Annotated in this window: 55 protein-coding genes and 2 pseudogenes (1 of these 57 running past the window's edge); 25 read left to right on the forward strand and 32 right to left on the reverse strand. The window is 45.5% G+C overall.

Annotation, left to right across the window (positions count from 1 at the left end):
• Positions 1-135 precede the first annotated feature (135 nt).
• From DK187_RS18075 to xdhA, 12 genes are all read right to left on the reverse strand, one after another.
• A complete protein-coding gene (locus DK187_RS18075; protein ID WP_111608729.1) occupies positions 136-465 on the reverse strand; it encodes a hypothetical protein in 330 nt (109 codons plus the stop codon).
• Positions 466-547: 82 nt separating this feature from the next.
• A complete protein-coding gene (locus DK187_RS18080; protein WP_111608730.1) occupies positions 548-1,069 on the reverse strand; it encodes a hypothetical protein in 522 nt (173 codons plus the stop codon).
• Positions 1,070-1,162: 93 nt separating this feature from the next.
• Positions 1,163-1,657: a gamma-glutamylcyclotransferase gene (locus DK187_RS18085; protein ID WP_111608731.1), complete on the reverse strand. Its 495-nt coding sequence runs from the start codon at positions 1,655-1,657 to the stop codon at positions 1,163-1,165.
• Between the two features lie 79 nt (positions 1,658-1,736).
• A complete protein-coding gene (locus tag DK187_RS18090; protein WP_111608732.1) occupies positions 1,737-3,041 on the reverse strand; it encodes a hypothetical protein in 1,305 nt (434 codons plus the stop codon).
• 48 nt (positions 3,042-3,089) lie between these two features.
• Positions 3,090-4,361: a PIN-like domain-containing protein gene (locus DK187_RS18095; protein ID WP_111608733.1), complete on the reverse strand. Its 1,272-nt coding sequence runs from the start codon at positions 4,359-4,361 to the stop codon at positions 3,090-3,092.
• A 102-nt stretch (positions 4,362-4,463) separates the two neighbouring features.
• Positions 4,464-5,330 carry a hypothetical protein gene (locus DK187_RS18100; protein WP_111608734.1) on the reverse strand — a complete coding sequence of 289 codons (867 nt, stop codon included), beginning with the start codon at positions 5,328-5,330 and terminating at the stop codon, positions 4,464-4,466.
• 455 nt (positions 5,331-5,785) lie between these two features.
• Positions 5,786-6,058 (reverse strand): type II toxin-antitoxin system RelE/ParE family toxin, encoded by a 273-nt coding sequence (locus DK187_RS18105; protein ID WP_111608735.1) that lies wholly within the window; start codon positions 6,056-6,058, stop codon positions 5,786-5,788.
• Entirely contained in the window at positions 6,059-6,328 is a 270-nt protein-coding gene (locus tag DK187_RS18110; protein ID WP_111608736.1) for a type II toxin-antitoxin system Phd/YefM family antitoxin, read from the reverse strand.
• 183 nt (positions 6,329-6,511) lie between these two features.
• A complete protein-coding gene (locus DK187_RS18115) occupies positions 6,512-6,745 on the reverse strand; it encodes a ribbon-helix-helix domain-containing protein (RefSeq protein ID WP_100185614.1) in 234 nt (77 codons plus the stop codon).
• A 337-nt stretch (positions 6,746-7,082) separates the two neighbouring features.
• Complete coding sequence (gene xdhC, locus DK187_RS18120) at positions 7,083-7,955, reverse strand: xanthine dehydrogenase accessory protein XdhC (RefSeq protein WP_111608737.1); 873 nt, start codon at positions 7,953-7,955, stop codon at positions 7,083-7,085.
• On the reverse strand, positions 7,952-10,306 hold the full coding sequence (gene xdhB / locus DK187_RS18125; protein ID WP_111608738.1) for a xanthine dehydrogenase molybdopterin binding subunit: 2,355 nt from the start codon (positions 10,304-10,306) through the stop codon (positions 7,952-7,954). The genes xdhC and xdhB overlap by 4 nt, the downstream gene beginning before the upstream one ends.
• Positions 10,299-11,795 (reverse strand): xanthine dehydrogenase small subunit, encoded by a 1,497-nt coding sequence (gene xdhA / locus DK187_RS18130; protein WP_111608739.1) that lies wholly within the window; start codon positions 11,793-11,795, stop codon positions 10,299-10,301. Before xdhA ends, xdhB begins: the two co-directional genes overlap by 8 nt.
• 256 nt (positions 11,796-12,051) lie before the next feature.
• Here xdhA and DK187_RS18135 point away from each other — a divergent pair, with 256 nt between their 5' ends.
• The 8 genes from DK187_RS18135 (at position 12,052) to DK187_RS18170 (ending at position 17,357) form a co-directional block, all read left to right on the forward strand.
• Entirely contained in the window at positions 12,052-12,354 is a 303-nt protein-coding gene (locus tag DK187_RS18135; protein WP_111608740.1) for a cupin domain-containing protein, read from the forward strand.
• 111 nt (positions 12,355-12,465) lie between these two features.
• On the forward strand, positions 12,466-12,717 hold the full coding sequence (locus DK187_RS18140) for a type II toxin-antitoxin system Phd/YefM family antitoxin (protein WP_111608741.1): 252 nt from the start codon (positions 12,466-12,468) through the stop codon (positions 12,715-12,717).
• Positions 12,707-12,994 (forward strand): type II toxin-antitoxin system RelE family toxin, encoded by a 288-nt coding sequence (locus DK187_RS18145; protein ID WP_111608742.1) that lies wholly within the window; start codon positions 12,707-12,709, stop codon positions 12,992-12,994. The genes DK187_RS18140 and DK187_RS18145 overlap by 11 nt, the downstream gene beginning before the upstream one ends.
• Positions 12,995-13,198: 204 nt before the next feature.
• A complete protein-coding gene (locus tag DK187_RS18150) occupies positions 13,199-14,194 on the forward strand; it encodes an ABC transporter substrate-binding protein (RefSeq protein WP_111608743.1) in 996 nt (331 codons plus the stop codon).
• A 4-nt stretch (positions 14,195-14,198) separates the two neighbouring features.
• Positions 14,199-15,005 (forward strand): ABC transporter ATP-binding protein, encoded by an 807-nt coding sequence (locus DK187_RS18155; RefSeq protein ID WP_223232198.1) that lies wholly within the window; start codon positions 14,199-14,201, stop codon positions 15,003-15,005.
• Positions 14,983-15,774 (forward strand): ABC transporter permease, encoded by a 792-nt coding sequence (locus tag DK187_RS18160; protein ID WP_111608744.1) that lies wholly within the window; start codon positions 14,983-14,985, stop codon positions 15,772-15,774. The genes DK187_RS18155 and DK187_RS18160 overlap by 23 nt, the downstream gene beginning before the upstream one ends.
• 13 nt (positions 15,775-15,787) lie before the next feature.
• Entirely contained in the window at positions 15,788-16,264 is a 477-nt protein-coding gene (locus tag DK187_RS18165) for a nucleoside deaminase (RefSeq protein ID WP_111608745.1), read from the forward strand.
• 106 nt (positions 16,265-16,370) lie between these two features.
• A complete protein-coding gene (locus tag DK187_RS18170) occupies positions 16,371-17,357 on the forward strand; it encodes an isopenicillin N synthase family dioxygenase (protein WP_111608746.1) in 987 nt (328 codons plus the stop codon).
• An 83-nt stretch (positions 17,358-17,440) separates the two neighbouring features.
• Here the strand turns inward: DK187_RS18170 and uraD are convergent, their stop codons facing one another.
• The gene (gene uraD, locus DK187_RS18175) at positions 17,441-17,962 is read right to left on the reverse strand and encodes a 2-oxo-4-hydroxy-4-carboxy-5-ureidoimidazoline decarboxylase (RefSeq protein ID WP_111608747.1); all 522 of its coding nucleotides are present in this window, start codon (positions 17,960-17,962) and stop codon (positions 17,441-17,443) included.
• 194 nt (positions 17,963-18,156) lie between these two features.
• Between uraD and uraH the strand changes: the two genes are divergently transcribed.
• Both uraH and hpxO read left to right on the forward strand, forming a co-directional pair.
• Positions 18,157-18,525 (forward strand): hydroxyisourate hydrolase, encoded by a 369-nt coding sequence (uraH, locus tag DK187_RS18180; RefSeq protein WP_111608748.1) that lies wholly within the window; start codon positions 18,157-18,159, stop codon positions 18,523-18,525.
• Between the two features lie 291 nt (positions 18,526-18,816).
• A complete protein-coding gene (gene hpxO, locus DK187_RS18185; RefSeq protein WP_111608749.1) occupies positions 18,817-19,998 on the forward strand; it encodes an FAD-dependent urate hydroxylase HpxO in 1,182 nt (393 codons plus the stop codon).
• Positions 19,999-20,048: 50 nt separating this feature from the next.
• Here hpxO and DK187_RS18190 read toward each other — a convergent pair whose 3' ends face one another.
• Entirely contained in the window at positions 20,049-20,765 is a 717-nt protein-coding gene (locus DK187_RS18190; protein WP_111608750.1) for a FadR/GntR family transcriptional regulator, read from the reverse strand.
• A 250-nt stretch (positions 20,766-21,015) separates the two neighbouring features.
• Here DK187_RS18190 and DK187_RS18195 point away from each other — a divergent pair, with 250 nt between their 5' ends.
• The 11 genes from DK187_RS18195 (at position 21,016) to DK187_RS18245 (ending at position 33,217) form a co-directional block, all read left to right on the forward strand.
• Positions 21,016-22,149 carry a mandelate racemase/muconate lactonizing enzyme family protein gene (locus DK187_RS18195; protein WP_111608751.1) on the forward strand — a complete coding sequence of 378 codons (1,134 nt, stop codon included), beginning with the start codon at positions 21,016-21,018 and terminating at the stop codon, positions 22,147-22,149.
• 60 nt (positions 22,150-22,209) lie between these two features.
• Positions 22,210-23,205 (forward strand): TRAP transporter substrate-binding protein, encoded by a 996-nt coding sequence (locus tag DK187_RS18200; protein WP_111608752.1) that lies wholly within the window; start codon positions 22,210-22,212, stop codon positions 23,203-23,205.
• Between the two features lie 94 nt (positions 23,206-23,299).
• Entirely contained in the window at positions 23,300-23,818 is a 519-nt protein-coding gene (locus tag DK187_RS18205) for a TRAP transporter small permease (protein ID WP_111608753.1), read from the forward strand.
• On the forward strand, positions 23,818-25,098 hold the full coding sequence (locus tag DK187_RS18210) for a TRAP transporter large permease (protein WP_111608754.1): 1,281 nt from the start codon (positions 23,818-23,820) through the stop codon (positions 25,096-25,098). Before DK187_RS18205 ends, DK187_RS18210 begins: the two co-directional genes overlap by 1 nt.
• Before the next feature lie 118 nt (positions 25,099-25,216).
• Positions 25,217-26,137 carry an ArsR/SmtB family transcription factor gene (locus tag DK187_RS18215; RefSeq protein ID WP_111608755.1) on the forward strand — a complete coding sequence of 307 codons (921 nt, stop codon included), beginning with the start codon at positions 25,217-25,219 and terminating at the stop codon, positions 26,135-26,137.
• Between the two features lie 301 nt (positions 26,138-26,438).
• Complete coding sequence (gene arfA, locus DK187_RS18220; protein WP_111608756.1) at positions 26,439-27,947, forward strand: arabinosylfuranosidase ArfA; 1,509 nt, start codon at positions 26,439-26,441, stop codon at positions 27,945-27,947.
• A 43-nt stretch (positions 27,948-27,990) separates the two neighbouring features.
• Positions 27,991-29,091: an ABC transporter ATP-binding protein gene (locus DK187_RS18225; RefSeq protein WP_111608757.1), complete on the forward strand. Its 1,101-nt coding sequence runs from the start codon at positions 27,991-27,993 to the stop codon at positions 29,089-29,091.
• 1 nt (position 29,092) lies between these two features.
• Positions 29,093-29,974, forward strand: coding sequence for a carbohydrate ABC transporter permease (locus DK187_RS18230; RefSeq protein ID WP_111608758.1), 882 nt, complete (start codon positions 29,093-29,095; stop codon positions 29,972-29,974).
• Positions 29,971-30,816 (forward strand): carbohydrate ABC transporter permease, encoded by an 846-nt coding sequence (locus DK187_RS18235; protein WP_111608759.1) that lies wholly within the window; start codon positions 29,971-29,973, stop codon positions 30,814-30,816. The genes DK187_RS18230 and DK187_RS18235 overlap by 4 nt, the downstream gene beginning before the upstream one ends.
• Before the next feature lie 54 nt (positions 30,817-30,870).
• Positions 30,871-32,181 (forward strand): ABC transporter substrate-binding protein, encoded by a 1,311-nt coding sequence (locus DK187_RS18240; protein WP_111608760.1) that lies wholly within the window; start codon positions 30,871-30,873, stop codon positions 32,179-32,181.
• Between the two features lie 55 nt (positions 32,182-32,236).
• Positions 32,237-33,217, forward strand: coding sequence for an aldose epimerase family protein (locus tag DK187_RS18245; RefSeq protein ID WP_111608761.1), 981 nt, complete (start codon positions 32,237-32,239; stop codon positions 33,215-33,217).
• 82 nt (positions 33,218-33,299) lie between these two features.
• Here the strand turns inward: DK187_RS18245 and DK187_RS18250 are convergent, their stop codons facing one another.
• From DK187_RS18250 to DK187_RS18295, 10 genes are all read right to left on the reverse strand, one after another.
• A complete protein-coding gene (locus DK187_RS18250) occupies positions 33,300-34,388 on the reverse strand; it encodes an ABC transporter substrate-binding protein (RefSeq protein ID WP_111608762.1) in 1,089 nt (362 codons plus the stop codon).
• Between the two features lie 170 nt (positions 34,389-34,558).
• Entirely contained in the window at positions 34,559-36,526 is a 1,968-nt protein-coding gene (locus DK187_RS18255; RefSeq protein ID WP_111608763.1) for a methyl-accepting chemotaxis protein, read from the reverse strand.
• A 463-nt stretch (positions 36,527-36,989) separates the two neighbouring features.
• Positions 36,990-37,232 (reverse strand): hypothetical protein, encoded by a 243-nt coding sequence (locus DK187_RS18260; RefSeq protein ID WP_111608764.1) that lies wholly within the window; start codon positions 37,230-37,232, stop codon positions 36,990-36,992.
• Positions 37,233-37,311: 79 nt separating this feature from the next.
• Positions 37,312-38,088, reverse strand: coding sequence for an electron transfer flavoprotein subunit beta (gene etfB, locus DK187_RS18265; protein ID WP_111608765.1), 777 nt, complete (start codon positions 38,086-38,088; stop codon positions 37,312-37,314).
• A complete protein-coding gene (etfA, locus tag DK187_RS18270) occupies positions 38,078-39,355 on the reverse strand; it encodes an electron transfer flavoprotein subunit alpha (RefSeq protein ID WP_111608766.1) in 1,278 nt (425 codons plus the stop codon). The genes etfB and etfA overlap by 11 nt, the downstream gene beginning before the upstream one ends.
• Positions 39,355-41,280 carry a (Fe-S)-binding protein gene (locus DK187_RS18275; RefSeq protein ID WP_269808143.1) on the reverse strand — a complete coding sequence of 642 codons (1,926 nt, stop codon included), beginning with the start codon at positions 41,278-41,280 and terminating at the stop codon, positions 39,355-39,357. The genes etfA and DK187_RS18275 overlap by 1 nt, the downstream gene beginning before the upstream one ends.
• A gap of 18 nt (positions 41,281-41,298) precedes the next feature.
• The gene (gene dgcA / locus DK187_RS18280; protein WP_111608767.1) at positions 41,299-43,365 is read right to left on the reverse strand and encodes a dimethylglycine demethylation protein DgcA; all 2,067 of its coding nucleotides are present in this window, start codon (positions 43,363-43,365) and stop codon (positions 41,299-41,301) included.
• Between the two features lie 81 nt (positions 43,366-43,446).
• Positions 43,447-43,992 carry a DUF5943 domain-containing protein gene (locus tag DK187_RS18285; RefSeq protein WP_111608785.1) on the reverse strand — a complete coding sequence of 182 codons (546 nt, stop codon included), beginning with the start codon at positions 43,990-43,992 and terminating at the stop codon, positions 43,447-43,449.
• A gap of 2 nt (positions 43,993-43,994) precedes the next feature.
• Positions 43,995-44,972, reverse strand: a complete 978-nt coding sequence (locus tag DK187_RS18290; RefSeq protein ID WP_111608768.1) for a dipeptidase — start codon at positions 44,970-44,972, stop codon at positions 43,995-43,997.
• Positions 44,973-45,307: 335 nt separating this feature from the next.
• The gene (locus tag DK187_RS18295; protein WP_111608769.1) at positions 45,308-45,493 is read right to left on the reverse strand and encodes a ribbon-helix-helix domain-containing protein; all 186 of its coding nucleotides are present in this window, start codon (positions 45,491-45,493) and stop codon (positions 45,308-45,310) included.
• Between the two features lie 230 nt (positions 45,494-45,723).
• On the opposite strand from DK187_RS18295, the gene DK187_RS18300 reads away from it, so the two are divergent.
• Complete coding sequence (locus DK187_RS18300; protein ID WP_111608786.1) at positions 45,724-46,521, forward strand: M48 family metallopeptidase; 798 nt, start codon at positions 45,724-45,726, stop codon at positions 46,519-46,521.
• Between the two features lie 464 nt (positions 46,522-46,985).
• On the forward strand, positions 46,986-49,874 hold the full coding sequence (locus DK187_RS18305; RefSeq protein WP_111608770.1) for a ligand-binding sensor domain-containing diguanylate cyclase: 2,889 nt from the start codon (positions 46,986-46,988) through the stop codon (positions 49,872-49,874).
• An 84-nt stretch (positions 49,875-49,958) separates the two neighbouring features.
• Here DK187_RS18305 and DK187_RS18310 read toward each other — a convergent pair whose 3' ends face one another.
• The 6 genes from DK187_RS18310 to DK187_RS21420 all read right to left on the reverse strand — a co-directional run bounded on the left by DK187_RS18310 (position 49,959) and on the right by DK187_RS21420 (position 54,925).
• Positions 49,959-50,810, reverse strand: a complete 852-nt coding sequence (locus DK187_RS18310) for a mechanosensitive ion channel family protein (RefSeq protein WP_111608771.1) — start codon at positions 50,808-50,810, stop codon at positions 49,959-49,961.
• 45 nt (positions 50,811-50,855) lie between these two features.
• Positions 50,856-51,827, reverse strand: coding sequence for a calcium/sodium antiporter (locus tag DK187_RS18315; RefSeq protein ID WP_111608772.1), 972 nt, complete (start codon positions 51,825-51,827; stop codon positions 50,856-50,858).
• Positions 51,828-52,651: 824 nt separating this feature from the next.
• On the reverse strand, positions 52,652-53,515 hold the full coding sequence (locus tag DK187_RS18325; RefSeq protein ID WP_204355654.1) for an OmpA family protein: 864 nt from the start codon (positions 53,513-53,515) through the stop codon (positions 52,652-52,654).
• On the reverse strand, positions 53,512-53,928 hold the full coding sequence (locus DK187_RS18330; RefSeq protein ID WP_162623554.1) for a DUF4398 domain-containing protein: 417 nt from the start codon (positions 53,926-53,928) through the stop codon (positions 53,512-53,514). The genes DK187_RS18325 and DK187_RS18330 overlap by 4 nt, the downstream gene beginning before the upstream one ends.
• 377 nt (positions 53,929-54,305) lie before the next feature.
• On the reverse strand, positions 54,306-54,638 hold the full coding sequence (locus DK187_RS21415) for a Crp/Fnr family transcriptional regulator (protein WP_223232199.1): 333 nt from the start codon (positions 54,636-54,638) through the stop codon (positions 54,306-54,308).
• Complete coding sequence (locus tag DK187_RS21420) at positions 54,635-54,925, reverse strand: cyclic nucleotide-binding domain-containing protein (RefSeq protein ID WP_223232200.1); 291 nt, start codon at positions 54,923-54,925, stop codon at positions 54,635-54,637. The genes DK187_RS21415 and DK187_RS21420 overlap by 4 nt, the downstream gene beginning before the upstream one ends.
• A gap of 480 nt (positions 54,926-55,405) precedes the next feature.
• Between DK187_RS21420 and DK187_RS21600 the strand changes: the two are divergent.
• Both DK187_RS21600 and DK187_RS21605 read left to right on the forward strand, forming a co-directional pair.
• Positions 55,406-56,176 (forward strand): annotated as a pseudogene (locus tag DK187_RS21600) (PAS domain-containing protein); the annotation flags it as partial.
• A 105-nt stretch (positions 56,177-56,281) separates the two neighbouring features.
• Positions 56,282-56,719 (forward strand): annotated as a pseudogene (locus tag DK187_RS21605) (methyl-accepting chemotaxis protein); the annotation flags it as partial.
• 176 nt (positions 56,720-56,895) lie between these two features.
• Here the strand turns inward: DK187_RS21605 and DK187_RS18345 are convergent.
• Both DK187_RS18345 and DK187_RS18350 read right to left on the reverse strand, forming a co-directional pair.
• Positions 56,896-57,468 carry a GNAT family N-acetyltransferase gene (locus DK187_RS18345; protein ID WP_204355655.1) on the reverse strand — a complete coding sequence of 191 codons (573 nt, stop codon included), beginning with the start codon at positions 57,466-57,468 and terminating at the stop codon, positions 56,896-56,898.
• Between the two features lie 176 nt (positions 57,469-57,644).
• A protein-coding gene (locus DK187_RS18350) for a DUF6429 family protein (protein ID WP_111608777.1) crosses the window boundary here: on the reverse strand, positions 57,645-57,671 show its 3' end. 213 nt of this gene lie beyond the right edge of the window; 27 of the gene's 240 nt are visible here — the last part of the coding sequence; the start codon falls outside the window, past its right edge; it ends in the stop codon at positions 57,645-57,647.

Below are 57,671 nucleotides of genomic sequence, written 5' to 3' on the forward strand. Positions count from 1 at the left end.
TGTCTATTTTACAACACGAATCGAGCAATGGCGTGGGTTTAAGGTATTTTTCTACAGCCTGAACGCCTCAAACAGCGGCGCGCGTTAGCGCGTCCAGCCACGAAGTGGCGTTGCTGCTTTGACTCGTTAGGTGATTTAACCACACACCCAAGTGCCATCTGGGTTTTGTTTAGCGCCTGAATAAGCGCCACCACATACCCATGTGCCGTCAGGGTTTTGTTTGGCACCTGAGTAATTACCGCCGCAGACCCAAGTACCATTAGGGTTTTGTTTGGCGCCTGAATAACCGCCGCCGCAAACCCAAGTACCATTAAGGTTTTGTTTAGCACCTGAATATGCGCCACCACATACCCAAGTACCATCTGGATTTTGCTTGGCACCTGAATAAGCGCTTCCACAGACCCATGTACCATTAGGGTTTTGTTTGGCACCCGAATAACCATAATATTGTCTTTCGTCTGACATTTATTATCTCCTTGTATTCACCTAACGCCAAACTCAGCGGGCGATTTTTGCGCAGCAAAAATTGATCTGCTGCAGTTTATTATTAGCTTTGTAGTTCAGGCCAACCAGATCGTTCATCAAAACCGGTATTAGCCCTAAGCTTAAATATTAAGTTCTTTGCAATATCAAAATCTTGGGAGCTCTGATGCTGATGCCCTTGCGCGTCGGCATATTCACTCTCACTCAAAGGCGTACCATATTTTCCAGCCCAGACAGTATAAATGCTTAAGCGTTGTAACAATTCCTTTTCTGTCTCATTTGTTTCTAAACCAATTAATCTAGCAAGATCGGGCAACTTATGATTTTTGCATCCGGGGAACGATTTCCTAGTATCGATTCTTCCCTCAACGATAATAAGTTTTCCTTGCGACGCAACGACGCCTTTAAAAGCATTTTCAAGAGCAATGCCAAGCAGAAACATCGAACCTTTATGACACCCGACCGACGTCTCAACTTCAGAGTTCCTTAACGACATAGTACAAAATAATTCTTCGGCCGCAGCTAACATTTGCCTAGCCTGTGTAAACCAAAACTCAGCGTTTACGGTTTTAGTTTTAAAGTCCAAAGCCTAATCCTGCCAAGCTAACGCCCGCAGCACGCGTGGCTTTGTAGTGAAGGCGAAACCGCAACGTAAAAGCCGTCGCTGTGCCTGCGTTTGTTAACTGTATATTGCACGTTCGCTTACATCTCTTTCCTTATTGGGATCTTCTCGACTGTCTGTGGCTGACAGGGCATCTAGGTACGCAGATGGAACTCCCGTTTCTTTCGCACCATTTATGACGTGAAGTAAATACCAAGAATAAGGCAGCAAAGACGGATCTGTTTTCGTTGCATAGTAGGTAACAGCTTCATGGGTGTTCCCTTGGGAATCACTTACTGTAATCCTCTTATCCTCATAGCCGTAGCCCAGCCCCTCAGCTCTGTCTAGTATGCTTTTCTCGTCATTTGAGATTTCGAACAGTGCGCCAATTACGTAGTCATCAGGATTTCCGGTAAATAACGCATCGCATTTTCCAGAACCATCTTTCTTGCTCACCTTGTGAAAACGAAGAGCATGATCGACAAGAGTAAACACCCCTATTCGCTCAGCACTTGGAACCCTCGCCTTCAACCTTGGGAGCGACATATTTGATCCATAAGCAAAATACTTCACGCTGCCTCCATACAGTTAACGCCCGCATTTGCAGCTGGTTTGAAGCGCAGCGGAAAACCAGTCCGTCAACATGCGCTTGTTATGACTTCTTTCCATCTAAACTGTTTTCTGTTTGTTTTGGCATAAACATCCGTTTTGGTGTCTCCTCGAAAAACTTAATATTAAATGACGAATAACCTCCCGCAGGACGAATTCTAACCCAGGGGTCTTTCAGTTCATCCTCACTAAAAACGACTGGTATTTCTGGGTCGAACTCAGTTAGATCTATTTCTATATCACTGGGACAAAGCTCTTTAATCTTATAGCCGTTGGAATAGATGTGAATAGCCTTAATTTTTTCTGCTAAAGATTTATTGCAAAACGGTAATAGCATTGCCTCATCAATATCTCTAAGCGTAAGGCCGTCAGGATTTCTAATTAAGCTGTCCTTGCTATATTGAATAGGAATAAACTCTACATGATCCATTCCTATGCTAGAAGACGAACCCACTTTAGTATATTTCTCTTCTTCGAAGTCCTGATCTTCGTCTTCAATATCTATAATTTGCTCCCATTGCCCACCACCAACACCATATTTAATACCACTTTTTTGCTCAGTGAAATCCGCTGCAATATCTTCCCTCATTCGATTTGATCTATCTGTGCGGCCAAATAGTATTGAAAGGATCTTGTTTTTTGGTTCTTTTAAGTATAGGGAGCAAAAGAGTCTAAAATGCCCGATCTCTTCAGCAGTATACTCTTGGTTAAGCTCTATAGACAAAGTCAAATGAGATAAAGTACTTGAAGCTTCTTGGAAGAACAAAATTCGATTCAATGTATTTTCAACTCTTTGAAATCCAGTTGATATAACAGATTGAATATCATCGCCCCACTTGGCAAAAAAGCTTGACTGCTCTTCCTCGGACAAGGGAATATTTAAATGCTGAAACCTAATTGAAAACCCGTCTGGGGTATCAAGGGATATTCTTATTCTTTCCCTATCCATAATTTCACAATGAATCATTCCACGCGCCTTGGCTTTATCTATAAGCTGATTTTTTTCGCCTATTGTTAGATTTATGTTTGTAAAAAATACAAATGCCTCTGGCTTTTTATCAGCAGACAAAGCGCTGTTTAAGTCTTCCTTAAATTTTTCAGTAATGGTTTTCTTCTGCTCCGTAGAATCATTTGCTTGATTCACAAATCCCACAGCGCCAAATGCAATAAGATCGTTGCGATAGATAGCTTCTATATCACGACCATCGTCGCGTCCACCACGGGGATGTCTTGGGCGAACATCAGAAAATCTCTTATCTAATGCAAGAACTGAACGACACAATTGTTCTCGACTTAGCTGATTTGTATCTAAATAGCTCTTTATTCTTTGATCAGTCTCGTAGCTCAAAAGATATTCCTTGCCTTTTTAGTCATAACGCCAAAATCAGCAGCGAATTTACGAGTCTGCTGCATTTTCTTGTTCAATGTATTTCATGTGCCGAGCAAGCTCATGTTCAAGCTGCATCGTGTGTTGCTGCAATTCTTGATATCTTTGCTTTGATTCTTCAAGCCTGCTTCTTACTAAGTGGTAATTTTCAGATATGTCTGAATAGTGGCGCATGAAAGGCTCCATATCTACCTCATGGTCACCTTCTGGATAACTTTCCCTGTACTTTCTCATCTCCACTCTTTCGGCTTCGAGCATATGGCGCTTTTCCTGCAATGAAACCATCTCACTTTCATGCTTCATCATTTGACGACGAGTATGTTCGAGTTCTTGCATCATATGATTGATTTGTGATTTTTGCCGATTGAGCAACTCATATTCCTGCTTTTTCCGAAAGGCCATTTTATCTCGGCGTCTTACTTCTCTAATTTCTTCCAGAATTTCTGGGCTGACCTGTTCACCAAGATTTTCTCTTGCCAACTCAAGAAACCGATCAGCTTGGTACATATGAAATGTGTTATTGGCGTTATCTTTAAACTCCTTTACTAGCTCAGGGCGTGGCCCAACTGTTTTTCCTTTGAATTTTTCCCACCAATCTTCTTTCTTGTCATCTGTAACAAGAACTATACCTTTGTCCACTTCAATGGATCGCTCTAAAACCTGTTTCCAGACTATTAAATCCCCAAACTCTCGACACTTTTCCGCAAATATTTCCGTATCTTTCGATTTTGATCCATCCTTAAAACCTGGGGGAATTTTCTGCTTGTAGCGGTGTTCGCCTTCAATAATTAGTTGCTCTAATTTTTCTTTTTTGAAAGGTTGTCCGACTCTATTTTCGAATATTTTTGCAATTGAGTCTTTTATCTCATCATTCGATATTCGTCGAGTATGAACTTCTTTATTCTGCGACAGCTCCTCGCACAACATATTAAAAATCGCATCGACTTTAAGCATTGTTTTTTCGCTTACAAAGGGATGTTGCCTTGCATTATCTAAATCGCTTTTTAAGCTGCCAATTGATTTAATTGTTGAATCATATGACTGTTCTTGCTGTCCAATTACAGTTAGTCGGTTGTTTAAATACTCTTCCGCGGCTCTATGTGGCAACCACACCCTATCTTTTATTCTATCTAGCAAGCGTAAAAACTCATTTCGAGTAGTATCTGAATACCGGTATAAATTGAGCAATATGTTTGCATCAAACACGAAAATACATGAGTCCCATACATCCCTTAGATTTTCTTGAGATTCCTTAAAGTGTCCCGGAAATAATTCTTTCATCGATACTCCTACATTGAACGCCCGCAGCACGCGCGGCTTTGTAGTGAAGGCGCAGCCGAAGCGAAAAAGCTGTCGCAGTGACTGCGATTGTTATATTCGGTTCTAATCATTTGATGACTTTCCAGCGTAATGGTCACTGATTGCCTTATTTATTGTGCACTGATCTATTTGACGATCTTGAATAAATGAGTAACGAACGTGTATTCCGAGATTATGAAGAAATTTATAGGTTTGGTTTAAATCAACACCCCGTATTAGGTATTCATTAACAAGTGTTGACCCGACCATTTTTTGCACTATTCGTCCCGAAACTTTGAAGACCCCATCCTGCAGTGCACCGTATTGAATAACTCCACCAACCGTTTTAGCACTTTCATTAGCTATAACTTCTTCAATAAGCGAAATGTACTCATTGGAAGGCTTACCATTTATCTTATCTTCTACATACCTTCGACCATCGCCTAGAATTTCTATTTGGCCATCTTGATCAAGTACAGAGTTATAATTTACTTCTATACCATCTTCCCCTGAAGACAAAGAGAACTTTGCAGCCTTAATCAATTTCGAATCTGGGCATACACCTGTGAGCACAAACTCTACTATCCCCTTCTCAGCAGTTTGGAAACAAAGTTCTTTAGATATATGTGTAGAAAAATGCTCAATGGCTTGGCAAATTGTATCGAATGATACCGAATGCTCCCCAATAGGCTGAATATTTGACATAAAATCAGATACTAACTCTTTCGTTAGATATGCATTCAATGTGCTCCCCGCATAGATAAAACCATATGCTGATGAGAACATTAATTCACTATTGCCGGTATTCGTATCAGCTGCAGAAATAACGCTAATAGGTACCGTAACTATTTTTATCCCACGATCAAAACATTTAGTCTCGGAGAGAGTAATTCTGGAGTCAGAAAGGGCTTTGATTGTGCCATTTTCACGCCAAACGATGGCAAGGGTCATGTATAAATTCTCCGAAGAATATAACATTTTAATAGTGCGCATGCTCGTTTAGACAATTTCAAAACTGTCCAAAAAACCTTATAAACAATTGAATAATAAAAGTTTTATAAAGCTATTCACAATAGTGAAAACTGGAAAAACGAGCATGCGTGTTATTCTTTTCATCCACAGCGCGTTATTTCTGCTCTGCGGATTCTTATTCGTTGATACTAAAAGACTTTCTAACCATCCACCAGTAAAAACTCGCAATTTTTTGATTATTTTTCTGACAAAACGAGCGTAAAATCCGCATAATGAAAAATAAACTGTATATAATCAGCTGATTGTCGGCCTAAAGGCTCGACCTACACGTGAAAGCTTCGATTTCGCGGCACATTACGCTCCACTTATGATGCCCTACGGGTGGGTTGGGATGCGAAGTTGTTTGCTTATGTTTCATTTTCTGTCAATTCAAGCTATCGCTCACTTCGCCAGACGCGTATGAGCACAATCTCTTTAGCTTGTCTGAGGTAGACAACCCGAAATGACGCGTGTATCAGTTCGCGAATATGATCCATGTTGAATTCAGGAACAATTCGGCCCGCATCGGGGTGAGTTTGAAGCATGCCGCAATGCTTCAAGATAGCAGTTACGAAGTCCTCACCGATATGTGGCACACCCTCCTCTCTGTAATACACCTGAATAGCCTGTAAATCTTCAAGAGCAGACTGTGCAATGCGTATTTCCATTTACTTGATACCCAAGGTTTTCTTGGCGTCCTCCAAGGATACTGTGTTGCCTTCGCGAACATCCATAAGTCCTTTTGCTACCGCTTTTACAAACTGCAGTTCCTCTGCGGTTTTCTCATAATCTTCAAGCCCCTGAACAACCGCTACGCCACGGCCACGACTGGTAAGCAGAATTGGGCGATGCGTTTCCTGCGTTCGACCAACTATCTTTCCGGGATTGATTTTAAGGTCTGATAGAGGAATGACATCCTCGGAAAATTTAATCTGCATAGTGGCTACCTAGTGGGCAATTAAGTGCTATTAGTAGCACCCGTTAACAGGTGCGGTCAAGGAGCATAATGCTCGCGGAAGTCGGGTCAAAGCCCTTTTCCATAAAGGCTTGTTGTTTCTGATAGTACGTTGGAGGAAAAGGGGCTCGACACTTTGGGTTATTGAAGCATTTTGATACAGATTTTATATTTTGCCATCAATTTTTAATTCACTCAGAAAGTCTTCATAAGACATTTCTGGCTCATCTGAACGCTCTGATATGGCTATAAGGTCTTCTTGATCTTCTCTCATCAGCAAGCGTACCGCTTCATCAATTAGTTCTGAAATAGAAACATCGGATGATGCCGCTCGCATTTTTAGCGCTTTGAGGGTATCTGGTTCAAAATAAACGGTTGAACGCTTTGATAAATTACTCATGTTATGCCTCGACGATTCCTTTGTAGCCTTTACATTGTAGCGTTATAACGTAAAAGCACCAAAGTAATAACCCCTCCCTCGCCCTCCCCTTGGAAGACATAAGGGGAGGGAAAAATTACGTTGTCGGGCTAACGCCGCGACTTACAAAAAAGTTAAATCAACAACTTACAAGGTTGATGCGGAGCAAGGCCAACGCCAAGAACGAGGTCAAAAGACTTTAACCACCGCTAAACAAGCTAGAATTGAAAAATGACATTCCTACGAGGTAGGCGGTAGTTTCGAGGAAGGAATGTCATTTGTTTCAATTCACCCCCAAAAGCTCATTTTAATCTGCTAACTAAACCACTGAGCTTTCTTTCACGTCACTTAAAGCGTTGTTGATTTCTTTCCAAGTCAGTCCGCTGCGCTTTTTCGTTTCTGTTTTGGTTTGGGTGATTTGGATAATCTGCCCTGCGATGGAGATGGCGATTTCGAAGGGCTTTTTGCCTGTAATTTCGTTAAGTCCTACTGGGCAGTGTACCGAGTCGATTTCAGCTTGACTGAATGAGGCGCTGACGAGTCGTTTTTTGAAGCGTAGGGCTTTGGTTTTCGAGCCGATTAGGCCGATGAATCGGCAGTCTTTTCGATCCAATAACGCTTCCACTAGCTGATAGTCCAAGGCGTGGTCGTGGGTCATGACTAAGGCAATTTCGTTATGGCTCATGTGGTCGATGTGTTCCAACATGGATTCATACAAAAACGGTGTGACGTTGCTCGGTAAGCCTTTGATGTTGTGGTCTTGAGCTAGGTTCTCACGGCTGTCGACCCATGAAATTTTCGCCTGCATGTTGCCCAAGACATTGACCAAGGTGGTCGCCACGTGTCCCATACCAAAGATGGTAATTTTGTTGGCGGGTTCTGGAAAATATTCCAACAATACGCTGACCGCGCCGCCGCAACATTGGTTGGTTTTGGCGGCGAGGGGAAAGTGTTCCAGCAGATGAGAAGGCGAAGACGCATCTTGCAACATGGCGCGGGCTTTTTGGCAAATAGCGTATTCCAGCTGTCCGCCGCCGATGGTGTCGAAGCTGTGTTCCTCGGTAATGATCATCTTGCTGGAGGATTCCCGCGGCGCAGAGCCTTGGGTGCCGATCACGGTGGCGATTACCCAAGCTTGCCCTGCTTTTTCCACTTCCTGTAACGCATGAACCCAACTCATAGACGACATCATAGGCTGGCTTCCTTCGCTACTTCTCCATTCATTCCCGCTTTATGATTTTGCGCCGCTTGCATGGCGTAATATACCGCCTCAGGTGTCGCTGGCACGGCCAATGGTGGCGAGAATTTATGGTCAGCAACCGAAGCGCAGGCGTCTTTTAACGCGCACCAAACGGAAATTCCCAACATCAGTGGCGGTTCACCCACGGCTTTAGAGCGATAGACGGATTCTTCACTGTTGGCACGATCAAAGAGTTTGACGGTGAATTTTTCTGGAATGTCCGCCGAGGTTGGAATCTTGTAATTCGCTGGGCTGTTGGTGGTGATACGGCCTTTATCATCCCAGCTAAGTTCTTCTGAGGTGAGCCAGCCCATGCCTTGCACAAACGCGCCTTCGATTTGTCCGATGTCGATGTCCGCGTTAATTGAATCCCCCACGTCGTGAAGGATATCCACTTGAGTGACTTTGTATTCGCCGGTAAAGGTATCGACGATCACTTCTGCCACCGCTGCGCCATTAGCGTAATACAAGAAGGGTCGACCTTTGGCGGCTTTGCGGTCGTAACCAATTTTTGGCGTTTTATAAAAACCGGTAGACGACAAAGACACGCGGTTCATGTAGGCCAGTTTGATAAATTCAGGAAAGCCCATGGTCTCGCTGCCTAGAATCACTTGATCGTCTTCAATGGCAAAGGCATCGGCGGCGATAGCAAAATGCTCCATGGCGAATTCTTGCAAGCGGCCTTTGATCGTCATCGCTGCATCCAATGCCGCCATGCCGTTCAAATCGGTTCCTGCTGATGCCGCGGTGGGCGAGGCGTTAGGCACTTTATCAGTACGAGTCGAGCCGACGTTAACGCGCTGGTAATCTATACCAAAGGCTTTGGCAACAATTTGCGCTACCTTGGTATAAAGCCCCTGCCCCATTTCTGTTCCGCCGTGGCTCACATGCACGCTGCCATCGGTGTAAACATGCAGCAAGGCGCCCCCTTGGTTTAAGTGTTTCGAGGTAAAGGAGATGCCGAATTTTACGGGGGTCAGTGCCAGTCCCTTTTTCAAGAAAGGGCTTTGCTTGTTAAAGGCGTTAATCGCTTGGCGACGCGCCCGGTAATCCGAGCTGGCTTCCAATTCTTCCATCAGCGTCAGCAACACATCGTCATCGACTTTTTGCCCATACGGCGTGGTGTCTTTACCGGCTTGATAACAATTCAGTTTGCGAATGTCTAAGGCATCTTTGCCTACCGCACAGGCGATTTCTTCGATGACGTTTTCCGCCAACAAAACGCCTTTAGGTCCACCAAAACCTCGGAAAGCAGTATTAGACACCGTATGGGTTTTGCCACGATAACCACTGATGCGAGCATTCGGTAAAAAGTAAGCATTGTCGGCATGAAACATCGCGCGGTCGACCACGCCGTCGGACAGGTCTGCCGTACAACCACATTTGCCCACCATGTCGTATTCTGCCGCGAGGATTTCCCCTTCATCGGAAAAGCCCACTTGGTAGCTGTTCCAAAAATCATGACGTTTACCCGTTTGTACCATGTCATCTTGGCGTGGCATACGGTATTTCACCGGACAACCATTGCGCACAGCCAATACGGCAGCGGTACAGCCAAGTACAGCGGCTTGCGATTCTTTACCGCCAAAGCCGCCACCCATACGACGCACTTCAACAAGCACCTGCGCGACAGGCAAACCCAGTACACGTGCCACCAGCTTTTGCACTTCGGCAGGATGCTGGGAAGACGCAAATACCTGCACTCCGCCGTCTTCATTTGGCACAGCCACACTGATTTGCCCTTCTAGGTAAAAGTGTTCTTGGCCTTTGATATATAAGTCCGACTTAATCCGACGCGGCGCCGCTGCCATGGCTTCCGTGGCATTACCACATTGAATGGTATGGGTGGGTAGCACAAACTCTTGGCGCTCTAATGATTGACGAGGATGCAAGGTCGCTTCTCGCGGTTGATAGACAATCTCGGCTAACCGTACGGCTTGTTTCGCCGCGCGCAAACTGGTGGCTGCCACGGCAAAAATCGGTTGCCCAATATAATGCACGAAATTACCCGCCAACATTAAATCCCCACTTAATACGGGGGAAACATCTGGATCACCAGGAATGTCTGCTTGCACAATCACATCCACCACGCCGGGATAAGCACGGACTTTATCCAAATTGATCGACACAATATCCGCGTGAGCTTCCGTCGATAAGCCCGTTGCCACATGCAATTCATTCGGCCATTCTGGCATGTCATCGATATAAATCGCTTGGCCTGTCACATGTTTAATCGCCGATTCATGGATCGGCAAAAGGCCTTTTTGAGAAGAGATAGCAAAATCTTGTGGCAGTTTACGCATGAGTGCTTGCCTCCAAACCTGTCGATAAAATTGAGTCACTGACAGCATGGCCTGAGAAAGTCACCACGTCGGTACCATTCAGCTCTAACCATGCCTTGCGAATCAGGTTGCATGCCATGTCTAAACGATATGCCGCGCTGGCTCGCATGTCGCTCATGGGGGTTAATTCGCTGCGCAATGCTTCGATGGCTTGGTTTAACGCGTGCTCGTCATTAATGCGTTTGCCTGTCAATGCGGCTTCGGCTTTGCGTCCTCGAATCGGCGTCGCTGCCATGCCACCAAACGCCAAACGCACATCGGTTAATTCGCCATTATCGACAGCAAAACGAACCGCTAACATGGCACTGGAAATATCGTCTTCCATGCGTTTCGAGACTTTATAAAAACGATGGAATTGCGCGAGCTTATCGAGGGATACATCAAACGAGGCGATCATTTCATCTTTTGCTAATTGGGTTTGCTTGTAGCCTAGATAGAAGTCTGCGATGTTCACGGCTCTGGTGCTGCCGTCATTTTTCAATAATTGGATGTCGGCATCAAACGCCAGCAATAGCGGAGGTAAATCGGCAATCGGGGAAGCATTTGCGACGTTGCCGCCAATGGTGCCACGGTTACGAATTTGTCGAGAGGCTATGCGACTTAACAAAGCGTTCATCTGTGGATACTGCGTCTTACTGAACGCTTCCAGCTCGCTGTAAGTGACGGATGCGCCGATGGTCAAGGTGGTTTCTGCAACGTGTAGCTGTTTCAGCTCAGCCACGCAAGATACATCGATCAGGGTGTCAAAATCGCGATAGCGTTGCGTGTTTTCTAGCATCAAATCTGTTCCACCCGCAATCAAGGTCGCTGCTGGATTCGCTTTTAATGCCTGAGCAAGTTGTTCTAAATCTGTCGGCTGTAAGTAATTACGACTGTGTTTGGGCTCTTTTTGCAGGCTTTCTAACTGCGTTTTGACTTGATTATTTTGGCTCATTAGCTCAGTGAAAGGTTCCACTGAGCTTGCCATGTCACTCATAGACAAGCCCGCATCGATGATCGGGCGATAGCCTGTGCAACGGCATAGATTCCCAGAAATTGCGTCGCACACCGCTTCGCGGTCGATTGATTGCTCGGCGCGCTGCGCGTTTTCATAAAGCCCCGCCAATGACAACACAAAACCCGGTGTACAAAAGCCGCATTGAGAGCCGTGATGCGTCACCATGGCTTGCTGAGCTGGGTGCAATTCACCCGCTTTTGATAAATACTCCACCGAAACGATGTGTTTACCCGCCAAAGATTGAATCGGCGTAATGCACGAATTGAGTGTCGAGTACCTAAGTTCGCCGTCTTCCAACGCACCAACAAGTAGCGTACATGCACCACAATCGCCAGATCCACAGCCTTCTTTTGTCCCCGTTAAGCCACGCTTTTCTCTCAGGTAGCGCAACGCTGTAAAGTCGCTAGGGAGCGTGTTATCGTCGATGAGCTCATCGTTTAGTATAAATTGCAAAGCGCTCTCCTTAATTAAAATAGTCTCTATGATGGTGGTTATGATAATAGTTGAAATGCAAAAACCTGACCAATCGTACAAAGTTTAATTAAAAACTAATCTCCTTCCCCGAACAATCAATTTTGCAACGCCAAACACACTATATCCAACCGAAACACACATTGAACGCTCAAAAAAGGTTATCACCCTAGAAAAACTTGCAAATGAGTTTTATTATCACTAACTGAATTTAAGCAAGTAACCCAAGGTGGACATGATGAATAAACTTAATATTAGGGAACAATTTGCTCTGCTATCAGAAGAGTGGGCACCAAAAGTCATTGCCAAGTCAAATGGACAATCCATCAGAATTCTCAAAGGCAGCGGTGAACTTGGCTGGCATCAACATGAGAATGACGAAAAAGTCATCATTGTCTTCAAAGGCCAACTCACATTAAAACTGAAATCTTCCCACGACATCATCCTCAATGAGGGCGATATGTATGTGATGCCAAAAGGTGTCGATCATTGCCCAGTCGCACAGCCCGACACACACTTCATGATGATAGAGCCAACTTAGTCTGCACTCCAAGGTGAGCGTAAAAAATACAGCTAGAACGACAAAGATATCGCACTGTTAAAAATTTAGGTCTAAAATAAGACTTAAATTTAGTACTTAATTGAGGTTCCCATGAGACAAGTCTTAGCCAATTACACAGCCAGTATTTCTGAATTAAAGAAAAACCCAACGGCTTTACTTAACGAATCTGGTGGCTCTGCTATCGCCATTTTAAACCACAATAAGCCAGCGGCTTACCTCGTCCCTGCTGAGGCCTATGAGCTTTTGATGGAAATGGTCGATGATATTGAACTAGCAAAACTGGTTGAGGCTCGCCGTACTGATTTATCTAAAGCCATCGAAGTGAGTTTAGATGACTTATAAATTAAAATTTCTCCCTGCTGCTCTAAAAGAATGGCGAAAATTAGCACCAAACATTCAAACACAGTTTAAAAAGAAGCTAGCAGAGCGACTAGACAACCCGCATGTTCCTGCCTCAAAGCTGCGCGGTTATGATTCTGTCTATAAAATAAAACTAAGAACCTCAGGCTACCGCCTAGCTTATGAAGTCATAGACGATGAAGTCGTCGTTTATGTGCTGGCAATTGGAAAACGAAACAAAGACACGGTGTATAAAAAACTCGCCTCTCGAGTGAGTTGATATCGCACCGTTTTGTTTCACCTCCTCGATAAAAAACCTCATAGGTTTTTCTACACCCCGCTATAAATGTCAGTTTATTCCAATTAATTCAATGAGTTAAATAAGCGCCTATGATTCTATAAAAATATGGAACGATTGTTGCTAAATACAAACAATATGAAACAAGCGGGTCTTTAACCCCTATTAATTGTATGGAGTAAAGCTATGAGTAAGGCAAAGAAAACAGCAATCCGTTTAACGCTTCTGGCCAGTCTTGTCTCCAGTGTTTCTGCCATGGCGGCAGATCAGGTGACATTTCAATTAGATTGGCTACCAGGTGGCGACAAAGCACCTGTCTATGTGGGAATTCAACAAGGTTTCTTTGCGGACGAAGACTTAGAGGTCAAGATCGCCAGCGGTCGTGGTTCCACCGATGCGCTAACCAAAATGGCAACAGGCCAATCAGACATTGGTAGCTCTGATATTGGAGCGTTAATGGCAGCCAAAGCCCTTGATAAAGTACCCGTTGTAGCGGTTTACCCCTACTTCACTCAAGCACCACACGCCTTTTTCGTGCTTAAAAGCAGTGGCATCACCTCCATTCAAGATTTAAAAGGCAAAAAAGTCGCCACCTCTCCTTTCACGTCATCCAATGCTTTTTTACCCTTGATCTTAAAGCAAAATGGCTTGAGCGAAACAGACATTCAATTAGTGAAATCCGATCCGGGCGCGCTCGCGCCAATGATGATAACAGGCAGCACCGACGCCATTATCGCTTGGGTCACCAACACGGCACTTTATGACGCACAAGCAAAAGGCGCAGGCAAGGAGCTGATCGAAATGCCGTGGTCGAATTCAGGCTTGTCTCTTTATAGTTCGTCTGTTTTGGCTTCTGAGAAATTCTTAACTGAACGTCCTGATGTCGCCAAACGCTTTATCAAAGCCTTCGCCAAGTCCATTGAGTTCACTTACGCCAATCCAGACCAAGCCGGTATCGATTTGCACAAAATGGTGCCAGAAGTGGACGCCAGTATTGTTTCTGCACAAATTAAGAGCATTTACAACCTGGTCTACAACGATGTGACGACACAAGACGGCTTTGGTAATTTTACCGATGAGCGCATTCAAAAAACCTGGGAGTACGTGGCAGAAGCCAATGGCCTATCAAAAGATGCCCTCGACCCTGCAACAGCAGTAAACAACAACTTTAAGCCGGAGTAACGGCATGGATAACCAAACACCAATAGACGACAACGGCAAAGCGGCTTACGTCAGCATGAAAAATGTGGGTCATAAATATGACCCACGCCCAGAAACGCCCATGGTAGTGCAAGACATTAACTTGGACATTCATCGCCACGAGTTTGTGGCGGTGGTAGGGCCGTCTGGCTGTGGCAAATCCACCTTATTACGTATGGTGGCGGGGTTACTCATTCCGTCTCATGGTCAGGTATCCGTGTTCAATTTGCCCGTGACCGAGCCACGCGATGACGTGGGTATTGTTTTCCAAAAAGCCAATTTATTGCCTTGGTTAACCGTACGTAAAAACGTGCTGTTTCCGCTCAAACACAAATATGGCCGCTATTCTGCCAGCGATGAAAAACGCGCCAATGAACTATTAGAAATGGCCGGATTGACTCAGTTTGCTGACAAGATGCCAGACGAGCTATCTGGCGGCATGCAGCAACGTGTCGGCATTGTCCGCGCACTGTTGCTTAATCCAGACATTCTATTGATGGATGAACCCTTCTCGGCGCTCGATGCCTTGACGCGAGAGCAAATCGGTTTTGACCTGCTCGATATCTGGAAAGAGCATCCAAAAACCGTGCTGTTTATCACCCATTCCATTAGTGAAGCGGTGTTACTGTCTGATCGTATTTTAGTCATGAGCAAACGTCCTGGCACAGTGCTGGATCTGATCGAGGTGGATTTACCGCGACCTCGTTCATCTAAAACCATTAACTCCCCACGTTTTGCTGAGCTAACTGACAAAATTAGAGGCTATATTTATGAACCCAACGTACCAGCCTAACTCTTGGCTTGCCCAGCAAGCGAATCGCTTTGCGCCAGCTTTATTCTTTATCGGTCTCGTGCTGCTCTGGGAACTTATCTGTCGTTTCGGCAATGTGCCAAACTATATTCTGCCTTCTCCATCGGCTATTTTTATGGCATTTTTTGATGTGGAGTTTTCTCGCTGGTTAACGCATCTTTGGGCGACCTTACGAGTCGCTTTGATGGGTTTTGTCTTGTCTATCGTCATTGCCATTCCACTGTCGATTGGCATGATGCGCTCACAATTAATGAACCGTGTGCTCTATCCTGCGTTGATTGTCATTCAATCTACCCCAGTTGTCGCCGTGGCGCCTTTGATCATCGTATTGCTTGGCACCGATGACCCATCTCGCGTACTCATCACCTGCTTAATCACCTTCTTCCCTTTGGTGGTATCCACCACAACGGGCATGCTGGAAACGCCACCCGAAATGATTGAGCTGAGCCAATCCTTGCGAGCTCCGCGTTATCGTGAAACCTGGCAGATTCGCATTCCGTATGCGATCCCGCACATTTTCAGTGGCCTTCGAGTCTCTATCACCTTGGCGATTATCGGGGCTGTGGTGGCCGAGTTCGTCGCGGCGGAAGAAGGCTTGGGCTATTTCATTCAATTCTCCACGTCATTCTTTAAAATTCCACAGGCGTTTGCTGGGCTGATCTTTTTGTCGATTATCAGTTTGTTACTGTTTAAATCGATCCAGTGGATTCAGGCGTGGTTTTTTCCGTGGAGCCTTCCTAAAAAGAAATAAAATAGAGACAGATATGACATTAAATACTAAAGACACAGACTTTTTACGCCAAAGCTTTGCCCTTGCAGAAGAAGCAAAGCACCAAGGCATTCACCCTTTTGCAGCGATCTTGGTCGACGACGAAGACAATGTACTGATGACGCAGGTTAACGGCTACTTGCCCGACTTCGATATGACAGGCCACGCTGAACGCAAGTTAATGACGCGCGCCAGCAAAGCCTATCGCCCTGACTTTTTGGCAAAGTGCACTATGTACGTTTCCGCCGAGCCTTGCGCCATGTGTGCTGGTGCCGCCTATTGGGCAGGATTAGGACGCCTTGTGTATGGATTAAGTGAACACAGCTTGAAACAAATCACTGGCAACCATCCAGAAAACCCAACCTTGGCCTTACCTTGTCGTACCGTGTTTGAATCGGGGCAACGACAAGTCGAAGTCATTGGACCTTGCCTTGAAGAAGAGGCAGCAAAATTGCATGAAGGTGTTTGGTAAGCCATAAAGCAATAGTGACGCAATAAAAAAAGTAATCGGAGTAGAAGCAGTCAAGCGCCTCAAAACGCTGGGTCATTGCTCCATTTTCCATTAGGAGGAGACCATAATGACTCATTTATACGCACTTGAAGAACTGCAACGAGAAACCACGTTTGGTGGCGCAGGCGAAGACACCAACGATCGCGAAATTCGCATCATCGACATGAGCGACTTTGACAACCGTCGCACAGAAATCACCGAACAACTCTGGCTCGCAGCAACTGAGATCGGCTTTTTTCAATTAAGTAACCACGGCATTGATCCACAAGAAATAAAAGCCGCATTCAGCGAATCCGAACGTTTCTTTAACCTTTCAGAAAGCATTAAAAGCCAATACCCAAGGCCCAAAGGTATCAACGCTGGCTGGGAAAGCCGTAGCCAAATTCGCCCTTCCACTGGCACCAAAGATCAAAAAGAATCCTATCAGATCACCCAGTACCATATGGATAACTTGTGGCCGAGCGAAGAAGAGTTGCCACACTTTCAAGCCAATGCACTGCGCTTTGAAAAACAATGTTGGGAAGTGGGCATGAAGGTGTTGTCTTGCTTTGCGGACAAACTAGGCTTTGATCGAGATTTCTTTACGAAAGCCCATGACCCACGCCAATCGGATTACCAAAGTACGTTACGTTTGTTGCACTATTACGCCACCGAAGGGGTCACAGAACAGGGCAATATTTGGCGAGCTGGCGCCCACACGGATTTCGACTGTTTGACCTTATTGTTCCAACACGAAGGCCACGGCGGCTTACAAGTGTGCCCAGGAGCCGAAGCAGAAACCCAACGCTGGACCAGCATTCCTCCCTATGGCGATGTCATCACCTGTAATATCGGCGATATGCTCATGCGCTGGAGTGACGATCAGCTAAAATCCAACCTGCACAGAGTCCGCTTGCCACGAGTCGATGAATACTGCGGCAGCCGTCATTCCATCGCCTTTTTCTGCCAAGCCAATAAAACGCAGATCATCCAAGGCCCTGCAAAACGCTACCAACCGATAAGCGCCGCCGACTTCCTGACGCAACGCATTCAGGCTAATTTCGTCGATAAGTAAGCCTTCCTACTGCACAATAAAAACCACCATCGATGCTCATAGGTCGATGGTGGTTTTTTTTATATCAATCACGGAAAGCGGTTTTACAAATCCGCCAATCTAAACCCCGCGATCTTATGCACTTCACTCATGGCGCGGTCAAACTCGGTTTGCCAGTCATTGGGCGTTCTGGTTTCAAATCCAGTCAGTATTTGCGCCTTGGTCGCGCCTTTCACGGCCATGATGAAAGGAAAGCCAAACTTCTCTCGATAAGTATCGTTCAGCTGTAAGAAGTGCGCCAGCTCTTCCTCTGTACATTGGTCTAAGCCTGCACCTGCTTGTTCAGAAGAAGATTCTTGCGTCAACTCACCCGCCAGTGCGGCCTTACCGGCCAAATCAGGGTGAGCGCGTAACAAGATCAATTTTTGCTCATCGCTACTGTGCTCTACGATATTGGCCATGGCTGTTTGTATCTTATCGATACTGTCAAAATACTCACTAGGATGCGCGGCTTTTTGACGCCACAGTTCTTCTGCCACCCAAGTAGAGTGCTCATAAATACGGCTGAATAACGCGATAAAATCCGCTTCATTTAAATGACTAAAAGTCGCTAACGGGTCGTGCATAAAAAGACTCCAAATTCCAACAATTCGACAAAAATCGCACTGACAAACAAAACCTCTTCGCCACAGAAACACATGGCACAAATATTGAAGTCTATGAAACAATATTTTCAGGCACTTTTCACTTACTACTGTACTGCTTGCAAAAAACAGGCAAGATAAAGCCATCATTTAAAAAAAACCGTTAAGGAAAAACAATGGGATACTTAACCACGCATATTCTAGACACCACAAAAGGCATCGCGGCAGCCGGTGTCAAAATACACCTTTATAAACATACTGCTGACGGTCAACGACAACGGATTCACAGCACGCTGTCCAATAACGATGGACGCTGTGATCAGCCCTTACTGCAAGCCGACGACTTCTCTGTGGGCGTATATGAACTGGAATTTGCCATAGATGAGTATTTTAACGCCAGCGACCTTCGTAGCGACGGCGAGACCACAACCCCTAACTTTTTGAATACCGTGGTGATTCGTTTTGGCATCAGTGATGAAAACGCCCACTACCATATTCCTCTGCTTGTTTCGCCTTATTCCTATAGCACTTATCGTGGCAGCTAGTTCTCGCTAAAGCAGCCATCACAAACGGCTGAGCGAGCCAGAATAGCGCAGCTCTTATAAGAATCGCACCAAGATAAAACACATTCTGTCTCATCGGTCAAAGAAGAAAATCGGCCCCTTCTTCTTTGACTCGACTCTCATAATAATCAATCGCCCTAAAACAATGGTTTCATGAAATAAAATTTAGACTCATTTGTTTCATGGCATATTTATTGCCAATTACTTCTTTAATCAAAGATTAAAAATGCGCCAAGACAGCTCAAACAAAGCGCAAGATTAAAGGAGAATGAGATGAAAGCACTTATTATCGGCGCCGGCATCGGCGGCCTATCTGCGGCAGCAGCACTAAAACAACAAGGCATTGAATGCGAGATTTTTGAAGCTGTAAAAGAAATCAAGCCCGTTGGTGCGGCACTCTCTATTTGGTCTAACGGCGTAAAATGCATGAACCATCTAGGTATGGGCAGCATCATGGACGAACTCGGTGGGCCCATGCACCACATGGCTTACCACGATGGCTTCACTGGCAGCGTGATGACACAGTTTAGTCTTGCGCCATTGGTTGACGCCGTGGGTGAGCGCCCTTGCCCGGTATCACGCGCCGACCTACAGAGCCAAATGGTCGATTGGTGGGGGCGCGAGACCATCCAATTTGGCAAACGCATAGAAAAAGTAGATCAAACCGACACAGGCGTCACGGCGTATTTTACCGATGGCACCCACGCCGTTGGTGACTTTATGATTGCCGCCGACGGCACACACTCAGCGGTTCGCGCTGATGTGATCGGCTATCAAACTGAACGCCGTTATGCAGGCTATGTGAATTGGAACGGTTTGGTAGAAATAGACGAAAGCATCGCACCAGCTGACCAATGGACGACGTTCGTTGGCGAAGGCAAACGCGTTTCCATTATGCCGATTGCTGATGGTCGCTTTTATTTCTTCTTTGATGTGCCATTACCAAAAGGGCTAGCAGAAGATAGAAGCACTGTGGTGGCGGATCTCACCCGTTACTTTGCTGGTTGGGCAGAACCCGTTCAAAAACTGATTGCGGCCATTGATCCTGACACCACAAACCGTATTGAAATTCACGACATCGAGCCATTTGATACCTTGGTAAAAGGCAACATTGCCCTTCTTGGCGATGCCGCTCACAGCACCACCCCAGACATTGGACAAGGTGGTTGCTCGGCACTAGAAGACGCCGTTGTCCTTGGTCAGTGTTTTAGAGAACAATTCTGGTCAGACAAAACAAAAACATTGCCTGGGGTAATTGAGGCTTTGAAACACTATGAAGAAGCACGTCGCTTCCGTGTCAAAGACCTCGTTTTAAAAGCCCGTAAACGCTGCGACGTTACCCACGGTAAAGACATGCAAGAGACCCAAGCTTGGTACGACGAACTAAGACGCGAAACGGGAGAAAACATTATTGCAGGCCTACGCTCCACCATCGTTGGTGGACCACTGGCTTAACCCTAATAAGTCTTTAACAAAAATGAGAAAGCGATCCCCTTTACTGAGGATCACTTTCTCGCAAGTTTTAAAAAGCGCTCTCGACTGTTTGTTAAATGCAAACGCATCGCAGCACGTGCGGCGTACGAATCGCCACGCTCGATCGCCGCATACACTTCTTCATGTTCATGATTGACATGAGCTACATCAATACGTTTGCGTGGAACAAGACTGTTTTCCATGTGTTTCATAATATCAACAAAGTAGTGATTACCTGCTGATTTGGCGATTAATAAATGAAAATTAAAATCCGCTAAACCAGCATCCGACACATGTCCATTTCGATCTATCGCGCGTAAGGCATCCAGCGCTTTGCGTATTTCTACTAGCTGTTCGTCACTGCGTCGCAATGCCGCTAAACCCGCAATCTCCACCTCCAAACCAATGCGTAATTCCAAAATCTCTACCGCATCGTTCACATAATCAAAAGACAAGTCCATTGGACCCTGCCCTTTACTCTGCAAAATAAAAGTACCAATACCGTGTTTGGTTTCTACGTGCCCAGATGCTTGAAGCCGTTGTAACGCCTCTCGCACAACCGTTCGGCTCACGCCATGCGTTTGCATTATGTCTGCCTCTTTGGGCAGTTTGTCACCGGGGCTCCATTCTTTATTGTCTATTTTATGCAATATTTCTTGAACCAGTTTTTGTGCCAAATTGCGTTGTGGCTTGTGTTCTCGATGAGACTCAACAGAAGAAGTTACAGTCGATGAAGGATCATCTTGCATTTTTATTATTCCTAACAACCCAAAAAGTCATCATACAACATGTGATAGGAATACGGAAAATTAAAAAACAGAAGGATCATTTGATCATAAAAATCATATTTCCTGAGATAAAGACAGCATAAGAACAAGAGAAAACGTTATTAGGTCTGAAAATAAAAATAGTCATCATATCTCTTGACCAATAAAAAGTTAGTTGTATGATGTACTACATCAAAAAAATTAAAGCTCATTAAAAGAGATTTTCTTAGCCATGAAAATTACAAAAATAACAGTCAGGCGAATCGCTATTCCCTTTACTGCCGGAACAAGAAAAACCACTCCGGTTAAAGAGGAAGACAAATTCAACGGCGCCTCTCCTAACATAGATAAAATGGAATCGCTTCTTGTTGAAGTGGCAACCGATACAGGGCTAATTGGCTGGGGCGAGGCTTTCGGACATGCCTCCAACATCGTAACCTATGCGGCTTTGGAGCACCTTGTTGCACCCATGTTTCTTGGTAAAGACGTGGCGAATTACGAAAAAGATTTGTATGCCGCAAAACGTGCTTTACACAGCTTTGGTGGTTCTGGCCCCATGCTCTACGCTCTGTCTGCCGTCGATATTGCTATTTGGGACTTAAAAGCACAGCAAGCCAAACAACCCCTGTATAAATTTCTCGGCGGCACCACAGGTAAGATTAGTCTTTACGCCAGTTTAGTAAGCTACGGAAACGAACCTGCAAAAGTTCGTGACAATGTCCTTCGCACCGCCAATGCAGGCTTCAAAAAAATCAAACTGCACGAGACAACTTATGCCGCTATTGAAGCGGCCCGTAACGCGTTACCTGACGACATAGAGCTAATGGTGGACGTAAATTGTCCTTGGAATCTCGCCGACGCTACTCGCAAAGTCACAGAGTTAAAATCGCTTAACCTTAGCTGGATAGAAGAACCCGTTTGGCCACCAGAGAATTGCGCTCAACTAGCGGCTATTCGCCAGATTGGTGTTCCCATCTCTGCGGGCGAAAACGCCTCAGGTCCAGAAGGGTTTGAGCAGTTATTTACAACGGGAGCGATTGATATTGCACAACCAAGCGTTAGCAAAATAGGCGGTATTACAGGTATGTACGATGTTTGCAAACGCGCCGAGTATCATCAGGTAAAAGTGGTTCCACATTGCTTTTATTATGGCGCGGGTATGGTTGCTACTGCCCATTTTATCGCAGCCAACATGCCTGAGACTTCATTAGAAATTCCTTTTATTGAATTAGGTGATCATCTTCACCCACTCAATGAATGCCCTGCGACTTATGATCTTGGAGACGCCTTTGGATTAGGGTTCTCACCCGAACCCAGAATTCTAGAAAAGTACACGATTGCACGCTGCATTATACGCAGCAAATAGCACAATATTTCTTAGCACAATAAAAATAATCTACGCTCGAAGCGTATACAGGAGAAGACCATGTTCACACGCAAAACCCTTGCCGCTCTGACTATCTCATCAGCCCTTGCCGTCACACCTGCCGCTTACGCCGCGAAAATGATTACGGTAGCTAACTTTTTCCCTGATACTCACCCTAACAGCATCGCCTTAAAAGAGACTTTTAAAAATGAAGTCGAGAGCTTAAGCAAGGGAGAGTTAAAGGTCAAAGTGTTTAGTAATGGCGTTTTAGGCGCAGAAGAAAAGCTTTATAACTCTGTGCGAGGCGGTACAGTAAACATGGCAATTCTCGGTACTATCATGGATAAGGAAGTGCAAAATGTGGGGATTATTCAACTGCCTTTCCTATTTAAAAACTACGAACATGCCCAAAACGCATTAAACAGCGATATCGGCCAAAAATTGGTCAATGATATGGATACCAATACAGGGCTTCATTTTCTTGCTTACGGTGTACAAGGGTTTCGTGTTGTCGCCAGTAACCGAGAAATTTCGTCTATGGATGACTTCCAAGGCTTACGCCTTCGCTTCCCAGGGATTTCTAGCATGATAGAAATAGGCAAAAACCTCGGTGCGAACATTACGCCGTTACCTATTTCCGATGTATTTAGCGCCTTAGAGCAAGGTGTTGTCGATGGTGTAGAGAACCCTTACCCAAATATCGTTGCATCGAAATGGTATGAAATCGTGAAATACATCACAGAAACTAACCATGTGTTCACACCGAATTTGTACTTAATGAACAACAACTTTTGGAACTCGCTAACCAAAGAGCAACAACAAGTTGTCTCTACTGCCGCGCAAAATGCCGCAAAACAAGAGTGGAGCTTGTTGATCAAACAAGAGAGTGAGAACAAAGCCAAACTTGAACAAGATGGCGTTAAAATTACTGTACCAGATAAAGCCTTTCACGATGCCTTAATCAAGGCAGAAGAGTCTGCTTATGAAAATTATTACACTTTGCATCCGGATGCTCGCGACATTGTGAAAGAAATCATTGCTGCTGGCGAAAAATAAAAAATAACCAAGAGGGCCTTATTAAGCCCTCTTTTTACATAAGAATCTGCCTTACTCTATTTACTACACGGCTTAACTAACTAAGAGCATCATCATGATTAAAAAGCTGTCTCGCTCTGTAGACTTACTACTTGGAATCGGCATGGCGAGTTGTTTAACCGTTATGTCTTGTCTCGTTTTTTCGAACGTTATTCTGCGTTATTTGTTTGACTCTGGTATCACTTGGTCAGAAGAAATGTCACGCTATTTATTTGTTTTTATGATTTTTCTTGGCACAACACGAGCCATGAAGCTAAATCAACATTTGAACGTTGATGTATTCATCAAACTCCTACCATTCAAATGGCTAAGAGTTTCATTACAGCTGATTTCAGCCGCCCTAATGCTTTACGCATTATGGTTACTCATAGACGGTAGCTGGCAATTGCTGCATATCAATATAAACACGCTGGGACCCGCAACCAATATGCCGTTGTGGTTACTCTATGCAGGCTCGATGGGTATGGGCATTTGCATGTGTTTATTCATTGTCTTTGGCATTAAACGTTTATTTGAAAATGAACAACAAAATGCTCTCAACAAGAATAAAAATCATCAAGAAGGAGAAGCATAATGGAGTTGGTCATTTTTGCTGGCGCATTATTTGCGGCCATTATTGTCGGTATGCCTATCGCTTTTGCACTTATCATGACAGGCATGGCGTTGATGTTTTATATGGGCATATTTAACAGCCAATTAATTGCAGAAAATCTAGTCAGTGGCAGTAACAACTTTTCGCTAATGGCCATTCCCTTTTTCATACTGGCGGGGGAGTTAATGAATGCGGGCGGTATTACTCGCCGAATTATTGATTTGGGCATGTCGATGCTTGGTCACAAAAAAGGTGGCATGGGCTATGTCACTATTGTAGCAGCAATACTGTTTGCCTCTTTGTCTGGCTCTGCGGTTGCCGATACTGTTGCCCTTGGTGCCATATTAATCCCCCTGATGACCAAAGCGGGATATGACCATAACCGATCCTGCGGGCTTATTGCGTCTAGCGGCATTATTGCGCCCATTTTACCGCCCAGCATCCCGCTTATTTTATTTGGCGTCACCAGCGGTGTATCTATTTCACAGCTTTTTATTGCAGGCTTAGCGCCAGGACTTATGATGGGTGTTTTGCTTATTTTTGTCTGGTGGTACGTAACGCGCAAAGAAGACATTAAGCTATTAGAAAAAGCCAGTCTTAGTGAGCGGTTAACCGCATTAAAAAATGCGTTATGGGCACTCATCCTACCGGTCATTATTGTCGTTGGTCTACGTTTTGGTATTTTCACCCCAACTGAGGCGGGGGCCGTAGCGGCTTTTTATGCCCTGTTTATTGGTACTTTTGTTTACCGTGAACTCACTCCAAAACGTCTTTTCGGTGTATTAGTCAACTGTGCAACACTCACGAGCATTATCATGTTCCTTGTCGCAGCATCGTCTATTGCCGCTTGGATGATCACCATGGCTGATATACCCGGCGCGGTATCCGAATTACTGCAACAATGGAAAGACGACCCCACCACGCTCATGATCATCATCAACGTGTTAGTCCTAATCATTGGTATGACAATGGATCTTGCGCCAGTCATTTTAATTTTGACTCCGGTTCTCATGCCTGTTGTTACGGCCGCGGGTATTGACCCTGTTTACTTTGGGATCGTCTTTGTACTCAATCTCAGTATTGGCTTGCTTACACCGCCAGTAGGTACAGTATTAGCGGCAATATCCAGTGTTGGGAACACAAGCATGGGGGCAGTAACCAAAGGCATTGCTCCTTTTCTACTGGCTCAACTCGCCTTATTGATTGCTTTGATTTTGTTTCCGTCTTTGGTTATGGTGCCTTTTAACGCCTTATACCATTAGCAAATAACAATAAGGGGGGATATTGACATTCTCTCTTCTTACTGAAGAGAGAATGTCAATTAAAACTTGATAAGGATCACAATTCTCGATATAAATGCATCTTCAACTGGAGATGACGATGAGTAAAAAGTTCTTATTGCTTACCCCTGAAGATGGGTCCGATGTATTAAAAAGCCTAGCAGCCCCAGCCAGATTGGCTATCTTGTCCTTACTGCACGAAAAAGGCCCAATGAATGTTAATGACATTGCCGATTTCCTAGAATTACCTCAATCCTCAACCTCCAGCCATCTAAACTCCCTTGAAAGTGCAGGGTTAATTACCACCGAAAGCCAAAAAGGCCGCAAAGGCAGTCAAAAAATTTGCCGCGCAGTCCACGAAGAGATTGTCTTATCCTTCAGTCATACCAAGCAAAAACAAAGCAATGTCATCGAAGTCTCCATGCCGGTTGGCTTGTATTCTGAATTTGATGTCATGGCGCCTTGTGGTCTGTGTTCTGACTCCGGCATTGTGGGGTATTTAGACAGTCCAGACACTTATCTCTCACCGGATCGTATGCGTGCCAGCTTATTATGGTTCACTAAAGGTTATGTGGAATATCAATTCCCCAACAACGCGCGCATTGCAGGCCAAACAGTAAAAGAACTGGAGCTGGTAATGGAATTGTCTTCAGAAGTACCCGGCACCTCAGAAAACTGGCCTTCTGATATACATATTTCCCTAAATGGTAAAACCGCAGCCATTTGGACGGCACCTGGCGATTACGGCGATCATCGCGGCAAATATACCCCAGATTGGTGGAAGCTTGCTGGCAGCCAGTACGGCCATTTAAAAAGCTTTCGGGTCACTCATGATGGCACTTATATTGATGGAGTACGTGTTTCAGATGTTTGTTTGAAAGACCTAGCTTTGGAAGAACACAGGTCTATTCGCGTACGAATTTCCGTCCCTGACGACGCCGAGCATCCTGGTGGAATTAATATTTTTGGCAAGCACTTTGGCAATTATGACCAAGACATTATTTTACGCCTTCAATCTTGACCTCATACACAATATCTTATTTTCTGATGTGGATATTCATAAGCCAGCCCCAAAAAATAGTAATTCAAAAAATTCATATATTTTAATACCTTAGCAATCACTAAAATACTTACCTCGTTCTTTTTTTGTTACACCCTCCACTCAAACATACCAATTTTGGTATTTAATTGCACAAAAAATACACGTCTTATTGATTGACCTCAGGTCAAACATGCTTTTAATATCCACTAATCAGATAATAAACAAAAAATCAGATATTTAATAAATCTGAATATCCTACAAAAATAAAAAAGGAGTAAGCATGCGCGCTAACGTAACTGCACACAAAGATTATGTGATTGCCAAAATAGACCCTCGTCTTTATGGCTCTTTCATCGAACACTTAGGTCGCGCTGTTTACAGTGGCATCTATGAACCAGACCATGAAACCGCCGACAAACATGGCTTTCGCCAAGATGTCATCGAGCTAATTAAAGACATTGATGTCCCCGTGACACGCTACCCCGGTGGCAACTTTGTTTCTGCTTACAACTGGGAAGATGGCATTGGACCAAAAGAAGACCGCCCGACTCGTCTCGACCTTGCTTGGCATACGTCCGAAAGCAACGAGGTTGGTATCCATGAATTCGCCGAGTGGGCTGAACAAGCAGGTACTGAAATGATGTTGGCGGTGAACCTTGGCTCACGAGGCTTAGACGAAGCCCGCGCTTTTCTAGAATACGTCAATCATCCCGGTGGCTCCTATTGGTCTGACCTGCGCAAACAAAACGGTCGCGAAGCACCTTGGAATGTCAAACTCTGGTGCCTTGGAAATGAAATGGATGGCCCTTGGCAAATCGGCCAAAAAACCGCAGCGGAATACGGTCGGGTCGCCTTTGAAACGGCCAAAGCCATGCGCGCTTTTGATAAAAATATTGAGTTGGTCGTTTGTGGCTCGTCTTCCCCTAAAATGGCGACATATCCTGAATGGGAAAGCACAGTTCTGGATTATACCTATGACACGGTTGACTACATTTCCCTGCACATGTATTTCGATAATCACGAAAAAAACATGGCAAATTATTTAGCAAAAGCCTGTCTACTCGATAACTACATCGACACTATCGCCGCGGTGATTAAAGCGACGAAAGCCAAAAAACGCTCCAAACATGATGTGTATATTTCCTTTGATGAATGGAACGTCTGGTACCACTCGAATGAGCAGGACAAGAAAATTCTCGGCGGCAATGACGGCTGGCCACATGCCCCGGCTTTATTAGAAGACATCTACGACTTTGCCGACACCCTACAAGTAGGCTGCATTCTGAATACCTTTATCCGCCACAGCGACGTGGTAAAAATTGGTTGTTTGGCGCAATTAGTGAACGTTATTGCGCCCATCATGACCGTTAAAGGTGGCCCAGCTTGGCGCCAGTCTACTTACTATCCCTATTTATACGCATCTCAATATGGTCGTGGCACAGCGCTAAATCTTGCGGTGAACTCTCCAAGCTATGACACAGAGTTTGCTAAAAATGTGGCTTACTTGGATATTTCCGCAGTAGTGTCCGATAAAGACGGCGCATTGACCTTCTTCATTGTGAATCGCCACCCTGACGAAAGCATTGAGTTAGACCTATCTCTGCAAGGCTTCACACATCAACGCATCATTATGGATAAAGTCATGTCAGGTCATGCACTCGACGCCAAAAATGGTCCAGAAGCAGAACCCGTCGCGCCAAAAGACGGCCAAGGTGCTGCTGTGACACAGCAGAAACTAACGGCAAGCATTGCTCCTATGAGCTATCGCATGATTCGACTTGGGGTGTAATCCCCCAAGTTCTTCCGTTTAACACTGGCTGAGAGAGGAAACCATGTCTGCATCTATCTCTATAAAAAATATAACAAAGCGATATGACAGCGTAACCGTATTAGATGACATCAACTTGCACATTGAAGACGGTGAATTTGTTGTCTTCCTTGGTCCTTCTGGTTGCGGAAAATCTACCCTATTGCGCATGATTGCGGGGCTAGAATCCATCACAGAAGGCAGCATTGAAATTGGCGACAAACGCATTGATACCTTGCCATCTGGTCAACGTGGTGTGGCTATGGTGTTTCAGTCCTATGCGCTCTACCCTCACATGACGACCCGTCAAAACATGTCATTTGGCCTCGAAAACGTAAACGTCGCGCAAGACGAGATTGACCGTCGCGTCAATGACGCGGCAAAAATCCTCGAAATCGATCATTTACTGGATCGTAAGCCTGGAAGATTGTCTGGCGGTCAACGTCAACGTGTTGCCATAGGCCGTGCCATTGTCAAAGAACCAAAAGCCTTCCTGTTTGATGAACCCTTGTCTAACCTAGATGCCGCTTTACGAGGCAGGACACGATTGGAACTGGCGCAGCTCCATCAGCGCCTTGGTTCGACCATGATCTTTGTTACCCACGATCAGGTGGAAGCCATGACACTGGCCGATCGTATTGTCATCATGCACAAGCAAAAAATCGAGCAAATCGGCACACCGATGGAAATATATCAACACCCCGTCAGTCGTTTTGTGGCCGAATTCGTCGGTTCTCCCCCTATGTCTATGTTGCCGATTAACCACATTGAAAACACAGTGGATGGCGTCACCGTAGAAGTCAGTGGCGCTGGTAAAGTCGTTACTGCGATCACACTGCCGCAGGATTTCAATGCCAAAGATGCCGTAATCGGTATTCGAGCAGAAGACACCGCCATTGTTTCCCCACAAGAAGAAGGACTGGATCTAACCATCAAGGTTGTCGAGCGGCTGGGGGATCGTACTCTACTGTACGGCACCTTAGTGGATGGCACAGAGCTTATTGCAGAAGATACAGGTCGCTCTAAAGTAAAAGCAGGCGAAACAGTGAGAGTGTCTATTTCACCCCATGCCGCGCATATTTTTGACGGTAATGGCTTGGCTCATCACAGCCAAAGGGAGGTGTAAGATGGCAGAAAGCTATCGTCGTTCTCGCTGGTCAAATGGCCTATTTGTCGTACCCTATCTTAGCGTTTTTTTAACGTTACTCGTTTTTCCACTAGGCTGGGGGATTTGGCTTTCCCTCAATAAAGTCGATCTTTTTGGTGGCGAACGTTTTATTGGCTTAAAAAACTACGCGCGGGTATTGAACGACCCGATTTTTGCTCAAGCGGTAAAAAATACCGTCATTTTTGTTGGTGTGTCTGTGCCGACCTTGGTCATGTTAGGTTTGTTTCTGGCATTAGCTTTGAACAAAACCACAAAAGGGTCGTCTTTCTTACGAGGTTTGTTTTTTGCCTCTTCCATCTTATCGGTCACCATAGTCACGCTCATTTGGCGAATCGTTTTTATTCCTAATGATGGCTTAATGGCGCTGATCTTTGAATATTTCGGTTGGCAACCCATTGGTTTCCTCTCAACCACTGGTTGGTCGTTATTTTCGGTTGGTGTCGCAACGGTATGGTGGTGTATCGGTTTGCCCATGATGCTGTTCTTGGCGGCATTACAGCAAATACCGAAAGACCTTTATGAAGCTGCGGCTCTCGACAACGCCTCCCGCTGGCGCGTCCTCACGCGCATCACACTGCCTTCGATTAAGTCGACAATAATGCTGGTTGCCGTGATTCAAGTGGTCATGCAATTCCAGTTGTTTGGTCAAGCTCAATTAATGACCAATGGTGGTCCAGCGGGCTCCTCTCGCCCAATCGTTATGTACATCTATGAAGTAGGTTTTTTACGCTGGGACATTGGTATGGGTGCTGCGGCATCACAAATTCTGTTTTTAATCATCCTATGTGCCGCCATGCTGCAATATTGGATCAGCACTCGTAAAGAGGAGGTAGACGCATGAAAACCATGAATTATTCTCCTGAGCATTTAACCTCAAACCGCCATCTGTTTTGGATAGCGGCTGTCCTTGGCGTCATTATGATGGCACCAGTTGCGTGGATTATCGGCTTGTCTCTAAAAGACAACGCCGAATTGCTCAAAGGCACCGAAGCCGTTTTTGCTATGCCGTATACCTTGGTGAACTACGCCAATATTCTGGAATCATCCAGTGTGTTTGGTTGGTTTATAAATTCGATGATAGTGGCGATCGGCCAAACCATCGGCGTCTTGCTGCTGTCTTCTCTTGCTGGCTATGCCTTTGCAAGGCTGGAATTCCCCTTCCGCAAAACATTGTTCATCATTGTATTATTTGGCTTAGCGGTACCAGAACAAGCCGTCATTATTGCACGCCATCAAATGTTCAACTGGTTTGATCTGCATAACACGCACATAGGCTTAATATTGCCTAATTTGTCTTCTGCGTTTGGCGTTTTTCTGATGACGCAATTCTTCCGAGCCATCCCCAAAGAAATCGACGAAGCCGCCATGCTCGACAACGCTTCCACCTTTCGTATTTTTTGGAAAGTGTTGCTGCCACTGACGCTGCCCGCCCAAGCAACGTTAGGTATTTTCACCTTTTTGCAAGCTTGGAATGACTATTGGTGGCCACTCATCTCAGCGACCAAAGCCGATATGTACACACTCACCATAGGCATCGCCTCCTCACAAACCAACTTTGCGCAGTCAGAAGGCTTAGGGTTTTTAGGCGCTCAAGCCGTCTTTGCCTCTTTACCTGTGGTGATCGTCTATATCTTTTTCCAGCGCCACATCGTCACGGCGGTCTCTGGCGGTGCCGTGAAATAACCCTCACCATGACAAGTAAAAAAACAAACAATAACAACCTAGGAGAAAAAAATAATGAAAAGATTACTTCTCGGAACAACAGCAATAAGCTTATTGGCGCTATCGCCCTTAGCCAATGCCAATACCACCATAGAGTTACAACGCTTCTTTGGTGCCTGCGAAGCAGAGTACGGTAAGGCAACCGACATATCCGCTGCCGTTGGTGAGTGTGGCATTATTACAACGCTCGTCAATAAATTCGAAGCAGACAACCCAGATATCAAGGTCAATGTCACCACCGTAGAATGGCCAGGATACGATCAGTTAAACGCACAGTTAGCCTCTCGCTCTGCCCCTGATGTGGTGTCGATGCATTATTCTGCTATGTCAGATTATCAATCTCGTGGATTGTTGGTGCCGCTTGATGATGTGTTAAAAGGGCAAAATATCAAAGCATCCGATTTCACCGATGCCGCTATCTCCAGTGTGACAAAAGAGAACAAAGTGTACGCCCTGCCCTTTGACAACTGGACCATGCTCTTTCACGTTAACAACAACCTGATGAAAAAGGCAGATCTGCTGACAGCGGATGGTAAACCCATATTGCCCAACAGCAGCGATACGCTTTTTGCCCAAGGTGAGCAATTCAAGCGTGCAACGAATAAGCCTTTCCTAGTGCAAATTTCAGCCAATGAAACCGCCTCTTACGCACGTATTTTTTACACACTTATGATGCAACAAGACAGTAAGTTTTTTGATGACCCAAATCGCATCGACTTAAGCGGAAACGACGCCAAAGCCGCCCTTACCTTAATGAAAGACATTGTAGACAAGGGATTAAGCACCCAAGATTTAGATTACCCTGCAGCCGTATCGGCTTTTGCCAATGGCGACGGAGGTATCGCGGTGAATGGAACGTGGCTGATTGGCACGTACGATGCGCAATCAAAAGAACCGAATAATGCCTTGTCTGATGGCTACAGTGTTTTCCCTGTGCCACAATTTTTCCAACAAAAAGACGCGACCTATGCGGATGGCCACGGTTGGGTTGTGCCTCGCGGGGACCGAACGGATGAAAAAATGGCCGCCATTGGGAAACTGTTTAAGTTTTTCTATGACAACAACTATGAATGGTCTCGAACAGGGCACTTACCAACGGTGAAAAAAGTCATTACCAGTGAGGCATTCAAATCCTTACCTCATCGCAGTGATATTGCGAAAGTGGCCACAACAGGACAAGCCTTGCCGGCTGAGGTATTACGTCAATTTGCCATCCAAGATATTATCGGTGAAGAGTTAGGTTCTGCGGTGAATAGTGACAAATCGATAGACGATGCTCTAAAAACAGCGCAATATCGTGTTAATGACTTGTTAGAAAATATCTAATTTATTCTTAACGGGGGCTTCGGCTCCCGTTTATTTCAATAAAAGAGCTTTTACCATGAACCTAGCGCCAGACTTAAACCAAGTTCAGTGCATTACACTTACTAACGCACAACTTAAGGTCAACATCTTAACCTTAGGAGCCAGTATTCAATCCATTTATCTAAAAGGGTATGCGCACTCGCTCGTCTTAGGATCATCGAATCTATCCGACTATCTTGGTGACGCCAAGTATTTCGGAGCCGTTGTCGGACGCGTCGCCAATCGGACCGCCAAAGGCCATGCTGTCGTCGACGGTAAAACTTACCAATTGCCACTGACATTACCAGAACCTCATCATTTACATGGTGGTCCTGCAGGCACAGGCAGTAAAAATTGGTCGGTCGTCGAGCAAGCCGATGATAGAGTGCAACTGCAGACACAACTTAGCGACGGTGAAATGGGGTATCCCGGTAACATGGTGGTTAATGTTGTCTATCAATTACTCGATAACAGTTTAGAAATGGACATTACTGCGACCACAGATCGCTTAACTATTTGTAACTTTGCAGGTCACAGCTATCTTAACCTAGATGGCACAGGCTCAATTCTGGACCATCAACTTCACATCAAAGCCGACCATTATTTACCTGTCGATAACGAGCTGATTCCTACCGGCGAAGTCACTCCTACCGAAGGAAGCACCTTTGATTTTAATCAGTTACGCCGTATTGGCCGTGAAGATTACCCAGGGCTTGATACGAATTTCTGCCTTTCGCTTTGCAACCGCCCATTACAAACCGTAGCGACGCTCAAAGCGCCCATTACCGGGCTCACCCTAGATTACCAAACCACCGAGCCAGGATTGCAGGTCTATGACGGACGACACATTCAACTCAGTGCCGCATCCAACATCAACCCAGGCAGGCTGACAGCGTACGCCGGTCTTGCCCTAGAAGCACAACATTGGCCAGATGCGGTTCACCAGTCTCATTTTCCGCCTATTTTGTTAGCACCAGAAGATCGCTATCAACAAATTACGCGCTATGTCTTTAGGTAGTTTTTAACATTACACCACCTAAAAACACAAAAAAGGGGCTTTCTATGGCAAATATAGAAAGCCCCTTTTTTCATTTCAAAAATTAATTGTCTAACGACAACATAAAGGTTCCTTTTGGTGTTACAGGTAAATATTTTTTGTAAAAATCTAAGTAGGCTTGTTCAGGATTCAAATCGGAAAATAAATCTGGATACATGGATTTTGCGTAAAACTCGATCATCGCAGCATCTAAAATAGTACGGCATGCGCCATGATAGGCACCAAATAAACGATTATTTTGCACCGCCGAAATGGAAGACCAACCCAAGCGATCCTTATACCCAGCCAAACGTTTACGAGCTTCCGCGGTGTCAACACCTTGTCCCATCAGCATAGAATCCGTCCCCTTGCCTGTCTCGTAGCCAGTGATAATGATCACATCTGGATTCGAAGCAATAACTTGCTCAGGGTTCAACTGCCCCCACCATTCAACAAATGGTGCGGAAATATTATCGCCACCCGCCATGGTTGAAATCGCGCCCCACATGTTTTTACCAAAGGTATAACCCAGCTCTTGCACACCCGATGCACCAAACTCCGTATACACTTTTGGCTGTGGTAAATTGGCAGCGGCAAGACGCTTACTGATGTTTTCTACGGTTTGCTTATACTCTTCAGCAATCTTTGCGGCTCTCGCTTCTTGTCCGGTGATCAAACCAATCAGCTCGGTACTTTTAATGTGTCGCTCCACCGTTTGAGCGTTGTAATCGACCACAACAACAGAGATGCCAGCATTTTCAAGACGCTCAATATCCGAGCCCAAACCTTTGAATTGCCATTCGGCTAACATCAACACATCTGGATTTAAACTAATGGCTTTTTCCACCGAGAAGGTTTGCGTATCAACACGGCCAATTTCTGGAATATCTTGTAATGAAGGACGGTGCTTCACATACATTTCCCAACTAGCGGAGCGCGCTTCCCATATGTACTTAGACATGGCAACCACCTTGTCATAAGCCGCTTCCGTACCAATGGCCATATAATCTTCTGGATAAAAACCCACGATAACTCGCTGGGCGGGCGAATTAAACGTCACATCACGGTCAAGCACATCTTTTACCGTCACTTGACTGGCCCAAGACAAACCTACCCATAGAGTAAATACACACATCACAAACGACTTAATCATGATAATACCTTATACAAGAAATATTAGGCGGGTATGATAATCGTTATCACTTCATTTTAATATTACTTCTTGCTCTTTTTATGCCTAAATCGACAGAAAAAAGGACATAAAAAAACAAAAGCCACCCTAGGCAGCTTTTGTTTTACAACGCATTTTATAACAGTACGCAATTACTCAGTGCGGAAACGAACCACCATTGAATGCAGCTCTTTGCTTAGCTGGTCTTGTTTACGACACAGTTCAGCAACGTCTCCGGATATACCCGATACTCTATGGGCCGATTCACTGATGGCATTGATATTGTCATTCACCCCTTCGGTAACAGCGCGCTGCTCTTCTGCAGACGCTGCGGTTTGCATGGTCATATCACGCATTTGTTTGACGACTTCTTCAATCTGCTCAAACGAATCAAGCGCTTGATCAGACAAACTAATAGCACTTTCCGATTCAGCCAAACTCGTCACCATAGAATCCGACGCTTGTTTGGTTCGACTAGCAAGCAACCCTAAAATATGACTAATCTGTTCGGTCGATTCCTGTGTTCGTCCCGCCAAGGTACGCACCTCGTCCGCGACTACGGCAAAGCCACGACCTTGTTCACCTGCACGAGCCGCTTCAATGGCCGCGTTTAAGGCAAGCAGATTAGTTTGTTCCGCAATCGCTTGAATCGTCGATAAAATTTGATTGATGTTCGTGGTTTCTTTTTGCAGCTCGGTGATGATCTGATTCGACTCTTTTAAACGCGTGCCTAAACGATTTACCCCTTCCGCGCTGTTCTTAAGAAGATTCTTGCCTGCTATCGTGGTTGCCAAACCTTTCTCAGAGAACTGAGCCGAATTCGCACAACTTTCTGCGGCTTCATTAGACGCAATCAACATTTGTTGACCCGCTTCTGCGATCAGCTCAATAGACTGTAATTGATCTGTCGCAGCCTTTGCAACGTCACTCGCTTTGGAAGTCGTTTCCGCGGCAATTTTATCAATTTGCATACTGGATTTTTTAATCCCAAGAATCAATGCGCGAGTAGACTCAATAAACTGATTGAACCAATTAGAAAGAGTGCCCGTTTCATCGTTGGTTTGTATGTCAATTTTCGATGTTAAATCCCCTTCACCCTCAGCTAAAACGCGCAAATGGCTGGAAACTGATTCAATTGGGGTAATCAAGCTTTTCGCCATCAAGTAAGCAACAACAGCAAACATCATTAACAGCAAAATACAAACAATGGCCGTGGTTTTGACCAATTCCATAGTACTGGCATAGATTTCAGACGCTGGCATCAAGCCAACAAACTTCCACTTAAGATTTGGCGAAGTATAAACGTTGGCGTAATAGTCCGAACCATCAAGTGTAAAACGAATTAGCCCCTCTGAGGTTTGTGCAATTTTTTGATACGCTTCCCCTGCAACCTCACCAATTTTCTTAAAATTGTTCTCGGCATGCAGTGCATCTACCAAAATAGTGCCTGAATTTTCAACGACCATGATACTACCGGAATTGCCCAACTTGGTTTTATTGGCCATTTCAGTCAAGGTTTTGATGGACACATCCACCGCGACAACGCCACCGATGGCATTGCCTTTATTATAAGTACTCACAGCGGACACATAGACAGCGTCATCTGGCTCCCAATAATAAGCATCTCGCAACGCCACCTTGCCTGGGGTTTCCATCGCTCTTGGGTACCAACCACGTTGCTTAGGGTACCACTCTGCGTACTCATAGGTGCCAGGCCATTCTAGGTAGCCATCACCGTCATCGCCCATGTAAACATACACATAATTTGGGTTGTTTTTACCAATGGCCTCAAACAGATTAAAAATGTCAGCTTCGCGCCCACCATTTTGCTTAGCAACGCTACTGGGGGCTTTGCCCTGCTTTTCATGATACGTCGTTAATGGCATCGCATTAGGATCGGTAACAGGATCGCTGTCAGCAATGAATCCTACAACCGACTTTATGTCACTCATAAATTGATCAAAAGATTTCTCAACCGCCGTCAATGTTTGACCACTGTTTTTAGAAAAACCTTTAAGTGCTTGATCTGACGCTAAAAAAGCCGTAATCGTACTTACCACTAAGACTGGCAGTACTGTGGCGATTGAAAAAGCAATCAATAACTTCGTCTTTATTCTCATAGAATGCATCCAAATTATTTAATAACAACGCTGATATTAATAAGAAACTTCAAAAAAGTTCATTACAAAATAATAAAAACAACGATTAAAATACTTATCTGAACAACGAATTATATTATGTCTTTCTCACGCTCCCTGCCTTTGCTGTATCATCCATAAACACAGTTAAAATACTGTATTACAAGCCTATAAACCATAGATAATTAATATAAGAGAATAAAATAAAAGCAAAAATGGTCACTTTTCTAAGAGCGGAATGCATTATCTTAAAAAAATAAAAAACCACTCTAAAAGGAAGATAAAAAACACCCGTAAAAAGAAAAATCGCCGTTGTGTATTGGTAGTAACTTAGATGGGGAATAAAGTCGAAAACCTTACCATCAAACTCAGATCCATCTTAGGTTCTCGACTTGATTAAAAGACAGTTATCGACATACTGAAACAGACGCTTTATTCGCTCTTATTATCTGAATTTAAGACTAAAAGCCGCCATCACACTAGAAACATCTGGTAAAACCGTCGTGTTTACTTTCTGCATATCGCTGCAAAGATCTTTTACAAAAGGCATCTGTTCTGGGTAAGCTTGCAGCCATATTAAAACAGCAGTCTGGACTTCTGCCAAGCTTTGCTCTTGGGTGACAGGCGCACCAAGGGCGATGAGTCTTTCTTTAAAATCGACTTCGTCGACCAAATCTACAATCATCATATTGCATACCTATAAGCAAGCATTTTATTTTATTCAGTCAATAACCATAGCGAGATATAGCTTATACCTAAATAAGCCCCTAACGCACCACTTTTTCTTCGAGTAGCAAATCAAATATGGCCTTGGCTTTTTCCTCTGGGGTTTCATTCTTCATGATCTTACCACCACTGCCCACGGGTTTTGCTGTCGCGGCTTTCATTCGATCCGCCGCCGTCTTCGCTTTAACCACTTTTAAGCGTTTCGGTCTAGGTTTTGCGGCGGTGATTTTCCATTGGTGTGCCGCCTCATCCACCACAGTGTCCATAGCCAGTACATGAAAGTCTGCTCTTAGTCCCGGCCCAAAGGCCGTTTGACGAGCTTCTTGAGCGGCATTATCGACACTGGCAATAAATGGCAGCGTGACGATCACAGACCGACGCTGACCACGAGGTAACGCTAATAGCACTTCGGCGCTCTCAGCAGAAACACTGACAATATCCGCTACTCTGGGCACCAAGGGCCAATTAAGCTGATCAGCCAATAAATAAGGCAACATACCCGATGACTCTCCGTTCTCGGAACGAACGCCCGTTAATACAATATTGACTGAGTTTTCTGTCAAAAAACTTACCAATGCCGGTAATGCATCACAACCTTGTGCTTGCTCCAGTACCGTCAGGGACGACAAGCCCATGCCTGCATATTGTCGAAGTACAGGCTCTTGGGGGTTGCCTGCGTGTACCACGGTTAAGTTTTTTCCCGCTAATTTCAACCCCAGCTCGACTGCTCGGCCATCTTGCTCCGCTCGACGAGCACGACCCGATTGTGGATGGCGACCTACTGATACCAAAGAAATCACATTCACATTAGGCTGCATCGCTTTTCTCCTCTAGGCTGGCAAGTGACGCGTGTTGCTGAGCCAGTCTGGTCAGCTCAGCTAATATTTCCTCACTGTCCGCAATGACTGCCAAATCCGCGCGTTTCACCATGTCACAACCAGCATCCGTATTAATCGCCACCACCTTGTCACATTGCCCAATCCCTTGCATATGCTGAATGGCACCCGAAATGCCTACCGCCACATACACTCGAGCCGTCACCCAGGTTCCCGATGCTCCCACTTGACGGGAACGTGGCATAAAGCCGTCGTCCACCGCAACACGACTGGCACCTTCCGTTGCCCCCAGGGCAGCAGCAGCGGCATGGAACTGGTCCCAATTGTGAATACCGTTGCCCGCTGACAAGATAAATTCCGCTTCCGCTAAAGGTACTGCGTTGGAATCCACCGCGATCTGCCCTTGATCAAATAAACGTTGCTTCGTATTCACGTTGACATCAAGCGCCAATGGCAAGACCTGATGGCGAGTTCGATCAATGGCATCCGCACATTCTTCGAGTAGCATTAAAATACGTGGTGTTGCGCGGCTAATGTCCACACTCGACGAAGCACCACGACAAATCGTTTGTGTGCCATTCACCTGCCACGCTTGAGTCGCGGGTCGTTCGCCTAACCGGGCGGCCAAACGGGAAGCCAAATCCGCCCCACCGTTCACGCTGTCTGGAAACAACCAATAATCTGGATAAAATTGCGTTTCTATCTGTTCCAGTGCTGCTAGCCTTGCCTCTGGTGCAAAGCCATTAAATTCCTGACCGGCAAGATGAATCAAGCGATCCACTCCCGCTAAATCAAATTGTGTCTCTTTATTCTCTCCAAAGCACACCAGCACCACGGCGACGGCGGCTTTTTCAGTCGCAAGTTGATGCGCCAATCCTAAAATGTCTTTGTCGTGACGCGTCAAACGCCCACCCACCATATCCGCCACCACCATGATGTAACCATCTGGATTCTCGACGATATGCAACGGCAGCAGTGTTTCTTGTGCCTCGCTGGTGCGTTTTTTACTATTGAGTTCTGTAGAAGATAGATTCGCCCTATCAATTCGCTTGATGCCATTGGGACCAATAAAGCCAATGATATGCGGATTCTTTCGCAATAACCCCGATGGTCCACGCACTTCCCCCTGTCTGGCCGACATCACACTGTCGTGCAAAGGGTGCAAGCGATTACGGGCAATCCATTCGTTTCTTGGGTCACGACGAACCCCATTATTTAACGAGCGCGCTGTTGATGAAAAATCACTCATCAGTGTGTCTCCTCAATAAGCTGTCCCGCTAAAATTTCAGCAATGTCTTTTACAACAGGTCTTGGCTCTACCACGCCTTCCAACATCGCTGTGCATTGTTGGCAACCAACGGCCACCATGCTGGCGCCAGTGCTGACAACATCTTCCATGCGCATATCGGCAATACGACGTTCGCCCGGAATGTCCGTAATCGGCGCACCACCACCGCCACCACAGCAACGAGAACGGAATTTTGATCGCTCCATTTCAGCGACATCAATACCCAAGCTCGCCAAGAGTTCACGAGGCGCTTCGTATTCCCCGTTGTAACGCCCTAGATAACAAGGATCGTGATAGGTTACCTTGCCACCTTTAAAGGGTTCCAGTTGCAAAAGGCCGTCTTTCACCAAGCGATTCAAAAACGTCGTATGATGCAATACTTCTACGTTCTGTAGAGCATCAGAGCCAAAATCACCGTATTCGTTTTTCAAACAATGGAAAGCATGAGGATCGGTGGTGACAATTTTATTGAACTGATATGTCGACAAGGTTGCCAAGTTACGTTTCGCCAAGCTTTGAAACGTCGCATCATCGCCCAAACGACGGGCCACATCACCGCTGTCTAATTCTTCGTCTCCTAGAATCGCCACGTCCACATTGGCGGCTTTCATCAATTTAACAAACGCACGCAGAATCCGCTGGCTACGCATATCAAACGCACCGTCAGAGACCCAAAACAACACATCGGCTTGTTTCACGTCTTTCATAACAGGCAAGTTCTGATCCGCCGCCCAGTGAGTTCGACTCGCTGGCGCATAACCATTCGGATTATCCGTCGCGATAATATTTTCGAGGACTTGTGCACCCTTGTTTGGTGTGCTGCCTTTTTCCAGCGTCAAGAAACGGCGCATATCGACAATCGCATCCACATGCTCAATCATCATCGGGCATTCTTCCACACACGCTCGACACGTCGTACAAGACCACAGCGTATCGGGATGAATCAAACCATCGGTAATAATCTGATTCGGCGCGCCTTTCGCGTGACCAAGGTCAATACCAGGATACGGACTGCCCGCGTAGTTTTCATCTGTGCCACCCGCAAAACCCACCACCATATCTTGAATCAGTTTTTTAGGGTTTAGCGGCTGCCCCGCCGCGAATGCAGGGCAAACCGCTTCGCAACGACCACATTGCACACAGGCATCAAAACCTAATAACTGATTCCATTTGAAATCCGTTGGTTTCGCCACGCCGAGCACTTCTTTCACACTCACGCCATCGCCAAAATCGACTGGTTTTAACCCAGTAGAGCGACCGCCACCAAAACGCTCTGGACGACGATGAAAAGCAAGATGCAGCGCCCCCGCAAACGCGTGCTTCATCGGCCCACCCCATGTCATACCGAACAGCATTTCACTGAGACTCATTAAGATTAAAACTGACAAAACTAAAGTAAGCAGCCAACCACCAAAGCCCTCCGGTAGCACTCCCGCAGCAGGCAGAGTCAGCACAAAAAAAGTAATCGAAAAAGTCAGCAAACTTTTTGGCAAACGCATCCACGGCCCTTTCGACAGGCGTGAAGGCGGATTGATACGGCGCTTATAAACAAACAGTGCGCCGCAAAACATCATCACCAACGCCGCCAATAAAGCCCACGCAAGAATCTTACTGTCGACACCAAATAGGTGAACAAACACCACCAGCACCATCGCCAATACAAAACCACCACCGGTCGCCACGTGGGTTCGGGAAATGTATTTGTCCCGATCCACCACATGATGAAGGTCATGCAAATAGCGTTTTGGCATGGCCAGCAGCCCCGCCAGCATGTCAACTTTTTCTGCCTGCCCTGCGCGCCACATATTCATCCGACGCACCGCACCAATACCCGCAAGCACCAGCAAAACGCTTATTAAAGTTGGGACTAACCAATCAAGCATCATCGTAACCCCTTCATTAGCTTAGAGGTCTTTGCAAAGGCGCAAAGCATCATACATGGCGGCGTGAACATTGCGCTGCGACACATTGTCACCTAAACGCCACAAGATCATGCCTGCGCCCTTCTCTTCTGCTAAAACCGGTTGCGGTTTAATATCAAACAAGGCGTCGTTATCAATTTGACCTTTATTGAGCGAGCTTGGTTTTAGAGCGTAATACAAATCTTCATTAGGACGCGTGCCGTTTTCGACCACGATCTGATCCACGACCCGCTCTTCTTTTTGCGCGGTGTATTCGTTCTCAAGCACAGCAACCAATTTATCGCCCTCGCGGTAGACCTTGTCGAGCAGCATGTCCGAGGTCATGATGACTTCTTTTTCGTACAAAGAGCGGTAATAGGTTGGGAAGGTCGTGCCACCAATGCCGACACCAGGTTTGATATCGTCGGTGACCAATTCCACCAATGACCCTTTGGACGCCAAATAGTCCGCCGCCGACATACCAGAGAATTCGCAAATGGTGTCATAAACCAAGACGTTTTTACCCGGTTCCACCTTGCCACTGAGAATATCCCAAGTAGACACCACTAAGCCTTCCGCCGCGCCCCATTCTGGGTTTTGCTCTAAGAAAGGACGACCGCCCGTTGCCAAAATGCACACGTCTGGATTCAGTGCTTTAATCATCTCTTCGCTGGCCGCTGTGCCCAAACGCACCTCTACGCCCAAGCGCTCGATTTCCATCACCAACCAACGAGTGATACCCGCGATTTGATCACGCTGTGGTGCTTTTGCGGCCAACACTAACTGCCCACCCAGCTCGTCTGCTCTATCGATCAAGGTCACTTTATGACCCCGCTCCGCGGCAACACGCGCGGCTTCCAATCCACCAGGACCACCGCCAACCACAACCACGTTACGAATGACGCCTGTGGTTTTTTCAATGATATGTGGCAAGCCCATGTATTCCCGCGATGTCGCGGCGTTTTGAATACATAAAACATCCAAACCTTGATACTGACGATCGATACAATAGTTCGCGCCCACACACTGGCGAATTTGATCCACCTGATCCATTTTGATCTTGGCAATAAAGTGCGGGTCCGCAATATGTGCGCGCGTCATGCCGACAAAATCCACGTAACCCGCCTCAATAATACGTTTGGCTTGGTTTGGATCTTTGATATTTTGCGCGTGAATCACCGGCACATTCACCACTGCTTTAATGCCCGCTGCCAAATAAAGGAAAGGCTCTGGCGGGTAGCTCATGTTTGGAATCACGTTGGCCAAAGTATTGTGCGTATCGCAACCGGAACCCACCACACCAAAATAATCCACCATGCCAGTGGCGTCATAATACTGTGCGATCTTCTTCATTTCTTCGTGGCCCAAGCCATCGGGATGGAACTCATCGCCGGTAATACGCATACCCACGACAAAATCCGGCCCCACTTCGGCGCGCACCGCTTTTAGTACTTCCATACCAAACTTCATGCGACCTTCAAAGGTGCCGCCCCATTCATCGGTACGTTTGTTGACTCGTGGCGACCAGAACTGATCGATCAAATGCTGGTGAACCGCAGACAGTTCCACGCCATCCAAACCACCTTCTTTAGCGCGACGCGCCGCTTGGGCAAAATCCCCAATGATGCGCCACATTTCTTCCACTTCAATGGTTTTACAGGTCGCACGGTGAACCGGTTCACGAATGCCAGAAGGCGACATTAAGTTTGGCCAGTTTTCACCGTCCCAGCGAGAACGACGACCCATGTGAGTAATTTGAATCATGATCTTGCCGCCGTGCTTATGCACCGCATCGGCCAGATTTTGGAAATGAGGGATAATGCGATCTGTCGATAAATTGACCGAACTCCACCAGCTTTGCGGACTGTCGATGGACACCACACTGGAACCGCCACAAATACACAAACCACAGCCACCTTTGGCTTTTTCTTCGTAATACTTCACATAACGATCTGTCGTCATGCCGCCATCAGTGGCGTACACCTCGGCATGAGCCGTACTGACAATACGATTGCGGATGGTTAATTTATTAATGTTAAGTGGCTCGAACAACGCATCATACTGGGACATAGCAAAACCCCGCCTAACTGGCAAAATCATAAAAATGAAACGTAAAAAGAGAGAGCACCTGCCCGTGCCCTCACCTACAAATTACAGTGGAGAAACGTGGAAATACCCTACATCACACCCTTCCTCGGCTGCGCTCTGGGTTTGAATCGCTTTCGTACGAGTCGCCAACCCCTTGCTTTCTAATATCTGATCCAACGCACCCGCAAACCAGCCAGTGAACATATAATCCACCTTGCGATTGACTTTTTTACCGTGGATTTTTTCGTAGTGATAAACAAAGGCCGAGTTTTCTAAACGCACTTTTGCCGTGCCTTTTTCAATGTCCAACTCTTCGGTAATAAAAAAGCCCCAGCCACGTTGAGAAAGGCGCTTCAAGTAGTGGTGCCAAATGTCTTCGCCATAAATACCGTGGCATGCAGACTCTTGTTCACACCAAAAATAGGCAGACTTGTAACCCGCTTTGTATAAAATCTCGGCATAACGCTCGGCACCGATCTCGTCTTCAATCCCCATGTGGTTATTAACAAAGAAGTGACGCGGCACATACAGCATGGGCAACGCATCCGTCGTCCAAACACCCGTTTCATCATCAACCACAATTGGCATTTCTGGCGCATGTGTCGTCATCATCATTCTCCCCATACTTCTGCAAGAAGATTCACCCAATTCTCCCCCATAATCTTCACCACCTGACGCTCACTAAAACCATGCTTTAGCAAGGCTTCGGTCAAGTTCGGAAAATCGCCAACCGTACGCATACCCAGCGGATTGATGATCTCGCCAAAGCGCGTTAGACGGCGGGCATAGCCTTTGTCGTGGGTTAGGTATTCGAAGAAGTCGTAACCGTGACCTTGCGTAAAATCCGTGCCGATGCCAATGGCGTCTTCACCGACAATGTTGTAGATGTACTGAATGGCTTCTACGTAATCGTCAATGGTGGCGTTAATACCGGCTTTTAAGAAAGGCGCGAACATGGTGACACCGACAAAACCGCCATTGTCGGCAATGAACTTAAGCTCTTCATCGGTGCGATTACGTGGGTGTTCTTTCAAACCCGCTGGTAAACAGTGGGAATACGCCACTGGCTTTTTCGATTCGATGATGACTTCTTTGGCGGTGTTTGGCCCAACGTGAGACAAATCACACAACATACCCACACGGTTCATTTCCGCCACAATTTCACGACCATAGCCAGATAAACCGCCATCGCGCTCGTAACAGCCCGTACCAACCAAATTTTGCGTGTTGTAGCACATCTGTACTATGCCCACGCCAAGGTCTTTAAAAATCTGCACGTAACCGATTTGATCTTCAAACGCATGGGCGTTTTGAAAGCCCATCATCACGCCGGTTTTGCCTTCCGCTTTAGCACGATGGATGTCTTTGGTGGTGTACACTTTCAACAATAAATCACTATTGGCTTCAATCAGCTGATTCATCTCAACCACATTGCGGACCGTGCCTTCGAAATTTTCCCAAAACGACACCGTGCAATTCGCCGCCGTTAGCTTACCCTTCGCCATGTCTTCGAATAACTCGCGATTCCACTTCGCACAAATCAAACCGTCAATAATAATAGACTTGTCGTGTAGCTCTGCTGCGTTCATTGTTTTTCCTTACCTATTAAATACGGGCTTTTTAAAGGAGTGACTATCAATGAACTCAGTGTAATTTTTCGCTACGGGTGGGAGGTGGCTGGAAACGACTAGAGGTAGACTAAAAGCGACTTTCTACCTTTGGCATAGTCAAGTAAGAAAACCAGCGCTACACCAAAAGATCACAAAGAATAAACTTCTTCGTAGTGAATCGTAGGGCGTGATGAGGGAGGAACGACCGTAATCCGCCGTTGACTCCGAAACGTCATCAAGCCGTGCAATCAGGACTGCGTCGAATGGATGTCGTAAGAATGACAGATTGACCAAACCGTACTATCGACGAGGTGTTAAAAGCTCAAAACTCGCTCGCCCAACTCATCATCCATTTCTTCCATAAACTCATCATAGCTGTACTCGACCTCACCGCTGTCGATGCCTTCTTGAATAAGGCTGCGAAGTGTTTGCAGCTTTGTCTCATAGTCTGTGTTTTTTTGATCATTCTTGTCGGGGCTAGTTTTTGTATCTTTATCCATTTGTCACTCTCTTGCGTTTACGCAGGTTCATCATTGTATTCACAAAGTCCAAATATAGTAAAAACACTTAGATACTATTTCAGCGCTTAACAAACCCAATAACGAAAGAAGCAGACATCAAATAAGGCTTCACTCGATCTCCATTTGCTTCTAACAAAAGCCCTTCTCTATAATAGCCATTACATTCAATAGTCCATGCAGTTTTTCAAGGCGGTTTTACGATGGTGTTTATGAAGATTTCTTTTAAGGCGGCGCTGGCGGCGGCGTTAGTTGTGATCGTAGGTTGCAGTTCGTCACCGACGGGACGAAAGCAGTTTGCTGTGTTGCCTGATAGCCAGATGGATGAGATGGGCGTTCAGTCTTTTACCGAAATGAAGAAGGAGATCCCTGCATCATCGGACACCAAACTAGGCAAACAAGTACAATGCGTGGCGGATACCTTGATCGCCGTGTTGCCAGAGAAATACCGCAACCAAGCTTGGGAAGTGGTCTTGTTTAATGATGAACAAGTCAACGCTTTTGCCTTACCAGGTTATAAAGTGGGGGTTTATACGGGTCTTTTAAACCTCGCCGAAAACCAGTCTCAGTTAGCCGCGGTGGTGGGTCATGAATTGGCCCATGTAATAGCAAGACACGGTAATGAAAGGGTCTCGACTCAGTTGGCCACCAGCCAAGCGCTGTCATTGGGTTATCAGTTGAGCGGTGAGGAAACGCCAGAAAAAATCGCCATTTTTCAAGCATTGGGCATTGGCGCACAAGTCGGTATTATCTTACCTTTCAGTCGTGCTCATGAGTCAGAAGCCGATTTACTGGGCTTAGAATACATGGCCAAGGCTGGCTTTGACCCCAGAGAAAGTGTTGCGTTGTGGCGCAACATGAGCGCCGGTGGAGAGAGCAAAACACCAGAGTTGCTGTCCACACACCCAGCTAATACTACTCGTATCAAAGATTTAGAGGCCAATTTGCCAAAAAATCTCGCTATTTATGAACCTCTTGTTGCACAAAACAAACAAGCAAAATGCTACTGAGTATTAAATAAAACTCAGCTGAGACAAGCTAACCTCTAAGATACTTGTTAACTTGTCTCGGTTGTCTATTTACAGACTCTATTTCCAAACAAGATTTTTACCCACTGCTCACGATCACTTTTATTAAGTTAATATTAAGAATCCGTCCCGGATAATCATAAATATTCACTTACTATTGTACTTATCTATATTTAAAGGTTTTCCCTCAATAGATTAAAGCCTAATTTTCAATACGGCTTAAAATGAACACTGAATTTTCAGTAACATTTAGAAACATTTTTTGTAAATTCTTCATGATACTATCCAGCTCACTCATGAACCTTTTTTATTATTCCGTTAGATGCTTGTGCCAGGTTAAAAATTTACATGGCAAAATGCTATAAATTTGACGACGTATTAGAACCCTAACAGCCTAAAAAAAGACACAATATTACAAACGCGTATAAGCAAGAGGGAAAAAAGAAATGCACGCTAGTCTGCAAAAAGCACTGCCATGGTGGTTAGCAATGGTGCTAATGTGCTATGCAAATATTGCCCATGCGACAACCCCTCTTGCCGATTATTTCACTGACACCTGGTCTACCCAAGACGGCCTACCACATAACAGTATCAATGCCATAGCGCAGACCTCCGACGGGTATTTATGGTTCGCCACTTGGGAAGGCGTTGCGCGTTATAACGGCCGTGATTTTCGCTTTTATGAACGCTCCGCCCACACCGGCATCAGAGACTCCGGCACCCGAGCATTAGTCTCAGATAATCACAATGGTTTATGGGTTGCCGGGGCAAGAGGCAGCATAACCTATCGCAAAGATCGCCAATGGCAACCGCAATCGGTGGCCCGCAGCATGGTCAATCATTTACTCAAGGACAAAGCAGGCAATCTCTGGCTGGCGGCAGAAGGCTTGGGCGTCTTCTATCGCGCAAAATCAACAGAGACAACGTCTGCCGATGACGATATTTGGCTACTGCACAATATCAGCGCTTATCGGCTACTGGAAGACAGCCAAGGTCGAATTTTTGCAGCAACAGATAAAGGTTTATTCCATTTAAATGGTCCCGACAAAAAAGAGCTATTAACGCAATATGGTTTACCCGAGTTACGCGTGTATTCCCTTTTAGAAACGCAAGATAAACGCCTAATTATTGCAACCAGCAGAGGCGCTTATGTACTAGAAAACAACCAAGCGTATTTATTGCACCCAAGTTTAGCCGGTGAAAGCATTACTTCCTTAATGGAAGACAATGAAAATAATCTCTGGCTAGGCACCATGAATAAAGGTCTTTTAAGATTAAACAAACAACTCATTGAAACCTTAAATGTGAAATCTGGCCTTCCGAATAATCGCGTTTTATCAATACTGCAAGATTTAGAAGGCAGTATTTGGGTCGGGACGAATGGTGGTTTAATGCGTTTACGCAAAGCGCCATTTACGACCTGGACAAAAGAACGCCACCTTATAGGTGACTATGTCCGAAGCGTGATTGAAGTCAGTTCTAATACTGTATTAGTCGGTTCTAGTGAAGGCCTGAGTCTCATTGAAAACAACATCGCATACAACGCAAGGCTGAATACAGGTTCTGCTATTTCTGTGCTAAGCTTTGGTAAACGCCAACAAGGTGGCGCTTGGGTCGGCACTTATTTGAATGGTCTAATGCTTTGGCAAGACAACCAACTCTCCCCTTACCTTAATCAACAAAATGGCTTACCCAGCGACGAAGTAAGAGCCGTATTAGAAGACCACCACGGTAACGTATGGATTGGCACCACAAGCGGATTAGTCAGACAAGATCCAACAGGACAACAACAAATCTTTACCCGCGAAAATGGTCTGCCTGATAATTATATTATGGCATTGGCCGAGGATGATCGCGGACAACTCTGGGTCGGAACTGGGGTTGGCGCCGCAAAATTGACCACAGACGGATTTGAAAGCATTCCCATTAACACGATGGAAGAAGCCGAGTATGCCTTTGGTTTCTGGATGGAGAGTGGCTACGTTTGGATCGCGACCGATCGTGGTCTAGTCCGTTATCGCCAAAAAGATGGCCAACTAGGCTTAGTCGGCCGTCGTGCAGGATTACCCATCGATAAGCTGTTTCAAGTTATTTATGATGGCTCAAACAGTTTGTGGTTAACCAGTAATCGTGGCATTTGGCAAATAAGTTACCAAGCCGCCCATGCTGTTGCCGATGGTCGCCAACAACATATTGAGTTCGAACACTTTACCGAAAGCGATGGCATGGCCAGTGCCCAAGCAAACGGAGGTTCCAACCCTGCCGCTATTGCCATGGCTGATGGTCGATTATGGTTTGCCACCGCCAAAGGCGTTGCCATGGTCAACAGTTCCAGTGTGCTACAAAAAAATACTGCCCGCTTGCCTCTGGTGATTGAATCCATGTCGGCTGATGGACACGCCTTGCCAATCAACAAAAAACACATCCTGCCTGCTGGCACCAACCGAGTACTCTTTGATTATGCGGGCTTGGGCTATGTTATGTCGTCACGCATTGAGTATCGCACTCGCCTCGTCGGCTTTGAAAAAGACTGGGCCGCCAGAGGGAAAAATACCATTGCCGAATACACCAACTTAGAACCGGGTCACTATCAATTTTTAGTCAGTGCCCGTTACCCATACAGTGACTGGCACAATGCCGAAGACGTTTACGAATTCGAAATTTTACCCTACGTTTGGCAACGACTCGACGTACAAATTGCCTGCGCACTGTTCATCCTAATGCTCTTAGCTGGCGGACTTCGTTGGCGCTTGCAGCGTTTAAGACAAAGTGAGGTTCGTTTAAAAGCCCTTGTAGAATCACAAACTTATGCGCTGCGTCAGCAATCAGAAGACTTCCAACGTCAAGCCAATGAAGATCAGCTGACCGGCTTGCCTAACCGACGCGCTTTTGATCAATGGCTTAGTGAGAAGTTTGTGGAAGCCAAGCAACAACATTCTTCTCTCGCTTTGGTGATCATGGATATCGACTACTTTAAAAGGATCAACGACCAGTATTCACATCTCACTGGTGATAGAGCCATCCAAGCCCTTGCTAAACAGCTACAAGCACTAATCGATCATCAGGTACATGCCGCTCGCTGGGGTGGTGAAGAATTCACCTTAATGATAAAAGGTATGGATGACACCGACGTAGCGGCTTACTGTGAAGCATTACGCCATCGTATAGATACTTATAACTATCTCGATATAGCGACAGACCTGACGATGACCGTCAGTATGGGCGTCGCATTTTCTCATCAGGTAGAGAATTATCAGGACCTACTTAAACTGGCTGACCAAGCTCTATACCGAGCGAAGGAACAAGGAAGAAACCGAGTAGAAATATGGCAGTAATGGCTCTCAGAAAAGAGTGGCCACTCAAGCCATGTTTAGCTGCCCTCAAAGCAGCTAAACATGTATATAGACAGTCAAACCTTGTTAAGGCTTTTCTTTCAATACCGGCATACTTTGTTCAGTAACCACGTGCAAAGTACGCTGAGGGAACGGGATGGTTAAACCTGCCTCTTCGATGGACTCTTTCACGCGTTTATTTAAATCCCAGTAAGCTGGCCAATAATCTTCGTTTTTTGCCCACGCTCTAAGCTGCAGGTTTACCGAGCTGTCCATCATAGACACCACCATGGTCTGCGGCGCAGGGTCTGGCAATAACCGAGATTCACTTGCGATGACTTTTTGCAGTACAGACAACCCTACGTCGATAGAATCTGAATACGATATTCCGACCACAATATCCATTCGTCGCTTACCATTTCGTGTGAAGTTTTTAATACTGCCTCCCCACAAAACACTATTAGGCGAGGCAATATATAAGCCATCAACGGTTTCAAACACACAGGTAAACAAATTGATTTCCTTTACCGTACCTTGCGTTGAACCAAACTCAATAAAATCACCCGCCTTAAATGGACGCAATATCAGTAGCATAATACCCGCAGCAATATTACTTAAGGTGTCTTTTAACGCCAAACCGATTGCTAAACCAGCCGCACCGACTAAGGCAATAAGACTGGCAGTATTGACCCCAAAAATATCTAAAATAAACACGCCACCAATAATATACACCGCATAACTGGCAACGGTTGAAAAAATCGGCAGCAAAGTCGCGTCCAATTTTTTTAGCTTAGAATTGGTATTCAATATCGCCTTTCGTACCGTTCTTGCTATAAAAGAACTGGCCGTGAATATCACGACGGCTAATACTAAGTTATAACAAAGTGAAATAATCGTATCCGAATGATTTTGCCAAAATTGAATCAGTGTCTCTTGCATAAGCATCTCTTCTTCGTTTTATCCTAACCAATACAAAATATTAAATTACCCAATAACAGAGGAAACCAGCCAAATGTTATAAGCCACAAACGCCAGCAACAGACCCGCACCTTCAAATCGGTTGATACGCCCCGCCCGACGGAAACCATATGCCATAACCAGCAACATTACCGTCATGCCCATCATCACCAGCCAATCACGTGATAACACCTCGGCAGACAAATTTGTCATCGGCGAAATACTCCCCGCAATCCCTATTACGGCAAGTATGTTAAACATATTCGATCCCACCACGTTACCAATGGCAATATCGTGCTCGCCTTTTCTCACCGCAATAATTGACGCCGCCAATTCTGGTAACGAGGTTCCCAATGCCACAATGGTCAAGCCGATAATCAAATCGCTCACCCCAAACGCTTGGGCAATATTCACCGCTCCCCACACCAATACACGAGAACTAATGATCAACACAACAAGACCAAACACCAACCAAAAAATGGCTCTGGATTTAGACATAGTATGAGTCACCAGCTCTTGTTCCATTTCGCCTTCGAGTGCATCGCCTTTGCCTTTCATTGCAGAATAAATACTCCAGCCAACCAAAGCAAAAAAACCAACCAACAAAAGCGCAGACTCAAAACGTGTCAACGACCCATCCCAAATCAAATAACCAAATACCAAACCAATTAACAGCAACAACGGAAGTTCTTTTCGAACAATATTAGATTGCACCATAATCGGCGCAATCAGGGCCGTCACACCCAAAATCAACCCCGTATTAACAATGTTCGAACCCAGCGCGTTGCCCAAAGCAAGATCAGGATTATCATCCATCGCTGCCATCGCAGACACCACCATTTCAGGCGCCGACGTACCAAACCCCACAATCACCATACCAATCAATAGAGAAGGCATACCAGCGTATTTTGCCGTAACCGCCGCCCCTTCCACAAAACGATCGGCACTCCATACCAATAGAACAAAACCGACTAATAAAGCCAGAATAGCAAGCGTCATAACGTTACCTCAGGTTTGAAAAAAGAAATAAGTCCAATGTTCCTATCTTGCTTAGCACTTATCAGGTGACTTAAGAAGAATCGACAAAAAGCAAAAAAGCCCGTCTGCTGAGGTCGAATAGACCTAACTGAAACGTAGCTGGAAAACAGCGCGTGAAACACACAAGTTATAAAAATACTGACAGCGACATCATGCCTTGTAAAAAGCCATCGCCCATTGACGTTATTCATCCCCGTCGACCCTCCTATAAAAGGATAGTACAAAGGAACGTTTTAGCTGAAACACATTCTCATCCTCGGGGCGGAAGGGACAAAGGCAAGAGCCATCCTCCACCCCGAGAACAACGCTTGCCTTAGGTCTTGTCAATCCAAACAAACAGGATATAACCGCCACGAACGACTGTTCGGAGACTGTTGACGGCTATCTCAGACAAAGCTGAGAGACTACTCCCCTAAGGTTCGACAGATGATATTACTATTTATCCTGCTTAACAATCTTCATCTTGAGTAATTCATCGTTCAATTTACTAGGACACAAATAACATGGTCGAGCAGAATCAACGTCTTCGAAGCGAATCATAGGGGGTGATGAGAGAATGTAATGAATGTCATAGGACACATCTTTAAAAGCCTGTGTTTGCAAGGTGTTTAAAGTGGGTGAGCTAATACTAATTACGACTGCATTCTAAAGTTAGATCGCTTGTTTAGCCCATTATTAATAGGGTTGTATCGCAATAAATAAGCCCTTAGGCAATGACTGCCAAAGGGCTTGTTATGAAAGCTTATAAATTTACTTTGTCGTATCTTGACGGAATAATGGCTACTTTAAGACGTCACACTATTTGAGATAACAATCTCAACTCGTCGATTGTTTTGACGACCTAGAGCTGTCTCGTTAGTATCAATCGGGCTACTTTTTCCTTTTGGCATAACCGTTAAGCGTCCAGAATTTATACCTTTTGTGACCAAGTAATCTCGTACAGCTGTTGCTCGGCTCTCTGACAATTTAAGGTTGAGTGCATCGCTACCAACATTGTCCGTGTGCCCCTCTATCGTAATGGTACGATCCTGATAATTATTAAGGAAAGCAGCTAAATTGTTTAGATCACCTAAAACGCTGGTTGTTAATTCCGCTTTTCCCGTAGCAAAAGATAAACTCCCCAGTGTCATCACCATGCCACGATCTGTTGCTTTGGCATTCAGCATTCCGAGCTGATTTTGAAATTCTTTGTTGCGATCTTTTGCTGCATCCGCCTGAACGCGCAACGCTTCTGCATCCGCTTTTGCCGCTGCGGTTTCAAGGCGAGAACTTTTCAACTCACTCGTACGAGAAGCCAATCTCGCGGCGTCACTTTGCTTGCTAAGACCATCACGTTGAATAACCAGTAATCGACTTTCAGCGCGCGCTTCAGCAATGCCAACTTTACGATCTGCCATCAGCATCAAGTGCTCACCTAACGCTTTATCACCAGTCGGTTGCTCAGCGGATAATACCGCAGTCTCAGCTTCATTAAATTCGATAGGTGCTAACTGAATCAGTTGAGAATCAGACTGCAATTGCGTTAACTTAGCACGCACTTGGTTTATGCCGTCTGGCTTAGTGGCTTGAGAGGAACAACCCGCCATAATGATGAGCAAGGTTGAAGTACCAACGAGCTTGGAAAAATTATTCATTATTAATGTACTCACTGGCCTTCTCCTGAATTACGATCCATTTCCTGCTGTAAAGATTCAATGCTTTTTTTCATATCATCATTCACCAGTTGTTCTTTTGTCCGAGTCGCTTTGGCGGAGGCCAGTTCGGCATTAACTTGTGATTCTTGTGCTAGTTTCAGTGCCAAATCCATTTGTTCTTTTTCTATCGCAGCACGGGCTTGTTGAAGCTTACTACGTGATTCGACCAATTCTGGCGATGGATAACCGTTAACCCCATTACGATCAGCGTCTGCTATCGCCATTTCCGCAGCTTGCAATGCGGCATCAGTTGGCGGTTGTGGGGTTTGTGCGCATGCCGATAATAATGTTGCCAAGGCAATAATAGACGTGCCATGCAGTGCATAACGGCGCAGTGAAAAAAACGATTCCTTTGTTATCTGACTCATAATATCTGTCCTATCTCTATTTAATCCATCGAACATGCTCTTTCAAGTCATGGCGCTTTTGCTCTAATATCTCTAATAACATCAATAGAGCAAATGGTTAAATCCGCACCAAAAATGTCACTCAAATCACAATCAAAAATAACGTTAAAAAAAATATCACCTCAATCCGCTTTTAAAGGCTATTTTTACTTTAATAAATAAGGTGATATGCCGTCTGTGCGCTACCAAACTTAAAGCGCTTAAAAATTGAAAAAATCTCTACTTAAAAAATCAGAACCTTTGAAAAAGGATGATACTGTTTGCTAAGTGGAAGATGAAAAATGATAAGCGAGCGAAAAGCGTAATAGGTACGTGGATGCAAACCAGAGTCAGCTTGACTAGCTCTTGGTTAAAAATGGATAGGATAGTAAACGATCTGTTTCTACTTTAACTACGGCGTAGCATTCGCAACTCAAGGTTTCCAGTTTTGGCCTATTAAGTACGGTGATACGACCGCGACTGTAGGTAATCACCCCTAGTTTTTGTAATTTTCCGGCGGCTTCAGTAACTCCTTCACGACGCACACCAAGCATATTGGCGATCAGTTCTTGCGTCATGGCAAGGTGATTGTCTGGTAAACGATCTAGGGACAACAATATCCAACGACACAACTGCTGGTCGATGGAATGATGACGGTTACATACTGCAGTCTGCGACATTTGCGTAATCAAGGGGTACTTTCTCCTCCCATAAACAAAGCAATGCCAATAAGCCCTTCATTTCCAACCACAGATATTTCAGCCGATGCACCACTTTCCATCACATTCAGCAAGGACACAATAGAATCGATAGGGAAATACACATACGCTAATTTGTCACCATCCTCATAAATCACCTGACCTAAAGAGAGTGACACTAATTCAATAAAAGGAAATAAACGCTCCCGAATGTCCTTTGATAACGCTGCTAATAAATTGTTCTGTGATGGTAAAAAGGTCCGTTCGCTTGCATCATGCATAGTATATTCCCAGAATGACTAATATGGAGTAGAGCGTACAAAAACTATAAACAGTCAATCAATTGCTCTGTACGCTACCAAACACTCTACTCTCTTTATGAGAAAGTTATCCGAAAAGGTTTGAAAATCGTCAATCTGACGAAAAAAGATTAAATACTCCCAACACTTTAGCTTTTAACGTCGAATGGTTTGTCAATACATACTTACCTGTCGCTTTATCGCTGCAGCCATGTCACACTTTCTGACTTTGGCTATCTCAAATTCCCTCTTAAAAACAGCAAGCATAAACATGGCACTGGGTGGGGAATTGTTTTCTGTAGATGATGTTCTTACTTGTTTTTTTAAGGATCAGACGACACGAGAACCGAGCGATACCTTTGCACCGTAAAAGTATCTTTATACACCTTAACTTAAATAGTTAAATAAAAACTCAACGTCCGGTTCAGCCTGCCTATTATTGAGTTTAATTGGAGTTTCTAAATGTTTAATCGCCACCTCAAAAAAGAACACGAAGCACAACTTAAAGAATTGGCGATTCTACGCCAGCTAGCTAGCCAGATGGATCGGGGGATGCTGTGCATTACCTTAAATGCCGACTTGCGAATCTCGGCCGTCAACCAAGATTTTGCGGATGCACTCGGCTTCAAGCAAGAGCAACTAGTGGGAAAATTATTGTCAGAAATGGTGCCGTCTTACGTTTCGAAACTGCCCTGTTTTCGAAACTTTAATGACGCCGTGGCAAAGTTCAATCCCGTCAGCGACGATTACCGCTACTTTCGAGTAGATGGCACTCTCGCTTGGATAAATATTCAGTGGATTCCGGTACGAGGAGAGGACGGCACGCTCGCCTTCGTAAAGGGTTATGGTCGCGATGTAACACAAAAAATAGTCAGCGCAAAAGAAAGTGAGTCTTTCATTAATGCATTGATCCGTTCGACCGCGGTTATCCAATTCAACCTAGATGGCACTGTCATCACTGCAAACGAACAGTTTCAGCAGGCTATGGGGTACCGCTTAGATCAACTCATCGGTAAACACCATCGTACATTTTGCACCACTGAAGATAGTGCTTCGCCAGAATACGCTAACTTTTGGAAAAAATTAAATAACGGCGTTTACGTGGCGGACCGTTTTAAACGCATAGATAGCAAAGGCGCCGATGTGTGGCTGGAGGCAACCTATAATCCCGTCTATGACGCCGAGGGCAACCTCAGCAAAATCGTAAAATTTGCGAGCGTTATCACCGATCAAGTGGCACGAGAAACGCAGGTAAGAGAAGGCGCAAGCGTTGCCTACGATGTGTCACAACAAACGGACATAAGTGCCAAAAAAGGTGCAATCGTCGTACAACAAACCGTCGAAACCATGCAGCAGATAGCGGCACAAATGCAGACAGCAACCGAAAGCATTGAAGCTCTGGGCAAACAATCCTTACAAATCAACGCCATAGTGCAAACCATCGGGGGCATTGCAGAGCAGACAAACTTGCTGGCGCTAAACGCTGCTATCGAGGCTGCCAGAGCCGGAGAACAGGGTCGAGGATTCGCAGTTGTGGCCGATGAAGTACGAAAATTGGCGGCACGCACCAGTTCCGCTACCGAAGAGATTGTGGGCGTAGTGAAGAAAAACCAAGGGCTCTCAGATGACGTCATGCGCCAGATGCTCAACTCCCAAGAAAGAGCCCAACAAGGCTTAGAGCTAGCCAACCAGTCAGGCACTGTCATTGTAGAGATTCAGGAAGGCGCCAAACAGGTGGTACACGCTGTAGGCCGTTTTGCCAACGAATTAAAATAGAGAAAACAGTGTTCATGTAGAGTCAGACACAAAATACTATTTTTTATCTGACTCTACGCTCGGGACATTTATCTCCACTGTTATTTTCATTGCCAACTGCGCTGTTTCCTTGATATGACTGCCTTCTAGAGGTGGGTGGCTTATTAAATGCGAAAAACGAGTCAACCTCAACGACATTACTCATCCGCGTTTTCCATTATCTTCTCAAACCGAAACATCTCATCATCTTCCTCTTCAGGAATTTGGCGTGAATCCTGGTGAGGGTCTGGATGGTATCGGTTATAAAAATCGACAATCTTGAAACCGCACCGGTTTACGTAAAAATGAATATTTCTTTTCTCGAAATAGGGCGTCACCGTTTCCCAGACTTTGGTAAACGGAAATTCTTGTTCAATCGCTTTCCAAGCCTTCAACCCCAAACCTCGACTTTGTTGGCTGGTCGCAATGAAGAAAAGTGATAAGTTATTCCAACCGCTGATGGGGTCTATTACCAAAACAGCGCCACCAACACGTTGCTCGTCTTCCATGATCCAGTAAGTCACGGCCCCCGTGGCGTTGAATGACTTTTCAATATCGTCATCAGAAGGAATCGGCTCTTCAAGCGGATGCCCAAAATCGGCCTCTGCCGCCACACGGAAAGAATCCTGCAACGCCAATTTAAACTCGGTGAGACTGCTCGGCTCAGCTGTGACAAGCTTTATTTTTTGGCTCTCTTCTCGTTCTTGCACCACTCTACCCTCAATAGACATCAAATAATCTTTAGAAATTTAACACCACACTTACGGCATTGCCAACTGCGCTATTTCCTTGATACGACTGCCTTCTAGAGGTGGGTGGCTTGGTAAATGCTAACTGCCTTCTAGAGGTGGGTGGCTTGGTAAATGCTAACTGCCTTCTAGAGGTGGGTGGCTTGGTAAATGCTATTTCACTTTCCCGTGCCCTTAGTAAAAAG

This window comes from Marinomonas arctica, assembly GCF_003259225.1.
GTDB classification, from domain to species: domain Bacteria; phylum Pseudomonadota; class Gammaproteobacteria; order Pseudomonadales; family Marinomonadaceae; genus Marinomonas; species Marinomonas arctica.

Excerpts from the sequence above, each read along its gene's own strand:
- xdhB (WP_111608738.1), bottom strand. The coding sequence starts at position 10,306 with ATGCGTAAACTGCCACAAGATTTTGCTATCTCTTCTCAAAAAGGCCTT.
- DK187_RS18245 (WP_111608761.1), top strand. The coding sequence starts at position 32,237 with ATGAACCTAGCGCCAGACTTAAACCAAGTTCAGTGCATTACACTTACT.
- uraH (WP_111608748.1), top strand. The coding sequence starts at position 18,157 with ATGGGATACTTAACCACGCATATTCTAGACACCACAAAAGGCATCGCG.
- arfA (WP_111608756.1), top strand. The coding sequence starts at position 26,439 with ATGCGCGCTAACGTAACTGCACACAAAGATTATGTGATTGCCAAAATA.
- xdhC (WP_111608737.1), bottom strand. The coding sequence starts at position 7,955 with ATGATGTCGTCTATGAGTTGGGTTCATGCGTTACAGGAAGTGGAAAAA.
- DK187_RS18215 (WP_111608755.1), top strand. The coding sequence starts at position 25,217 with ATGAGTAAAAAGTTCTTATTGCTTACCCCTGAAGATGGGTCCGATGTA.
- DK187_RS18305 (WP_111608770.1), top strand. The coding sequence starts at position 46,986 with ATGCACGCTAGTCTGCAAAAAGCACTGCCATGGTGGTTAGCAATGGTG.
- etfB (WP_111608765.1), bottom strand. The coding sequence starts at position 38,088 with ATGCAGCCTAATGTGAATGTGATTTCTTTGGTATCAGTAGGTCGCCAT.
- DK187_RS18110 (WP_111608736.1), bottom strand. The coding sequence starts at position 6,328 with ATGCAGATTAAATTTTCCGAGGATGTCATTCCTCTATCAGACCTTAAA.
- hpxO (WP_111608749.1), top strand. The coding sequence starts at position 18,817 with ATGAAAGCACTTATTATCGGCGCCGGCATCGGCGGCCTATCTGCGGCA.
- DK187_RS18255 (WP_111608763.1), bottom strand. The coding sequence starts at position 36,526 with ATGAGAATAAAGACGAAGTTATTGATTGCTTTTTCAATCGCCACAGTA.
- DK187_RS18310 (WP_111608771.1), bottom strand. The coding sequence starts at position 50,810 with ATGCAAGAGACACTGATTCAATTTTGGCAAAATCATTCGGATACGATT.
- DK187_RS18330 (WP_162623554.1), bottom strand. The coding sequence starts at position 53,928 with ATGAGTCAGATAACAAAGGAATCGTTTTTTTCACTGCGCCGTTATGCA.
- DK187_RS18190 (WP_111608750.1), bottom strand. The coding sequence starts at position 20,765 with ATGCAAGATGATCCTTCATCGACTGTAACTTCTTCTGTTGAGTCTCAT.
- DK187_RS18240 (WP_111608760.1), top strand. The coding sequence starts at position 30,871 with ATGAAAAGATTACTTCTCGGAACAACAGCAATAAGCTTATTGGCGCTA.
- DK187_RS18165 (WP_111608745.1), top strand. The coding sequence starts at position 15,788 with ATGACATTAAATACTAAAGACACAGACTTTTTACGCCAAAGCTTTGCC.
- etfA (WP_111608766.1), bottom strand. The coding sequence starts at position 39,355 with ATGAGTGATTTTTCATCAACAGCGCGCTCGTTAAATAATGGGGTTCGT.
- DK187_RS18140 (WP_111608741.1), top strand. The coding sequence starts at position 12,466 with ATGAGACAAGTCTTAGCCAATTACACAGCCAGTATTTCTGAATTAAAG.
- DK187_RS18300 (WP_111608786.1), top strand. The coding sequence starts at position 45,724 with ATGAAGATTTCTTTTAAGGCGGCGCTGGCGGCGGCGTTAGTTGTGATC.
- DK187_RS18150 (WP_111608743.1), top strand. The coding sequence starts at position 13,199 with ATGAGTAAGGCAAAGAAAACAGCAATCCGTTTAACGCTTCTGGCCAGT.
- DK187_RS18345 (WP_204355655.1), bottom strand. The coding sequence starts at position 57,468 with ATGTCTATTGAGGGTAGAGTGGTGCAAGAACGAGAAGAGAGCCAAAAA.
- DK187_RS18230 (WP_111608758.1), top strand. The coding sequence starts at position 29,093 with ATGGCAGAAAGCTATCGTCGTTCTCGCTGGTCAAATGGCCTATTTGTC.
- DK187_RS18155 (WP_223232198.1), top strand. The coding sequence starts at position 14,199 with ATGGATAACCAAACACCAATAGACGACAACGGCAAAGCGGCTTACGTC.
- uraD (WP_111608747.1), bottom strand. The coding sequence starts at position 17,962 with ATGCACGACCCGTTAGCGACTTTTAGTCATTTAAATGAAGCGGATTTT.
- DK187_RS18235 (WP_111608759.1), top strand. The coding sequence starts at position 29,971 with ATGAAAACCATGAATTATTCTCCTGAGCATTTAACCTCAAACCGCCAT.
- DK187_RS18160 (WP_111608744.1), top strand. The coding sequence starts at position 14,983 with ATGAACCCAACGTACCAGCCTAACTCTTGGCTTGCCCAGCAAGCGAAT.
- DK187_RS18275 (WP_269808143.1), bottom strand. The coding sequence starts at position 41,280 with ATGATGCTTGATTGGTTAGTCCCAACTTTAATAAGCGTTTTGCTGGTG.
- DK187_RS18145 (WP_111608742.1), top strand. The coding sequence starts at position 12,707 with ATGACTTATAAATTAAAATTTCTCCCTGCTGCTCTAAAAGAATGGCGA.
- DK187_RS18195 (WP_111608751.1), top strand. The coding sequence starts at position 21,016 with ATGAAAATTACAAAAATAACAGTCAGGCGAATCGCTATTCCCTTTACT.
- DK187_RS18210 (WP_111608754.1), top strand. The coding sequence starts at position 23,818 with ATGGAGTTGGTCATTTTTGCTGGCGCATTATTTGCGGCCATTATTGTC.
- DK187_RS18135 (WP_111608740.1), top strand. The coding sequence starts at position 12,052 with ATGAATAAACTTAATATTAGGGAACAATTTGCTCTGCTATCAGAAGAG.
- DK187_RS21420 (WP_223232200.1), bottom strand. The coding sequence starts at position 54,925 with ATGCATGATGCAAGCGAACGGACCTTTTTACCATCACAGAACAATTTA.
- DK187_RS18290 (WP_111608768.1), bottom strand. The coding sequence starts at position 44,972 with ATGAACGCAGCAGAGCTACACGACAAGTCTATTATTATTGACGGTTTG.
- DK187_RS18100 (WP_111608734.1), bottom strand. The coding sequence starts at position 5,330 with ATGACCCTTGCCATCGTTTGGCGTGAAAATGGCACAATCAAAGCCCTT.
- DK187_RS18095 (WP_111608733.1), bottom strand. The coding sequence starts at position 4,361 with ATGAAAGAATTATTTCCGGGACACTTTAAGGAATCTCAAGAAAATCTA.
- DK187_RS18205 (WP_111608753.1), top strand. The coding sequence starts at position 23,300 with ATGATTAAAAAGCTGTCTCGCTCTGTAGACTTACTACTTGGAATCGGC.
- dgcA (WP_111608767.1), bottom strand. The coding sequence starts at position 43,365 with ATGTCCCAGTATGATGCGTTGTTCGAGCCACTTAACATTAATAAATTA.
- DK187_RS18170 (WP_111608746.1), top strand. The coding sequence starts at position 16,371 with ATGACTCATTTATACGCACTTGAAGAACTGCAACGAGAAACCACGTTT.
- DK187_RS18250 (WP_111608762.1), bottom strand. The coding sequence starts at position 34,388 with ATGATTAAGTCGTTTGTGATGTGTGTATTTACTCTATGGGTAGGTTTG.
- DK187_RS18225 (WP_111608757.1), top strand. The coding sequence starts at position 27,991 with ATGTCTGCATCTATCTCTATAAAAAATATAACAAAGCGATATGACAGC.
- DK187_RS18285 (WP_111608785.1), bottom strand. The coding sequence starts at position 43,992 with ATGACGACACATGCGCCAGAAATGCCAATTGTGGTTGATGATGAAACG.
- DK187_RS18105 (WP_111608735.1), bottom strand. The coding sequence starts at position 6,058 with ATGGAAATACGCATTGCACAGTCTGCTCTTGAAGATTTACAGGCTATT.
- DK187_RS18315 (WP_111608772.1), bottom strand. The coding sequence starts at position 51,827 with ATGACGCTTGCTATTCTGGCTTTATTAGTCGGTTTTGTTCTATTGGTA.
- DK187_RS18075 (WP_111608729.1), bottom strand. The coding sequence starts at position 465 with ATGTCAGACGAAAGACAATATTATGGTTATTCGGGTGCCAAACAAAAC.
- DK187_RS18115 (WP_100185614.1), bottom strand. The coding sequence starts at position 6,745 with ATGAGTAATTTATCAAAGCGTTCAACCGTTTATTTTGAACCAGATACC.
- DK187_RS18200 (WP_111608752.1), top strand. The coding sequence starts at position 22,210 with ATGTTCACACGCAAAACCCTTGCCGCTCTGACTATCTCATCAGCCCTT.
- DK187_RS18260 (WP_111608764.1), bottom strand. The coding sequence starts at position 37,232 with ATGATGATTGTAGATTTGGTCGACGAAGTCGATTTTAAAGAAAGACTC.
- DK187_RS18295 (WP_111608769.1), bottom strand. The coding sequence starts at position 45,493 with ATGGATAAAGATACAAAAACTAGCCCCGACAAGAATGATCAAAAAAAC.